The sequence below is a fragment of the Algoriphagus machipongonensis genome, from assembly GCF_000166275.1.
Taxonomy (GTDB): Bacteria; Bacteroidota; Bacteroidia; order Cytophagales; family Cyclobacteriaceae; genus Algoriphagus; species Algoriphagus machipongonensis.
On record NZ_CM001023.1, the window covers coordinates 4,152,545 to 4,210,215 of the forward strand.

At 38.3% G+C, this 57,671-nt stretch carries 55 protein-coding genes and 1 pseudogene (2 of these 56 running past the window's edge); 15 read left to right on the plus strand and 41 right to left on the minus strand.

Translation table 11 applies throughout. The features are described 5' to 3' along the window. Positions 1-41 carry the 3' portion of a succinate--CoA ligase subunit alpha gene (sucD, locus tag ALPR1_RS17445; RefSeq protein ID WP_008202663.1) on the plus strand. 841 nt of this gene lie to the left of the window's left edge, so only the last 41 of its 882 coding nucleotides appear in the window; its start codon lies off the left edge, out of view; its stop codon occupies positions 39-41. 125 nt (positions 42-166) lie between these two features. On the opposite strand, the gene ALPR1_RS17450 is transcribed toward sucD, so the two are convergent. Then, positions 167-589, minus strand: coding sequence for a hypothetical protein (locus ALPR1_RS17450; RefSeq protein ID WP_008202664.1), 423 nt, complete (start codon positions 587-589; stop codon positions 167-169). 171 nt (positions 590-760) lie between these two features. Here ALPR1_RS17450 and ALPR1_RS17455 point away from each other — a divergent pair, with 171 nt between their 5' ends. Continuing rightward, on the plus strand, positions 761-2,392 hold the full coding sequence (locus ALPR1_RS17455) for an ABC-F family ATP-binding cassette domain-containing protein (protein WP_008202666.1): 1,632 nt from the start codon (positions 761-763) through the stop codon (positions 2,390-2,392). Positions 2,393-2,410: 18 nt separating this feature from the next. On the opposite strand, the gene ALPR1_RS17460 is transcribed toward ALPR1_RS17455, so the two are convergent. The 10 genes from ALPR1_RS17460 to ALPR1_RS17505 all read right to left on the minus strand — a co-directional run bounded on the left by ALPR1_RS17460 (position 2,411) and on the right by ALPR1_RS17505 (position 10,902). After that, on the minus strand, positions 2,411-2,677 hold the full coding sequence (locus tag ALPR1_RS17460; RefSeq protein WP_008202667.1) for a type II toxin-antitoxin system RelE family toxin: 267 nt from the start codon (positions 2,675-2,677) through the stop codon (positions 2,411-2,413). Beyond that, positions 2,674-2,871: a hypothetical protein gene (locus ALPR1_RS17465; protein WP_008202668.1), complete on the minus strand. Its 198-nt coding sequence runs from the start codon at positions 2,869-2,871 to the stop codon at positions 2,674-2,676. The genes ALPR1_RS17460 and ALPR1_RS17465 overlap by 4 nt, the downstream gene beginning before the upstream one ends. 110 nt (positions 2,872-2,981) lie before the next feature. After that, on the minus strand, positions 2,982-4,277 hold the full coding sequence (locus ALPR1_RS17470; protein ID WP_008202670.1) for a TRAP transporter large permease: 1,296 nt from the start codon (positions 4,275-4,277) through the stop codon (positions 2,982-2,984). After that, entirely contained in the window at positions 4,277-4,768 is a 492-nt protein-coding gene (locus tag ALPR1_RS17475; protein WP_008202672.1) for a TRAP transporter small permease, read from the minus strand. The genes ALPR1_RS17470 and ALPR1_RS17475 overlap by 1 nt, the downstream gene beginning before the upstream one ends. Before the next feature lie 24 nt (positions 4,769-4,792). Further along, positions 4,793-5,779, minus strand: a complete 987-nt coding sequence (locus ALPR1_RS17480) for a TRAP transporter substrate-binding protein (RefSeq protein ID WP_008202674.1) — start codon at positions 5,777-5,779, stop codon at positions 4,793-4,795. Positions 5,780-5,905: 126 nt separating this feature from the next. Next, positions 5,906-6,955 carry a Gfo/Idh/MocA family protein gene (locus ALPR1_RS17485; RefSeq protein WP_008202676.1) on the minus strand — a complete coding sequence of 350 codons (1,050 nt, stop codon included), beginning with the start codon at positions 6,953-6,955 and terminating at the stop codon, positions 5,906-5,908. After that, positions 6,952-7,965, minus strand: a complete 1,014-nt coding sequence (gene yiaK, locus ALPR1_RS17490) for a 3-dehydro-L-gulonate 2-dehydrogenase (protein WP_153231836.1) — start codon at positions 7,963-7,965, stop codon at positions 6,952-6,954. The genes ALPR1_RS17485 and yiaK overlap by 4 nt, the downstream gene beginning before the upstream one ends. A 13-nt stretch (positions 7,966-7,978) precedes the next feature. Continuing rightward, positions 7,979-8,362 (minus strand): VOC family protein, encoded by a 384-nt coding sequence (locus tag ALPR1_RS17495; RefSeq protein ID WP_008202681.1) that lies wholly within the window; start codon positions 8,360-8,362, stop codon positions 7,979-7,981. 105 nt (positions 8,363-8,467) lie between these two features. Then, positions 8,468-9,226 (minus strand): rhamnogalacturonan acetylesterase, encoded by a 759-nt coding sequence (locus ALPR1_RS17500; protein WP_008202683.1) that lies wholly within the window; start codon positions 9,224-9,226, stop codon positions 8,468-8,470. A 2-nt stretch (positions 9,227-9,228) separates the two neighbouring features. Continuing rightward, positions 9,229-10,902, minus strand: coding sequence for a glycoside hydrolase family 28 protein (locus ALPR1_RS17505; RefSeq protein ID WP_008202684.1), 1,674 nt, complete (start codon positions 10,900-10,902; stop codon positions 9,229-9,231). A gap of 291 nt (positions 10,903-11,193) precedes the next feature. Here ALPR1_RS17505 and kduI point away from each other — a divergent pair, with 291 nt between their 5' ends. Genes kduI through ALPR1_RS17525 form a run of 4 tightly spaced genes read left to right on the plus strand, consistent with a single transcriptional unit; the run spans position 11,194 to position 15,359 of the window. Beyond that, positions 11,194-12,033, plus strand: coding sequence for a 5-dehydro-4-deoxy-D-glucuronate isomerase (kduI, locus tag ALPR1_RS17510; protein WP_008202687.1), 840 nt, complete (start codon positions 11,194-11,196; stop codon positions 12,031-12,033). A gap of 1 nt (position 12,034) precedes the next feature. Continuing rightward, complete coding sequence (locus tag ALPR1_RS17515) at positions 12,035-12,823, plus strand: gluconate 5-dehydrogenase (RefSeq protein ID WP_008202689.1); 789 nt, start codon at positions 12,035-12,037, stop codon at positions 12,821-12,823. A gap of 53 nt (positions 12,824-12,876) precedes the next feature. After that, a complete protein-coding gene (locus tag ALPR1_RS17520; RefSeq protein WP_008202691.1) occupies positions 12,877-13,941 on the plus strand; it encodes a LacI family DNA-binding transcriptional regulator in 1,065 nt (354 codons plus the stop codon). A gap of 14 nt (positions 13,942-13,955) precedes the next feature. Next, complete coding sequence (locus tag ALPR1_RS17525) at positions 13,956-15,359, plus strand: tagaturonate reductase (protein WP_008202693.1); 1,404 nt, start codon at positions 13,956-13,958, stop codon at positions 15,357-15,359. A 77-nt stretch (positions 15,360-15,436) separates the two neighbouring features. Here ALPR1_RS17525 and ALPR1_RS17530 read toward each other — a convergent pair whose 3' ends face one another. From ALPR1_RS17530 to rpsT, 9 genes are all read right to left on the minus strand, one after another. Next, complete coding sequence (locus tag ALPR1_RS17530) at positions 15,437-16,582, minus strand: glycoside hydrolase family 43 protein (protein ID WP_008202694.1); 1,146 nt, start codon at positions 16,580-16,582, stop codon at positions 15,437-15,439. A 209-nt stretch (positions 16,583-16,791) separates the two neighbouring features. Beyond that, positions 16,792-17,496 (minus strand): zinc-dependent peptidase, encoded by a 705-nt coding sequence (locus ALPR1_RS17535; protein ID WP_237701593.1) that lies wholly within the window; start codon positions 17,494-17,496, stop codon positions 16,792-16,794. A gap of 128 nt (positions 17,497-17,624) precedes the next feature. Continuing rightward, positions 17,625-19,190 carry a ribonuclease Y gene (gene rny, locus ALPR1_RS17540; protein WP_008202696.1) on the minus strand — a complete coding sequence of 522 codons (1,566 nt, stop codon included), beginning with the start codon at positions 19,188-19,190 and terminating at the stop codon, positions 17,625-17,627. A 68-nt stretch (positions 19,191-19,258) separates the two neighbouring features. Next, positions 19,259-19,543 (minus strand): cell division protein ZapA, encoded by a 285-nt coding sequence (locus ALPR1_RS17545; protein ID WP_008202697.1) that lies wholly within the window; start codon positions 19,541-19,543, stop codon positions 19,259-19,261. Position 19,544: 1 nt separating this feature from the next. After that, complete coding sequence (locus ALPR1_RS17550; protein ID WP_008202698.1) at positions 19,545-19,829, minus strand: hypothetical protein; 285 nt, start codon at positions 19,827-19,829, stop codon at positions 19,545-19,547. Between the two features lie 3 nt (positions 19,830-19,832). Next, positions 19,833-22,247: a phenylalanine--tRNA ligase subunit beta gene (gene pheT / locus ALPR1_RS17555; RefSeq protein WP_008202699.1), complete on the minus strand. Its 2,415-nt coding sequence runs from the start codon at positions 22,245-22,247 to the stop codon at positions 19,833-19,835. A 118-nt stretch (positions 22,248-22,365) separates the two neighbouring features. Next, positions 22,366-22,983, minus strand: a complete 618-nt coding sequence (locus ALPR1_RS17560; protein WP_008202700.1) for a DUF1684 domain-containing protein — start codon at positions 22,981-22,983, stop codon at positions 22,366-22,368. A 4-nt stretch (positions 22,984-22,987) separates the two neighbouring features. Then, on the minus strand, positions 22,988-23,683 hold the full coding sequence (radC, locus tag ALPR1_RS17565; RefSeq protein ID WP_008202701.1) for a RadC family protein: 696 nt from the start codon (positions 23,681-23,683) through the stop codon (positions 22,988-22,990). 93 nt (positions 23,684-23,776) lie between these two features. After that, a complete protein-coding gene (rpsT, locus tag ALPR1_RS17570) occupies positions 23,777-24,031 on the minus strand; it encodes a 30S ribosomal protein S20 (protein ID WP_008202703.1) in 255 nt (84 codons plus the stop codon). A 307-nt stretch (positions 24,032-24,338) separates the two neighbouring features. Between rpsT and ALPR1_RS17575 the strand changes: the two genes are divergently transcribed. Beyond that, a complete protein-coding gene (locus ALPR1_RS17575) occupies positions 24,339-25,181 on the plus strand; it encodes a zinc dependent phospholipase C family protein (RefSeq protein WP_008202706.1) in 843 nt (280 codons plus the stop codon). Between the two features lie 46 nt (positions 25,182-25,227). Here ALPR1_RS17575 and ALPR1_RS17580 read toward each other — a convergent pair whose 3' ends face one another. From ALPR1_RS17580 to ALPR1_RS17605, 6 genes are all read right to left on the minus strand, one after another. Then, positions 25,228-26,148 carry an alpha/beta hydrolase gene (locus ALPR1_RS17580; RefSeq protein WP_008202708.1) on the minus strand — a complete coding sequence of 307 codons (921 nt, stop codon included), beginning with the start codon at positions 26,146-26,148 and terminating at the stop codon, positions 25,228-25,230. 33 nt (positions 26,149-26,181) lie between these two features. Further along, positions 26,182-27,777, minus strand: a complete 1,596-nt coding sequence (locus ALPR1_RS17585; RefSeq protein ID WP_008202709.1) for an alpha/beta hydrolase — start codon at positions 27,775-27,777, stop codon at positions 26,182-26,184. Positions 27,778-27,783: 6 nt separating this feature from the next. After that, positions 27,784-28,005 carry an amidohydrolase family protein gene (locus ALPR1_RS17590; protein ID WP_262480526.1) on the minus strand — a complete coding sequence of 74 codons (222 nt, stop codon included), beginning with the start codon at positions 28,003-28,005 and terminating at the stop codon, positions 27,784-27,786. A 164-nt stretch (positions 28,006-28,169) separates the two neighbouring features. Beyond that, positions 28,170-28,637 carry a DinB family protein gene (locus ALPR1_RS17595; protein ID WP_008202712.1) on the minus strand — a complete coding sequence of 156 codons (468 nt, stop codon included), beginning with the start codon at positions 28,635-28,637 and terminating at the stop codon, positions 28,170-28,172. 204 nt (positions 28,638-28,841) lie between these two features. Further along, a complete protein-coding gene (locus tag ALPR1_RS17600; RefSeq protein WP_008202713.1) occupies positions 28,842-29,249 on the minus strand; it encodes a hypothetical protein in 408 nt (135 codons plus the stop codon). Between the two features lie 456 nt (positions 29,250-29,705). Beyond that, positions 29,706-30,710 carry a YhdH/YhfP family quinone oxidoreductase gene (locus tag ALPR1_RS17605; protein ID WP_008202714.1) on the minus strand — a complete coding sequence of 335 codons (1,005 nt, stop codon included), beginning with the start codon at positions 30,708-30,710 and terminating at the stop codon, positions 29,706-29,708. Positions 30,711-30,839: 129 nt separating this feature from the next. On the opposite strand from ALPR1_RS17605, the gene ALPR1_RS17610 reads away from it, so the two are divergent. Further along, the gene (locus ALPR1_RS17610; protein ID WP_008202715.1) at positions 30,840-31,166 is read left to right on the plus strand and encodes a winged helix-turn-helix transcriptional regulator; all 327 of its coding nucleotides are present in this window, start codon (positions 30,840-30,842) and stop codon (positions 31,164-31,166) included. A 422-nt stretch (positions 31,167-31,588) separates the two neighbouring features. On the opposite strand, the gene ALPR1_RS17620 is transcribed toward ALPR1_RS17610, so the two are convergent. The 8 genes from ALPR1_RS17620 to ALPR1_RS17660 all read right to left on the minus strand — a co-directional run bounded on the left by ALPR1_RS17620 (position 31,589) and on the right by ALPR1_RS17660 (position 41,486). Next, the gene (locus tag ALPR1_RS17620) at positions 31,589-33,280 is read right to left on the minus strand and encodes an amidohydrolase (RefSeq protein ID WP_040303868.1); all 1,692 of its coding nucleotides are present in this window, start codon (positions 33,278-33,280) and stop codon (positions 31,589-31,591) included. Positions 33,281-33,971: 691 nt separating this feature from the next. Further along, positions 33,972-34,910 carry a M28 family metallopeptidase gene (locus tag ALPR1_RS17630; RefSeq protein ID WP_008202720.1) on the minus strand — a complete coding sequence of 313 codons (939 nt, stop codon included), beginning with the start codon at positions 34,908-34,910 and terminating at the stop codon, positions 33,972-33,974. Then, a complete protein-coding gene (locus ALPR1_RS17635; RefSeq protein ID WP_008202722.1) occupies positions 34,911-35,477 on the minus strand; it encodes a nuclear transport factor 2 family protein in 567 nt (188 codons plus the stop codon). 98 nt (positions 35,478-35,575) lie between these two features. Continuing rightward, the gene (locus ALPR1_RS17640) at positions 35,576-36,514 is read right to left on the minus strand and encodes a helix-turn-helix transcriptional regulator (protein ID WP_008202723.1); all 939 of its coding nucleotides are present in this window, start codon (positions 36,512-36,514) and stop codon (positions 35,576-35,578) included. 90 nt (positions 36,515-36,604) lie between these two features. Next, the gene (locus tag ALPR1_RS17645; RefSeq protein WP_161599242.1) at positions 36,605-37,780 is read right to left on the minus strand and encodes an amidohydrolase family protein; all 1,176 of its coding nucleotides are present in this window, start codon (positions 37,778-37,780) and stop codon (positions 36,605-36,607) included. A 440-nt stretch (positions 37,781-38,220) separates the two neighbouring features. After that, positions 38,221-38,892, minus strand: coding sequence for a hypothetical protein (locus ALPR1_RS17650; protein WP_008202726.1), 672 nt, complete (start codon positions 38,890-38,892; stop codon positions 38,221-38,223). Positions 38,893-39,392: 500 nt separating this feature from the next. Continuing rightward, on the minus strand, positions 39,393-39,809 hold the full coding sequence (locus tag ALPR1_RS17655; protein ID WP_008202727.1) for a YybH family protein: 417 nt from the start codon (positions 39,807-39,809) through the stop codon (positions 39,393-39,395). Positions 39,810-40,067: 258 nt separating this feature from the next. Beyond that, positions 40,068-41,486 carry a sulfatase-like hydrolase/transferase gene (locus ALPR1_RS17660; protein ID WP_008202729.1) on the minus strand — a complete coding sequence of 473 codons (1,419 nt, stop codon included), beginning with the start codon at positions 41,484-41,486 and terminating at the stop codon, positions 40,068-40,070. A gap of 204 nt (positions 41,487-41,690) precedes the next feature. On the opposite strand from ALPR1_RS17660, the gene ALPR1_RS17665 reads away from it, so the two are divergent. Further along, the gene (locus ALPR1_RS17665) at positions 41,691-43,001 is read left to right on the plus strand and encodes a pyridoxal phosphate-dependent aminotransferase (RefSeq protein ID WP_008202730.1); all 1,311 of its coding nucleotides are present in this window, start codon (positions 41,691-41,693) and stop codon (positions 42,999-43,001) included. Positions 43,002-43,240: 239 nt separating this feature from the next. Here the strand turns inward: ALPR1_RS17665 and ALPR1_RS21120 are convergent, their stop codons facing one another. From ALPR1_RS21120 to ALPR1_RS17685, 6 genes and pseudogenes are all read right to left on the minus strand, one after another. Then, positions 43,241-43,888, minus strand: a complete 648-nt coding sequence (locus ALPR1_RS21120; protein WP_008202732.1) for a CPBP family glutamic-type intramembrane protease — start codon at positions 43,886-43,888, stop codon at positions 43,241-43,243. A 79-nt stretch (positions 43,889-43,967) separates the two neighbouring features. Then, positions 43,968-44,135 carry a bacteriocin gene (locus ALPR1_RS20590; protein WP_008202733.1) on the minus strand — a complete coding sequence of 56 codons (168 nt, stop codon included), beginning with the start codon at positions 44,133-44,135 and terminating at the stop codon, positions 43,968-43,970. A gap of 11 nt (positions 44,136-44,146) precedes the next feature. After that, positions 44,147-44,317, minus strand: coding sequence for a hypothetical protein (locus ALPR1_RS20860; RefSeq protein WP_008202734.1), 171 nt, complete (start codon positions 44,315-44,317; stop codon positions 44,147-44,149). A 74-nt stretch (positions 44,318-44,391) separates the two neighbouring features. Then, positions 44,392-44,754: a hypothetical protein gene (locus ALPR1_RS17675; RefSeq protein ID WP_008202735.1), complete on the minus strand. Its 363-nt coding sequence runs from the start codon at positions 44,752-44,754 to the stop codon at positions 44,392-44,394. 17 nt (positions 44,755-44,771) lie between these two features. Next, a pseudogene (locus ALPR1_RS17680) lies at positions 44,772-46,926 on the minus strand (peptidase domain-containing ABC transporter). A gap of 10 nt (positions 46,927-46,936) precedes the next feature. Beyond that, positions 46,937-48,112: an HlyD family secretion protein gene (locus ALPR1_RS17685; protein WP_008202736.1), complete on the minus strand. Its 1,176-nt coding sequence runs from the start codon at positions 48,110-48,112 to the stop codon at positions 46,937-46,939. Between the two features lie 1,388 nt (positions 48,113-49,500). On the opposite strand from ALPR1_RS17685, the gene ALPR1_RS17690 reads away from it, so the two are divergent. The 4 genes from ALPR1_RS17690 (at position 49,501) to ALPR1_RS17705 (ending at position 52,924) form a co-directional block, all read left to right on the plus strand. Further along, positions 49,501-50,040 (plus strand): hypothetical protein, encoded by a 540-nt coding sequence (locus ALPR1_RS17690; protein ID WP_008202737.1) that lies wholly within the window; start codon positions 49,501-49,503, stop codon positions 50,038-50,040. Positions 50,041-50,203: 163 nt separating this feature from the next. Then, a complete protein-coding gene (locus tag ALPR1_RS17695; RefSeq protein ID WP_008202739.1) occupies positions 50,204-51,112 on the plus strand; it encodes a helix-turn-helix domain-containing protein in 909 nt (302 codons plus the stop codon). A 121-nt stretch (positions 51,113-51,233) separates the two neighbouring features. Beyond that, positions 51,234-52,109 (plus strand): SDR family oxidoreductase, encoded by an 876-nt coding sequence (locus tag ALPR1_RS17700; RefSeq protein WP_008202742.1) that lies wholly within the window; start codon positions 51,234-51,236, stop codon positions 52,107-52,109. 2 nt (positions 52,110-52,111) lie between these two features. After that, the gene (locus ALPR1_RS17705) at positions 52,112-52,924 is read left to right on the plus strand and encodes an SDR family oxidoreductase (RefSeq protein WP_008202744.1); all 813 of its coding nucleotides are present in this window, start codon (positions 52,112-52,114) and stop codon (positions 52,922-52,924) included. A gap of 1,396 nt (positions 52,925-54,320) precedes the next feature. Here the strand turns inward: ALPR1_RS17705 and ettA are convergent. Then, positions 54,321-56,000: an energy-dependent translational throttle protein EttA gene (ettA, locus tag ALPR1_RS17710; protein ID WP_008202746.1), complete on the minus strand. Its 1,680-nt coding sequence runs from the start codon at positions 55,998-56,000 to the stop codon at positions 54,321-54,323. A gap of 131 nt (positions 56,001-56,131) precedes the next feature. Here ettA and ALPR1_RS17715 point away from each other — a divergent pair, with 131 nt between their 5' ends. After that, the gene (locus ALPR1_RS17715; protein WP_040302982.1) at positions 56,132-57,379 is read left to right on the plus strand and encodes a DUF349 domain-containing protein; all 1,248 of its coding nucleotides are present in this window, start codon (positions 56,132-56,134) and stop codon (positions 57,377-57,379) included. A gap of 84 nt (positions 57,380-57,463) precedes the next feature. Beyond that, positions 57,464-57,671: the 5' portion of a DUF2795 domain-containing protein gene (locus ALPR1_RS17720; RefSeq protein ID WP_008202749.1), read on the plus strand. The gene runs 14 nt beyond the window's last position; 208 of the gene's 222 nt are visible here — the first part of the coding sequence; the start codon lies at positions 57,464-57,466; the stop codon falls past the right edge of the window.

Here is a 57,671-nt window from a genome sequence, read left to right on the forward strand (position 1 = left end):
TCGGTGCTACCATGGCAAAAGCCTTGGGTGTGGATGCTTAAGTGATATAAGATATAAGATTTTGAAAACCGCTTCGATTAAGTTCGGAGCGGTTTTTTGTTTTTTGGAAACAAGATGTTAGACCCAAGTATCAAGACATAGATTAAAGATATTTATTAGCAGTTTATCAGTCCATTTTGACAAATACTAATTCACTTTTCGCAATAAACCCTTCCAGAAATAAAAGCCTCATCCTTAGCTCCTTACTCCCTAACTTCTCAATCAAAAACCTATTTGCTTTTACTTTTCCTGTTTCTAGCATCGTTAGTGTGTCATTTTTAATTATCCAACGTCCTCTCTTTTCCTTAACTATCCCAGCTCCTGCATCAGTGAAATATACAGAATCCTCATTGAACTCATAAAAGGTATTATCTATTGCAAATTGAAAGTCCTTAGAAACTTCATTTTGACGGGATTGGGTTTCACTTTGAAAACTTTCCGATTTCATAATATTCAAAAAAGCTTCATAAGATTGCAATTTCCACTTTCCTTGAATAGGGTCTTCAGCATAAAAAAGGTTTAGTAGAATAAGTAAAAAGAAAATCTTCATAAGACCTGTTTTTTTAATCCAAAACTAGAACTATTAGAAATATTTAACAATTTAGTTTAAAATAAACTTAATAAACTCAATTTTTCAATTTTCAAACCTTCCAATTCGCCACGGCGAATAAGTTATTTCAATCTTCAATTCCTTACCTTTGCCGCTTCAATTCAGATAAATATGATTTCAGTAGATAATGTAGCAGTTGTCCATAGCGGCTCTACACTCTTTAGTAATATTTCCTTTGCCATCAATGAAACAGATAAAATCGCCTTGATGGGAAAAAACGGAGCAGGAAAATCTACCTTACTTAAAATCATTGCTGGTGAAACAAAACCAAGTTCAGGCTCGGTCTCTGCGCCAAAGGATTTTGTGGTGGCTTACTTACCGCAGCATTTATTGATTTCGGATGATTGTAGCGTCATGGAAGAGACTTCCAAAGCTTTTGCAAGCTACCTGAACATGAAGACGGAGATTGATCGCATCAATGAGGAACTGACCGTTCGAACAGACTATGAATCTGACGCTTACTACAAACTAATCGAACAAGTTTCTGAACTGAGCGAAAAGTTTTATGCGATCGAAGAGGTAAATTATGAAGCGGAAGTTGAGAAAGTTTTGCTGGGACTGGGTTTTGAACGAACAGATTTAACTCGCTCCACATCTGAGTTTTCAGGTGGCTGGAGAATGCGAATTGAGCTCGCCAAAATACTATTGCAAAAGCCTGATTTGATCCTTTTGGATGAGCCTACCAACCACTTGGATATTGAGTCCATTCAGTGGCTGGAAGACTTCTTGTTAAATAAAGCCAAAGCTGTAGTAGTAATTTCCCACGATAGAGCTTTTGTAGACAATATTACCTCTAGAACCATCGAGGTAACCATGGGTCGTATTTATGACTACAAAGCGAAATACAGCCACTACCTGGAGCTAAGAAAAGAGCGCCGGGAGCAGCAACAAAAACAATACGAAGAGCAACAGGCAACGATAGCAGATATCCAAGCTTTTATCGACCGTTTCAAAGGCACCTATTCCAAAACACTTCAGGTTCAATCCCGCGTGAAAATGCTGGAGAAAATGGAGATCATCGAAGTGGACGAAGTGGATACCTCCACTTTAAAATTGCGCTTCCCTCCTTCCCCGAGATCAGGGAAATATCCCGTGATCGTGGATGAAATGAGTAAATCCTATGGAGATCATGTGGTTTTCAAAAATGCCTCCATGACCATAGAACAAGGGCAGAAAGTATCCTTTGTAGGTAAAAACGGGGAAGGTAAATCTACCATGATCAAAGCAATCATGGGAGAAATCGATTATGAAGGCAAATGTGAATTGGGACACAACGCCATGATTGGCTATTTCGCTCAAAACCAAGCTTCTCTTCTCGATGAAAGCCTGACAATTTTCGAAACGATCGATCATATCGCTGTTGGGGAAGTTCGTACGAAAGTTAAGGATATTTTGGGTGCCTTTATGTTTAAAGGGGATGATATTAACAAAAAAGTAAAAGTCCTTTCTGGTGGTGAAAAGACCCGTCTCGCAATGATCAAGCTACTTTTGGAACCGGTCAATTTGTTGATTCTCGATGAACCTACCAACCACCTGGATATGAAAACCAAGGATATTATCAAAGATGCCCTGAAGGCTTTTGATGGTACTTTAATCGTAGTTTCTCATGATAGAGATTTCCTGGATGGTTTGGTAACCAAGGTATTTGAATTCGGTAATAAGCGCGTCAAAGAGCACTTTGAAGACATCAATGGCTTCTTGAGAAATAAGAAAATCGAGAACTTGAAAGAGGTAGAGAGGTAAACACTTCTTTACCTATTTCTAAGGAAACATCTTGTATAGCTCCGCTTTATGCGAAATTCTAGCGAATACAAGCTCGTTGATTTCTATATACAGGCCAATACGGTAATTCTTATCTTTGATCCTGAACACATTTTTGAAGCCTGGAAGTTTTTTCAAGCTTGCCAACTGTGATAAAAATTTTGCTTTTTCACAAGTATCAATGACTTTTAGAATTGCCTCTTTCTCCTTCTGGTCAGAAATAAGATCCAGGTCTTGCAGAAAAGAATTTAGGAAACGGACTTTCATTGCTGTAACTTCTTTAATACCTCCTTTTTAGGCACCTCTTTTTTGGCATTGACATTCACCATTAAATGAGATAATCCTAAATCTTCTTTTTCCTCTGAAGTAAGCACCTTGTAGGTAGTCCCCATCTTTCCCAATAACTCAGCAATAAACTTGAGTTCCTTCTCATTTTTGGGGTTTACTAAAATCGAATCCATGAGGGGATTCGCTTCAAATATTATACCGACAAATTAGGAATATTCTATTTGGAGGGATTTCTTAAGCCTATTCAAGAATTTTTCTGCATTTAAACGCGATTTTTCAGATTTTATACTCCAAATACCCTTGGAAGCCATAAAGTAATCTCAGGAAAGAGCATTATCAAGATTAAGGCCAAAACCATAGCTGCGTAAAAAGGCAACATAGGTTTGAGGATTTTTTGAATTGTGGTGTTTGCCACCCCAACTCCAATGAATAAAATCGACCCCACTGGAGGTGTACATAGGCCGATACATAAATTCAATACCATCATGATTCCAAAATGAACGGGGTCTACTCCCAAAGCTGTCACAACTGGAAGGAAAATTGGAGTAAAAATCAATACCGCTGGAGTCATATCCATGAAAATCCCGACAAATAACAACAGCATATTGATCATGATCAGGATCACAAAAATATTGTCACTTAACCCAAGAAGGGCATTGGAAATATTTTGAGGGATCTCCTCACTGGACATTACCCAAGACATGGCCATGGATGTAGCAATCAAAAGCATGACCACTGCAGTAGTTTCGGCAGATTTTAATAATACGGAAGGAAGGTCTTTCACTTTCAGCTCCCTATAAATCATGGATAATCCCAAGGAATAGATTACTGCAATTGCTGAGGCTTCAGTGGCTGTAAATACTCCTCCGATGATACCTCCTATCACGACTATCAATAAAAATAAACTTGGAATAGCTCTCCAAAAGGTCTTTAACATATGGCCTATGGAAGATCCCTCACCGGCTGGAAGCTTTTTGATTTTTACCATTATAGCTGCAGTAATCATAAGCATGAGCCCTACCAAAAAACCTGGTAAATAGCCTGCCACAAACAAAGCTGCCACAGAAACTCCGCCTGAGGCTAGAGAGTAAACGATCAGTACATTGGAAGGTGGGATAATCAATCCCGTCGTAGAAGAAGTAATGTTTACTGCTGCTCCCAATTCTTTTGGATATCCCTCTTTCTCCATTCTCTTTCCCAAAATACCTCCCATAGAAGAGGCTGCTGCTACTGCCGATCCGGCAATAGCTCCCATCAGCATCGCCGCAATGACATTTACATGCAATAATCCTCCAGGCAATCTCCCTGTAAGGGCTTTTGCAAACTCTATCAACCTATTCGCAATCCCACCTCGGTTCATAAGCTCTCCAGCTAAGATAAAGAAGGGTATGGCTAGTAATGAAAAACTATCCAGACCTGTCCCCATTCTTTGTGCAATGGTAGTAATTGCCGGAAGTGTTTGAACAGTCACCATCAGAGTCAACATACTTGAAAGTCCAAGACTCCAAGCTACCGGAACACCTATTCCCAAGAAAAAAAGGAAAGAAATCACTAAAATCAATACGCTCAAAACCTCCATTACACAGCAGTTTTAACAGTTTTCAACAAAAATTTAATAGAAACCAGTTGGTAATAAATCACCAGCAGTCCACTGAAAGGAATGATCCCATAAATAAAAGCAAGAGGTATTTGAAGAGTTGCTGACTTCTGCTCTAAAATAAAAGTGAGGTAAACTAGATTTGCTCCCCCGATAACCATAACCACCAAGGCGAATACCAGGATGCAGCAATTGATCAGAATCATTAATTTATCCTGGGCTTTCTCGTTGATTTTGGTCAAAAGTATATCAATCGCCAAATGATCATTTTTCCCTGCCACATAAGCTGCTCCTAGCATCCCCACCCATATCAACATATATCGTGACAGTTCATCGGTAAATGAACTAGGATCTTGGAATACATAGCGAGAAACTACCTGCCAGGTAACATTCAGTACCATTAGTGCCATCAGGAATATCAGGAGATGTGAAATCCATTTATCCAGATACAGCTTGGATTGGGATGAAAACATAGGATTGATACGTTGGGTTATTCGTTATTTAACTGCTCTAATTTCTTCTACAATTTTATAGATCTCTGGTTGCTGCGTCTTCAGATCCGTATACATGGACTCTACAGCCTCACGAAACGGCTCCTTGTCTGGGTAAGAAATGGTTACTCCCGCTTTCTCTAGCTCTCGAAGAGATTCCGCAGTAGATTCAGCCCAAATCTTATATTCGTAAGTAGCAGATTCATCTGCTGCTTCCTGTAGCCATTGCTGCTCTTGTTCAGAGAGGCTTTCCCAAACTTTGGTACTTACTATCATGACATCAGGAAGAGCTGTATGCTCATCAATGCTATAAAATTTACATACTTCGTAATGCTTGGAGGTATAAAGACTTGGGGCATTGTTTTCAGCACCGTCGACAATTCCCTGTTGTAAAGCCGTATAAAGCTCACCATAAGAAACCGGTGTTGGAGATCCCCCTAAGCTTTTCACCATATTAGAAGCCGTATTACTTTCCATCACACGAATTTTGAGTCCTTCTAAGTCTGCTGGGGTTTCCACAGGCTTATCTTTGGTATAAAAGCTCCTTTTGCCAGAATCATAATAGCACAATCCTCTAAGTAAATATTTTTGAGGATCCATGAGAAGTTTTTTACCAATCTCGCCCTGGAGCACTTTTTTCTGGTGCTCATCATCTCTGAATAAATAAGGCATTCCAAAAACCTGCATGGTAGGTGCGAAGCCCTCCAAAGCTGCGGAAGAAACTTTCGTCATTCCCAGACTACCGATCTGTAAAAGCTCCACTAACTCTCGCTCACTTCCTAATTGCTGATTTGGGTAGACTTTCACAATCATATCTCCATTGGACTTTTCCTCCACCTTTTTAGCAAGGAAAAGCATCGCCTCATGTACAGGGTGAGTTACTCCTAAACCATGCCCCAACTTGATGATTTTCACATTAAGTGGGGAGTTACAGGAAATGGGGAAAACACCTAAAAAGACGAATAAAATAAGGTAAAGAAGAGTTCTTTTCATGGGTTTATCTTAACTGGTCGTTAAATAACAATAATAGTCTTTTCCTGACTTAGATACTGGAAGAATTACGGAATCGATTTAAAAATTGAGTTCAACGGAATATTTATAGCAAATTCTTCATTTCACTTAAACTTGAAAAAAATCATCCTTGAAAGGGAATTCAATTTTCTGATTTTGCTTGGAGGATAGGTAAATTGCCCTGATTAATTCCACAGATTTTCGAGCTGTTTTCCCATCAACTACAGGAGTTTGTTTTTTGTCGATAGCCTCTAAAAACAACTGCCATTGCTCCAAATGCAGCTGATAGCCAATGGCATTGGGGTCTGATGATCCTGAACCTGAACTAGCTTCTTTTTGAATCTCTACATTTTCCACTCCTCGAAGATTCCACTCCACAAGTTTCCCAGCTTCCAAAATCGCACTTCCTTTTGTTCCAAATAATTCAATCCTTTCTGGATATCCGGGGTAAAGCGCTGTAGCTGCGGTAATATTTCCTATGGATCCATTTTTAAAATTCACGACTGCCGCTCCAAGATCTTCCCCTTCGATATCATATAAAGTAGATTGTACCTGCCCATAGACCGCAGATACATCTCCCATTAAGTCCAAAAGTAAATCTATGGTATGAATACCTTGATTTATCAAAGCTCCACCACCATCGCCTTTCAGCGTACCTTTCCACTTGCTAGTCCCATAATAAGCCTCATCACGAAACCAATTCACATAAGCATTCCCCATCAATAACCTTCCAAAGGTTCCCTTATCCACTTCTCTTTTTAGCTTTTTATAATCTTCTGAAAATCGATTTTGGAAGATCACGGCAAGTTGTACTGCATTTTCCTCACAGCTTTGGATCAGTTGATCAGTTCGGTTCAAATTTATTTCGATAGGCTTTTCCACCATGATATGCTTTCCAGCTTTAGCCCCGGCTATCCCAGGTTCTAAATGCATTCCACTGGGAGTACAAATGCACAGAACATCCAATTCCGGAATAGATAGAAATTCATTCAAATTCGAAAATACTGGTTCATTAAATGATTTTTTCGCCGAAGCGGCGCTCTGGGGATTTGGGTTAAACAGCCCAACTAAAGATGCGTTTTTTAGCTCTCTGATTGCCTGGGCTTGTTTGACTGCAATCGATCCGGTTCCAATGATTCCTATTCCGTACTTTTTCATTTTTCCAATTCATTTAAAATCTGATTCCAAATACGCTTATTTACTGGAACACCTTTTTCCAGATTCTCTTTTCGGTTTCTCAATACACTTTCCCCAGGATAAAAAACTTTTTGCCCTTCAAAAACTGATGAGGTCTTTAAATCCTCAATAATCTTATCACAGGTTTCGTCAAACCAAGCCTCCAATTCCAACTTCTTTGGATCAAAGCATAGAAAAACTTGGGATAGCCCGATTTCTGTCCCCGTTTTATTTACCTGATGCGTGCTATCACCCCCAGAAAGTAGCGCTGCTAGCATATCTATTACCAATGACAAACCAGCTCCTTTCCACATTCCTGCTGGTAAGGCCATCTCATTTTTTATAATGGGCTTGGGGTCAGTTGTCAATTCGCCATCCTCATCAAAACCTGCCGGATAAGGTGCATTCATTTCTGATCTTGCATAATTTGCCAACTTTCCATAGGCAAACTGAGACATCGCCATATCCAAAATCACGGGGCCATTTTTCCTAGGGATGGCAATTATCAAGGGATTGTTTCCCAACTTCGGTTCACTTCCTCCCCAAGCAGGCATGTTGGCTTTGGTATTAGTGAAGCAAAGACCAATTTTCCCTGATTCAACAGCCTGCCAGCCATAGGTCCCACCACGCATCCAATGGTTTGTGTTTTTTAAAGCCACACAACCTATCCCGAATTCAGATGAGATTTCAATAGCTCTGGACATCGCAAACGAGGCATTGAGATTACCCGGCCCCAATTGCCCATCATAGCGTTCAAAAACCCCCAGACTACTTTCAATTTTTGGGGATGCTGAAGGGTTTACTAAACCTTTTTTGATAAAATCAATAAACAAAGGAAATCGGTTAACGCCATGAGAACGCACCCCGTCCAGGTCAGTTTTTGCAAATAGAGCTGCACATTTGTTTGCTGCTTCGGATTCAAAACCAAATTTCAGCAATTGCTTCTCCAGCTGGCTAGCAATTTCTTGATAAGGTATTCTAAGGTCTTCCATTAAATTCATTCGATTAAATCATTGGAACGGCTCTTTTGCAAAGCTGAAGACATATCCCCCATGGATCTCTTAGCATGACAAGATGAGAACCGTCAGGTAAAATATCATCGGAAAATTCTGTAGCACCAGCTTCTATTAATCGAGCTTTGTCTGCTGTGGGGTCGCTGGAAACTAAAGCAAGGTGAACTGCAAGTGGATGCAATTGATCAAAACTCAAAGTTTCTCCTTTGGGGTTATTATAAATTTCAAGCATCACCGTCCCACTGTCATCTGCAAGGAAAGTCATATTGGGCGATTCAGCCATTTTCTTTTTTACTGAAAGGCCAAGGTACTTTTCATACCAGTCAGAAACTGCTTTAGCATCCGGGACATTTATTGCGAAGTGTTCAAATTTCATTTTAAGTTTTTTATTTACTTCTACTAACCTTCAAGGTAATGATCAGGTCTGAAAAATATATTATATATGTGATGAACAGGAAGCCTTCTTCTTTCCCAATTTTCATCATTCTTTTAGAAACTTTTCTAATTCTGGAAGTTCTCTTTTCAATTCCTCAACGGCAAGATCACATACTTTAAAAGCTCCTGTGGGAGAAAGGTGAGTATTGTCTTCCTTTCCTTCTGGAAAAACTGAATAGTCTCCCGGTCTATAGTGAAGAAATAATTCCTTGGATTTTTCAAATCCAAATTGCTCGATAAGCGCAACAGTCTTTTTATGAAGTTCGAATAAAGGGACCTGCATTTGAGCGGCAACTTCTCTAACTACCTCAGAGTAGCGACCATGTGAATCAATCAAAACTTGGTTCTCATCAAAGCTTCTTCTGGAAATCGGGGTAGCAAGGACTGGGTTTCCTTTCTTTTCCCTCACTTCTACAATAAACCTTGTCAAATTTTCCCTAAAACTTGAATCTGCATAGGCATCCTTATCCTCCTTATTGATTTTCTGATCATTATGGGCAAATTCAATTAGCACATAATCACCTGGCTTGAGGCTTTTCATCACTACATCCCATCTGCCTTCATCTCTAAAACTCTTCGCGCTTCTGCCATTCTTAGCATGATTTTCAAATCGGATTCCTTCCTTGAAATAGAGTGGAAAAACTTGTCCCCATCCTTTTTCTGGGTTGCTACCTGCATACGGTTTATCAGCCATCGTGGAATCCCCAACAAGAAAAAAAGTGATTTCATCTTTCTCTCCAATTTTTGGAATCAGAGTAAGAATAGCCAAACAAACTGTTGTTAATAACAAGAAAATAGTTTTCATTCTTAATTTACTTTTACTGACTCCTCAGAAACACCCTTTCCTTTGGAAATTTTTTCTAGGTTTTTAAAATCAGCCTTATCTAACTGAATATTTTCCGAATTGCCCAAAATCCTCACCGCTGCTTTTCCATTTTCCTCATAATTGATCCCGCTCACTTTAATGTTTTGGCTATTGTATAGGGTTAACGGGATTTCCTGAGTACCCGAAATATTAACATTCATCAATTCAAGTCCCGCTGCATCAATCGCAGTAATCCCTTTTTCAGCATTTAGGACGGCATTTTCCAATTTCACATTCTGCAATTTCATCTCGGGCAAGCCCATAAAAAATGCAGCCACACCCGAACCTGTGACTTGAATATCTTTCATGAAAATATTCCTGAAAGAAGGAGTTTCCTCGGTCACTGGAGCCAGTTCTTCTTTTCTAGCCTCATCTTCTGCATTTTGATCTTCTTCTAGGACCGGTGCATTTCCGCTATAAAACATATTAAATCGAATGGCTTCTGCGGGTATATTAATCATATTGATTTTTGAAATCCATATATTTTCTACCACGCCTCCCCTTCCTCTGGTACTTTTAAAACGTAAGCCAACATCAGTTCCCATAAATGTACAGTTGGAAACATGAACGTTTTTAATCCCACCTGACATTTCACTGCCTACAGTGAATCCCCCATGTCCATGATACACAATGTTGTTTTTGACAATGACATTTTCTGTGGGCATCCCCCTTTCCCGGCCATCGCTATCTTTTCCAGATTTAAAACAAATGGCATCATCTCCTACATCAAAGGTATTGTTATAGATCAAGACATTCTTACATGATTCAAGATCTAAGCCATCTCCATTTTGAGAAAACCAGGGATTTCTTACCGTAAGATTCCGGATAATCACATCCTCACTCATCAAAGGATGAATATTCCATGCAGGTGAATTCTGGAATGTTGGCCCATCTAAAAGTACTCGTTTACTTTCCCTGATACTGACCATTACTGGACGTAGAAAATCCTTCATTTTTTCAAGTTCCTTTCTATCCGTAACATCAGGGACATTGAAGCTGCTACTGGCATTATGTCCATCTAAAAATGATTGAGAGGGAAACCAGTTTGTTCCAACCACAATACCACCAGAACTAACTAATTCATTCCACTGAGAATCCGTCATTTTACTCCTTTTCACAGCACGCCAAGCTTCACCACTACCATCTATAGTACCATTTCCAGTGATGGCGATATTTTCAACACGGTAAGCATTGATTGGAGAAAGGCATCTAAATGTATTTAGGCCTTCAAAACTGGTTTCCACCAGGGGATATTCATCCTTGTTTTTGCTGAATGTGATTAGAGATCCATCCTCCAAATGCAAGTTTACATTATCCAATAAGGTAATTGGACCTGTTAACCAAATCCCTCTTGGTACGAGCACTTTGCCTCCTCCTTGATTTGAGACTTCTTCAATTGCAGCTTTGAATGCTTGGGAATTATTTGTCAAGCCATCTCCAACTGCCCCATATTCCATAATGCTTTTCTCAAAATCCGGAAAGCTGGTCTCTTTCACTTTGGGCATATCAAATTCTACCCCATCATAAATTGTCTCAAGCGATTCTTGAGCAAAACCTTTATGGGTCTGAATTCCCATAAAAAGCACAGCAATCCAAACTACTAAGTTGGTCTTCATATTTTCGGGTCTATTATTAACGTATCAACTCTCCTTTTCTAACAGTAATTTCTCTTCCTAGGAAATGTAGAATTTCACATGTCAAAAAAGATTGGTGCAATCGATTGCTTTTATCAGCAAAACCATTCCAATATAAAATAAATAGGCATTCTGAACTAGAAATAGAAAGTGAAATTATTTATATGTTTTAACAAGTATTAATACCAATTATTTCAATATTACAGAAATAATACTGACTTTATTTTCTTCTTAAATAGAAGTATATTGCGCAAACGATTACATTTATTCACTATGAATATCACTATTAAAACACGTTATTCTTCGCATCCAGAGGACTTCAAGTCATACGGCACGAAGGAAATACGAAACAATTTTTTGATAGAAGATCTTTTTGTAACTAATAACATATCAGGTGTTTACTCATTAGAAGACAGACTTATTGTAGGCGGCATTCACCCTGTAGATAAACCTTTGCAATTAGAAGCAGTGGGCCAGTTAAAAGCCGAAACATTTTTAGAGAGAAGAGAGATTGGGATCATTAATGTGGGAGCAAAAACTACTATTGAAGTGGACGGAACAGTCTACAGCATAGACCATAAAGAAGCGCTTTACATAGGAAAAGGAATTTCAAACGTAATTTTTAATCCTTCCAAAGAAGGAAAAACTTTTTTGTATTTCAATTCTGCCCCAGCACATAAAAACTATCCTACAACCAAGGTTTCTAGAGAAGATGCGGAGGTCGTTACACTAGGCTCTTTGGAAAACTCTAATCACAGAACCATTTACAAGCTATTGGTCAATTCAGTGGTAAAAACTTGTCAACTGCAGATGGGAATGACTGAACTTAAGCCAGGCTCCGTATGGAATACCATGCCAGCACATACGCATGACCGAAGGATGGAAGCCTACTTTTACTTTGACTTGAAAGATGAAAACGTGGTTTCCCATTACATGGGGCAGCCGGATGAGACAAGACATATTTGGCTAAAAAATCATCAAGCTATCATTTCCCCACCTTGGTCTATTCACAGTGGTGCCGGAACATCCAATTACACATTTATCTGGGGAATGGCAGGAGAGAATATGAACTATGGAGACATGGACACCGTCAACCCCTCTGATTTAAAATAAAATGACTCCAAGTTTTGACCTTTCTGGAAAAACCGCATTAGTCACAGGAGCTACACATGGTCTTGGCATGGCAATGGCAAAAGCATTAGCTTTTTATGGTGCTAGGCTAGTGGTCAATGGTCATACCCCAGCAAAGATGGAATCCGCTATCAAAGCCTATGCTTCAGAAGGAATTAAAGCCCACCCCTATCTTTTTGATGTAAGTGATGAAAAGGCAGTTGACTCGGCCATTTCAAAAATTGAAACCGAAATAGCGCCAATAGATATCTTGGTTAACAATGCAGGCATGATTCAAAGAACTCCTGCCCTGGAGATGGCACCCAAAGATTTCAGAAAAATTATAGATATAGATCTGGTATCACCTTTTATCGTTTCCCAGCGAATTGCCAATTCTATGATATCCAGAAATTCCGGTGGTAAAATTATTAATATTTGCTCCATGATGAGTGAATTGGGTAGAGACACTGTAAGTGCATATGCTGCTGCAAAGGGCGGATTGAAAATGCTTACCAAAAATTTAGCTACTGAATGGGCCAAATTTAACATTCAAGTCAATGGAATCGGACCCGGATATTTTGCTACTGATCAAACAGCTCCGATTCGAGTAGATGGACACCCATTCAATGAGTTCATCATCAATAGAACTCCCGCTTCAAGGTGGGGAAAGCCAGAAGATTTAGGTGGTGCAGCCGTTTTTTTAGCGAGCCCGGCTAGCGACTTCGTCAACGGTCAAATAATCTATGTCGACGGAGGAATTTTGGCAACAATAGGAAAACCCAATGGAGAATAAAATAACCTTAAAAATCCAAGTAATGGAACAATATACCCAAATAACCCCTTGTAATGAAAAAAGGAAAAGCCACCATACATGACATAGCAGAGAAACTAAATATTACTGCTAGCACCGTGTCCAGGGCATTAAACAACAACCCTAGGATATCGGATGCAACAAAGAAAAAAGTACTGAAAGTTGCCAAACAACTCAACTACCAGCCAAACCACATTGCCTCAGCCTTACGAAGTGGTAAAAGCAGGCTAATCGGAGTAATTGTTCCAACTGCCAATAGAAACTTCTTTTCTTCTGTCATTCGAGGAATTGAAGAGATTGCAAACAGCCTTAATTATAAGATTATTATTTCCCAATCCTATGATGAGTTTGAAAAGGAAGTTCAAACTGTCGAAGCATTGCTCAATGCCAGAGTAGATGGCATCTTAGCTTCTATAGGCAAAACGACCGAGAATTTTGATCATTTCGAAAAAGTGATGAAAAGAGGGATTCCACTTGTCTTGTTTGACAGAATAACCAACGATTTAGAAGTAAGCCAGGTGGTTATTGATGATTATCTGGGGGCCTACCAAACAGTCGAGCATTTAATAAAAAATGGTTGTTCGAGAATTGTTCACTTCACCAGCTCCCAAAGAATCAACATTTACAAAGAAAGATTGCGCGGATATGAAGATGCCTTAAAAGATCATGGAATTGATTTAGATCCCGAGTTGGTCGTTTTCAGCAACATGCAATTGGAAGACGGGAAGTCCAGCATGAATTCTATCCTCCACAAAAACATTCCTTTTGATGGAGTTTTTTCCTCCTCCGATTATGCTATCATGGGGGCTATGCAAGTGCTGAAAGAAAATAATTTTAAAATCCCTGAGCAGGTGAAATTAGCGGGTTTTGGAAATGAGCCTTTTACCTCTTTCACTGAGCCTGGGATCACCTCCGTAGATCAAAAAAGTATCCCCATGGGGAAATTAGCTGCAGAAACTTTTTTTGAATTACTAAACAATGGAGGCACAGAAGCGATCGCACGCAAAACCATATTAAAACCAGAATTAATTATTAGAGGCTCATCCCAAGTTTCTAAGCCTAATTGTAGTCAAGCATTAACGGACTTACAAGCCACCTAATTTTTACAAACAACATGAAAACTCTCTCAAAATCTTTTGTTTCTAGGCAGGAAAGACCTGTTAAAATTCTCCAATTTGGGAATGGAAATTTCCTTCGTGGATTCACGGATTACATGGTAGAGGAGGCAAATGAAAAAGGTGTTTTTAACGGAAATATTCAGGTAGTTCAGGTACACTCTCCTGTGGCAGATCCTAAAATGATTGAGCAGGACTGCCTATTCCATGTTTTGATTAGAGGATTGAAAGAAGGTAAACAAGTGGATGAGGCCAAACTCATTACTTGTATCCATGGCATTAGTAACCCAAATGAAGATTTCAATACCTATTTGAAGCTGGCAGAAAATCCAGACTTAAGGTTTATTATTTCCAATACTACCGAATCAGGTATTCAATTTGATTCTACAGATATTAATCCAGATGAGTTACCGAGTTCATTTCCTGGGAAAGTTGCGGCATTACTCTATCGCCGTTTTTTACATTTTCAAGGTGACCCTTCCAAAGGATTGATTTTTATCCCCTGTGAATTAATAGAGGATAACGGAATCACACTTAGAACTTGCATAGACCAATACGCAAGCCTTTGGAAATTGCCAAAAGCATTTACAGAGTGGCTCTTTTCAGCATGTACTTTTTGTAATACACTGGTGGACAGGATTGTCCCGGGATTCCCCAAAGACAGCATCCAGGAAATTCAGGAGCGTATTGGCTTTGAGGATAAACTGGCGGTAATGGCAGAGCCTTTCCACTTCTGGGCGATCGAAGGTCCTGAACATGTCAAGGAGGAATTTCCTTTGGACAGAGCAGGATTAGATGTGCTATTTGTCAAAGACCTGACGCCATTCAGAACCCGAAAAGTAAGAATCCTTAATGGAGGGCATACCTCTATGGTTCCTTATGCTTATCTAACTGGAATCCGAACTGTACGCGAAGCAGTGGAAGATCCTGTAATCGGGAAATTTATGAGAGAGGTGATTTTTAATGAAATCATCCCAACACTGGACATGCCTAAAGATGAATTGGAAAAGTTTGCAAACGATGTTTTGGAGCGCTTTGCCAATCCATTCATAGTCCATGAATTAAAATCCATCGCTCTTAATAGTATCTCAAAATTCAAAGTAAGGGTACTCCCTTCTCTACTCGAATATTATGAATCCAAAAATCTGTGGCCAGAAAAATTAACCCTTGCTTTTGCTGCTCTTTTGGTCTTTTATAAAGGAGAGTACAAAGGGGTAGAAACTCCAGTAAATGATAATCCATCGATCATGGCTGAATTCAAAGCCGCTTGGGAACTTGGGTCTACCAAGGAAACAGTAGAGAAATTATTAAGCGAAAGATCCTATTGGGGAGAAGACCTCAGGGAACATGAAGGCTTGGTCGAAGCAGTATCAAAAGCGGTTGATGAACTTTTACAGGCATAGATTTATCAAAGGTCAATTCTGCAGATTTAAAAAAGAAAAGGAAAGCAATCATAATGCTTTCCTTTTCTTTTACATGACTAGTCTTCTATAGGCATCGCCTGCGCTGTGGTTGTTGGACCATGAACGACCAAGGTGCCATCAGGTTTAATTTCCATTTTATCCAGAAATACTACCCGCTCTTGCCCGGATTCTTTGGTCCGGCCATGGTAGACACAATACATATCTCCATTATCCATAAAAACTATGTTGTTATGACCTGTCCCGGTCACCTCTCCTCCTTTATGCGTATTGAGTTCTAAAACCGGATTATTTGCGGCTTTTGTAAAAGGGCCTAATGGACTTTTAGAAGTGGCATATCCGACGGCATAATTTTCACCCGCGTAATAATTGCTGGAATACATCATGTAATAGGTATCCTCATGCTTGAAGATCACGGATCCCTCTGTCCACCTTCTATTGATTTCCTGTTTGGTAACCGATCTACTCTCCCATTCGGCTTGCGCATCATCCATTTTTACAGGCGGGCGAAGGCATAATACAGGCTCTCCGATTACTCCTGAGAAATCGGGCTTCAGTTCCACTCCATACACCCAGCTTTCTTCTATCTCCTCATACCAGCCTTTTTCTTTGGCCCAGTCTGCCACTTCACTTTCCACAGGATGCTTATAGCATGCTCTTGAGTAATAGAGGTAATATTTCCCACCTTCCCAGTAGACATTTGCATCAATAATTGGATAGCCCGGATCAAAAATAGGCTTGTCATACATCTCGATAAATGGTCCCGTAGGGCTTTCAGAAACTGCAACTCCTATCATGAAATTCTCTTCTTCATTTGTGGGATTGACCTTCCACTGAGCGCTAAAAAACATGTAATATTTCCCCTCGATTTTATAGACTTCCGGAGCCCAGAAGAATTTACTTGCCCAGCTGTCATCCGTGTTGCCTTGATAGACCTGGCCTTCAAATTTCCAATCGACCAGATTATCGGAAGAATAAGCCGCAAAGCCATCTTTTGCACCTCCACCTGTTCCGTACATAAAGTACTTTCCATCTCCATCATTCAATATAAATGGATCCCCAAATGCTACATCCAACGGGTTGGAATAGGTTTGTTTAGCAGCAACAGCTGTTGTTTCTTCCTGGCTTTTTTCCTTGGAATTGCAGGAAGCAAAAGCCATCAAAACGGACAAAAAAGCTCCAAAATATTTAAGTGAAATTTTCATATGAATATAATTAATCTATTAAGAGCCATATGGAATCTCGCAAGATCTATAACCCTCCATTCGTATAACTTTTTTGTCATGATCGCTTTCATGTAGCTATACATATTTAATTTTCTAAAATGCCAAAATACATTCTTTTACCAAAAGGGATTGAATCAAGGTTTGAAAACAGGCGGAAACCCTACAAGATTATTTGCACACAGAATGCTTTAGGCAATTTCTTTTATCCAAACCCTTGGGTCTTGTCTCAGTAGCTGGACCAATGTTCCATACAATTTTGAATTGTATTGGAAAAACTGATGTGGTCGCTCGAAGAAATTTTCTAAAGCCACAGCAAAAAACTCATGTTCATTTAATGCTCCCTCTTTCCTAAAAAAACCAGGAATATCAGAGGAAATCTTCCTTATTTCAGATGCACAAAATGAATGAAAGTCACGGTATGCCTGCGGATTAAAAAAGTCACTCTCTGAGTTATTCCTGATTTGATTTTCCAATTTCAAGGCATGCGCTATTTCATGAATACCGAGATTCAATCCATCTTTTTGGTTTTCCAATCCTTCTAAAAATGCCTCCCAGGAAACAACAATAATCCCATGCCTTGGGTTGACTTCCCCTTTGTGGTAAGTCTTTGAGATCGTGCTATAGTAGGCGTTGGGATAAATCAATATCTTTTTGAAATGAGGCAATCGAACTCTCTGCCAACCAAAGGTTACCATGACTATTGTGGCGCCTATCAAGACTTCCATTTCTTGGCTAACAGCTTGCACTCCCCCTCTCCCAATGAATGTTTTTATGGTAAGGATTTCCTCTAATTTTCGGCAAAATTCTCGTTTATGCTTGTTGGAAAGTCTAGCAAAATAGGGAAACCTACTTTCTAAAATATCCAAATCACTTTGCTTGAGCCTTCGTCTCATGATGGATAAACGAAGCTCTTCAAAAAGCCAAAACCTACCTGAAAATAAGTAATACAAAAGCATTCAGATCCCAAAAAAAAATGGCAGAAACTAAATCGTTTCTGCCATTATTGAATTTTTAAAATTTATTATCTAGCGTAATTTACAGCTCTCATTTCTCGGATCACTGTGATCTTGATTTGTCCAGGATACTGCATTTCCTTTTCTATTTTCTGCGAAATATCAAAGGATAGCTTTCCTGCTGTAGAATCATCTACATTATCAGCATCTACCAATACTCTGAGTTCACGCCCCGCCTGCATAGCGAAACACTTATTGACTCCATCAAAGCTCAAAGCTAGTTCTTCCAGCTCTTTCAATCTCTTGATGTAGCTATCCATCACTTCCCTTCTGGCTCCTGGTCTAGCTCCAGAAATCGCATCGGAAGCCTGAACAATCGGTGAAATCATCGATGTCATCTCGATCTCATCATGGTGAGCTCCGATGGCATTACAAACTTCCGGATGCTCTTTATAGCGCTTCGCTAATTCCATCCCCAAGACTGCGTGAGGCAGCTCTTGTTCTTCAGGCCATACCTTTCCAATATCATGAAGTAAGCCAGCCCTTTTAGCCAATTTGGCATTCAAGCCCATCTCTGCTGCCATGGTAGAAGAAAGCTTTGCCACCTCTCTGGAGTGCTGCAATAAGTTTTGACCATAGGAAGATCTGAACCTCATTCTACCCACCATTTTGATCAGTTCAGGGTGAAGACCATGAACGCCCAGGTCGATACAAGTTCTCTCTCCAATCTCTACAATTTCCTCTTCAATATTCTTTTCTGTCTTGGCGACAACTTCTTCAATTCTAGCCGGGTGGATTCTTCCATCCTGAACAAGTCTATGAAGAGAAAGCTTTGCGATTTCTCTTCTCACCGGATCAAAGCCTGAAATAATGATTGCCTCTGGCGTATCATCAACTACGATTTCCACCCCCGTTGCAGCTTCCAAAGCTCGGATATTTCTACCCTCTCTACCGATAATTTTACCTTTGATATCGTCACTTTCTATGTTAAACACGGAAACACAATTCTCAACCGCATGTTCTGTAGCAGTTCTTTGAATTGTATCTAGTACGATCTTTTTAGCTTGCTTGGTAGCAGTCAGTTTAGCCTCGTCCAGAATATCTTTGATTTGCGATGAAGCTTTGGTTTGAGCCTCTTCTGTAAGCATAGAAACCAGTTGCTCTCTCGCCTCTTCTCTAGTTAGAGCAGCTACTTTTTCAAGGTCTGCAATCCGTTGGTTGGTCACTTTTTCAAGCTCTTCCTTCTTTACTTGAACGGAGTGAAGTTGCGCGTTTAGGTTTTCTTTTTTGCTATCTAATTCTGCTTCTTTTCTCTTTACCTGCTCTAGCTCTTTGGATACTTGTTGCTCTCTTTGCTTGACTTTATTTTCATTGGTGATGATGATACTTTTCTTGTTACTCACCTCTTCGTCAAACTCCGACTTTAGCTTTAGGTACTTTTCTTTCGCTTCTAAGATTCTATCCTTTTTGATTGATTCGGCATTGATCTCTGCCTCTCGAAGCATGGATTTAATCTTTTCTTTGGTCTCTTCTTCGAGTTTTTGGTTTTTATTTTTAATCAATAATCCCGCTATCGCGGCTCCTGCACCAAGCCCCACCAGGGCGGCCAGGACTATGTATAATATATCTCCCATAGGTATTTTAATATGAATTTAACCTGCGGGGAATCTTAAAAATTCTGGAAATAAGTGGGTAATGTTAATTACAAAGCTTTTGAAAGCAACGAATTCAATTGTGACAAACTAGTTCGGATATGTTCACTGTCCTCGGCATTTACTTCATTGGTTTCCAGTGATTCCACCATGCAATCAAAGGCTACCATTGCGATTAGATCTTGCTGATCGTCTAGTCCATATTCCTCTCGGTACTTTCTCAATTTTTCATTTATCAACTTGCCTGCATGCCGGATCTTGGCTTCATCCTCGATCTTGACGCGCATGGGATATTCTCTATCTCCTATTTTTACTTTGATGGCAAGTGTCTCCATATCACTCGGATAAGTAGGTGATTAAATGGTCGATTTCTTGTATATAATTATTGATTAATTCACTCATTTCGGTTGAATCTTCAGAATCCACCGGTCGGCTCTCCACAATGTTACTAATTTTAATCTTATTTTTAAAATGGTCGATTTCCTGCTCTTTTTGACTCAATTCAGCCGTCAATTCAGTCATTTTTGACTTCAGTTGTTCATTTTCTTCAGTCAAATGTTCTAATTTCTTACTGGCTTGATGCACCAGTTTTTCCAATTTTTGCAGTTCGTCGTGAATCATCTTCTAAGTACGGATCAATGCACCTACTTCTTTTTCAAAGGCTTGAATCAATTTACTCATAGTTTTGTCAATTACCTTATCGGTCAGTGTTTTTTCCTGATCCTGTAAGTGAAAACTCAATGCGTAAGCCTTTTTACCCGCATCAATTTTATCACCTTGGTATACATCGAAAACGCCAATTCTCTGTAATAATTTTCCTCCGAACTTAATTCCTACAGATTTTACCTGATCAAAACTCACAGATTTATCAATTACCAAAGACAAATCCCTCCTTACCTCGGGGAATTTGGAGATATCCTGATACTTCTTAAGCCCGCTGGCTTTCTTACATAACAAATCCCAATCCAGCTCAGCAAAGAAAACTTCTTGCCTTACCTCGGCTAGTTTTAGAAGCTTTTCTTCAACTAACCCGATGGAACCGATTTCCTTTTGACCTAACATTAATTTTAAGCCATAATCAAAAGGAGCTGACTCCACCATACTAATATCACCGATGGAAATATTCAGTTTTTCCAGCAGTTTCTCCACCGTTGCATAAAGGTCTGCAAAAGCAAAGGCTCTAGCTGGTTCCAACCAACTCTCAGAAGACTTATTCCCTGAAAGGAAAATACCCAGCCTTCTCCCCTCTTGATAACCCTCCTCAGATTTTTGATAGACCGTACCAAACTCAAAGGTCTTAAGATCGGTCTGTCTTCTATTTATATTTCTAGCCAAGACCTCCAAACCGGAAAATAAGAGAGTCTGACGCATCACGCCCAAATCCTCACTTAGCTTATTATAAATCTCTACGCTCTTGGAAGCATCTAGATAACCTGATTTCTCAGCATATCCTGGCTTCGTCAAACTATTCGTAATTATCTCATGATACCCTTGAGCAGAAAGAATTTCCGTCATACGGTATTGAAGTTTATTTAAATCTTTCACCGGATGCTCCGCCAAAAAATCTGTCTTCAGATTCTCTGAAAGCAATACTTGATGGAAACCATGAATCCTTAAAACCTCTTCGATAATGTCTGCCTCCCTAGTCACATCTACGCGATAGGGCTTGGCGATAGCTGTGAATCCGGTTTCTGTTTCATTTTCAACCCTAATCTCAAGGCTTTCCAAAATAGATTTGACCTCTGATGGCTCGATGGTTTTACCAATCAATCGGTTGACATGCCCATACTCTACCTCGATCACAAAATCCTCAATTGGGTTTGGGTAAAGATCTATAATTTCAGAACTAACTTTCCCTCCAGCAATCTCCTGAATTAATTTCACCGCTTGCTTCAATGCATAAACAGGCATATTAGGGTCTGTTCCTCTTTCAAATCTGAAAGAAGCATCGGTTTTCAAACCATGAAATTGACTTCCTTTTCGAATGATATCCGGTGAAAAATAAGCAGACTCCAAAAAGATCGAAGTGGTATCATCTGAAACCCCTGAATCTTCACCTCCGAAAACCCCGGCGATACATAAGCCTCCTTTTGGATCTTTGATCATCAATTCCTCTCCGGAAAGCTTTCTTTCCTTTTCATCTAAGGTGGTGAACTTGGTATCCTTTGGGAGCTTGCCAACGATGATTTTTCCTTCGGAAATCTTATCCGCATCAAAAGCATGAAGTGGCTGACCTAAATCATGAAGGATAAAATTGGTGATATCCACCACATTATTAATGGGATCCAAATCCAAAGACTTCAAGAAATTCTGTAACCACTGGGGAGATGGACCAATTTTCAATCCAGTCAAAACTACCCCTGCATACCTTGGACAATCTGCAGCATTTTCAACTTCCACCGAGATCGCAGGCCCTTCTGCTTCTACTTTCAGCTCCACAGCTTCAGGCATCTGGATTTCTCTTCCTAGTAAAGCTTTCAAATCTCTTGCTACCCCTAGGTGTGATGCGCCATCCGCACGGTTTGGTGTCAATCCGATCTCCAGGATCTCGTCTTTAGAAACCTCCACAATATCAGTAGCAGGGCTTCCATTGGGAAGGTCTGTATCCAAAACTAAAATACCTGCATGACTAGACCCAAGTCCCAATTCATCTTCAGCACATATCATCCCTTCTGAAACCTCTCCTCTGATTTTTGCTTTTTTCAATGTCAGCGGATCACCTGAACTTGGGTAAATGGTAGTTCCTACTTTAGCTACCAAGACTTTTTGACCTTGGGCTACGTTAGGAGCTCCACAAACAATATTCGCAGGACTTTCAGCTCCTACATCTACAGTAGTAATCTTTAATTTATCTGCATTGGGATGCTTCTCACAAGTCAAAACTTCTCCTACGACTACACCCTCTAATGCTCCTTTGATAGACTCAAAAGGCTCCAAACCCTCTACTTCCAGTCCGGATTGAGTCAGGAGGTCTGCAATTTCTTCTGAACTTTCAGTTAAAGTCAGATGATTTTTGAGTCTGTTTATAGATATTTTCATGAATAATTTGCTGTTGCTTTCGAATCCCAGATTCGACTAGATAAACAAAAGGGGTTCGAAAACCCCAATTTGATTAGAATAAGATACAAATTTAAGAGATTTGATTTAGGCAAAAAGGCTATTTCTCGTAATTTTTCTCACCAGCCTCAATTGCGATCTCCATGATGTTCTCACGAGGAGGAATAGGGCAAGCAAAATCTGGATTATAGGCACAATAAGGATTGTAAGCCAAATTAAAATCCAGCGTGATACTATTCTTTCCGTCCTGACGTGCGTTGATATAACGTCCCCCTCCATAGGTTTCCAAGCCACTGGTCTCATCTGCGAAAGCCAAAAAGAAATTTCGCATATCAGGCTCATCAATTGCTTGCAACAATAATAACTTCTGGGGTTTTCCTTTTAATTCAAATTCAGCATAGGAATGCTCTATGTATCGCTCTTCCGAACCATCCGTCAAGGGCACCACTCGTACTTTTTTGTTTTCTACTGGTACCATCAGTGCTTTCACCTTGAAAGCAGGGTCGATAGGGTAAAAATCAAGCTCCTTAAACCCACTTTTTTGTTCCTCGGTCAAAGGAGAGTCAATATTGTATCGAATAAACTTAAACTGCCTCTCTCTTTCTGCCTCGATTTTTTCTTTATAAGCTTCCGGGCTTTCTGTTCCGGTCAATGTATACGCTATGGCCGCTACGATTACCGTAGCCACTACTAGAAATAAAATATTTTTTGGTTTCATTCTTTCAGATCAATCCTTCATCGGCGAAGCTAAAGTAGCCAAGATCTGTAAAAATAACATGATCTAGAACCGGCAAATCCAATTCTCTACCAATTTTCACCAATCTTTCTGTCAGTCTTTTGTCCTGTTCGGAGGGTTTTAGGTTTCCGCTGGGGTGATTATGAACCAAAATCATGGATTGAGCGAGGTAATCGAGCGCTGATTTAAAAATCAATTTAGAATCTACTACGGTCCCTGCTGTCCCTCCTTTTGATATCAGGTGCTTTTTTATGACTTGATTGGATCGGCTAAGCAGGACCAAATAAAAATATTCAACCGACTCATCTGCCAACTCCGCTTTCATCAAATTATAAACATCCTGAGATGAGGTGATTTTTGGTTTTTGTACTGGCTCGGAATCTTTTCTCCTTCGTCCTATCTCCAAAGCTGCAATAATCGATATGGCTTTAGCTTCGCCAATCCCTTTAAACTTCTTTAAATCCTGAACGCTCAATCTGGCTAGAGAAAACAAATCATGGTTTACAGAGGAAAGAATATGTCTTGATAAATCTACCGCACTCAAGGTCGTAGAGCCTGACCCAATTAAAATCGCGATTAATTCGGCATCGGAAAGCGAAGACTTCCCTTTCAAAAGTAATTTCTCTCTTGGCCTATCTGCTTCGGCAAGCTGGGAAATCTTAAAAGAACTATGATCTTCCATGGTAACGTATTAAAAAGTTTAACTAAAAATACTAACTTACCAGAAATAAAAAAACCCTGACAAGCAGGGTTTTAAAGATAGAATCTTTCGGGATTAACCAAGAGCGTTAACAAACTTGGCCAATCTTGATTTCTTGTTATTAGCGTTGTTCTTGTGAATCACATTCTTCTTAGCCAATTTATCCAACATAGAAACTACTTTTTTGTAAAGCTCATTCGCTTCAACTTTATCAGTAGTAGCTTTCAACTTTTTGATGAAAGTTCTTGTTGTTTTGGCTTGGTATCTGTTTCTCAAACGCTTCGCTTCGTTTGCACGAATTCTCTTAAGAGCTGATTTGTGATTTGCCATATCTCGTTATTAAAATAAATTCTTTGATGTTCCCCTATTCAGAATTGGAGTGCAAAGTTATCAGAAATTATTTACACTACCAATTTATTTCTCAGATTACTGAGTATTAGTGGACTGAGTACAATGATGAAAATTGAACTTTTCCGCCTAACAAGCATCAAATATAGCTATTTCATGCCGATATACCCCTTTTTCAATTGCAATATTTTTAGAAATGAAATTTTTAACTCTTTCCATATTTATTCTTTTTTCTTCCCCAACACCCACTAATAACTGGGGATTTTTCGCTCATTCTCTTATAAACAGGATGGCAATTTACTCTCTTCCACCTGAACTAATAGCTTTTTATAAACCTCATATTCAATTCATTACCGAGAAAGCAGTCAATCCTGACCGAAGAAGGTATGCTGTTATTGGCGAAGCAGAAAAGCACTACATTGATTTGGATGAATACGGTGAAAATCCTCTCGATATTTTGCCCATCTATTGGTATGAGGCTGTTGAAAAATTTTCTGAAGAAGAGCTTCGAAAGAATGGAATTGGCCCCTGGTCTGCTTATTTAACTTTCCTGAATTTGACCGAAGCTTTCGAAAGTAAAAATGAAAAAGCCATTCTTAGACTTTCTGCTGACTTGGGACATTATCTCGCAGATTTAAACGTACCACTCCACACCACTAAAAATTACAATGGTCAATTGACCGGTCAAGAAGGTATCCACGGTTTCTGGGAAAGTCGGATTCCCGAGTCTCAAGCCAATAGGTTTGAACTTTGGGTTGGTACTGCAGAATACATCTCCCAACCGCAACAGGCCATTTGGGATGCGGTAGCACAAGCCCATGCTATGGTTGATTCTGTTCTAACATTTGAAAAAGAATTGACAAGTAATTTCCCCCAAGACCAAAAATACAGCTACGAGCAACGCAATAGCCTAACCGTCAGAGTTTACTCAGAAGAATTCACCCAACAATATGCCGAAGCCTTAGATCATCAAGTTGACCGGCAAATGAGAAAGTCCATCAAAATGATTGCCGACTTTTGGTATACCGCCTGGGTCAATGCAGGACAGCCGGATTTGAATAAGTTAAGTGGAGTAGAAATAGAGGAAGAAGAAATTATTATTAATAAGGACCTAAAAGTTAGAGATCATTAAAAGCCTGAAAGCTAAAAGACTTTTTCTCAGATAAGGATACATCGCTCTAATCATCATATGACAGTTCTAATTCTTCCTCTATGATAAGAAAATCTGCTAATGAGGAAATGTCAATGGAACAATGCCCCCCATACAAGGGATGCCATTGGGTTTTTACTCCTTTTGAATTGGCCAAAGCAGCAAGAGCTTCGGTACCCTCATAATTGCCAAATTTATCATATAGCCCACAGGAAAGATACAGTTCTGGGTAGTCAGTGTTGGCTTTCTTAATTAACTCAATGGGAGAAATCTCATTCCATTCTTCCTCATTTGAAACGTATTTTTTTGCCATGAGATAGATTCCCAAGGCAACTTTGGGATCTGCTCCCGTGCGTTGCATAGCTGCCTGTATTTTATCTAAATCCGAAAATGGAGAGTCTAGATAAACACCAGGACATAAAGCAGCAACTCTAGAAAACAATGCTGGATGGTTAAGTCCTAAGATTAAAACATTTAATCCACCCATAGATTCACCAACCAAAATCCTGTTTTGAGGTTTCCCAATTTTAGACTCAATAAATGGCAAATTGGAAATGAAATCATCCATTAAACCACTGCTTTCTCTAGAATTTTTAGAAGTAAGTAACCATTCAGGGCCATAGGAAATTGAAACAACTGTCGGTGGTTTAACTTTTGATTTTTGCCAATGCGACTGGATTAATGATGTATAATACGTGTCATCATTCCAGATGGTATTGTCTAAGTTTCTTCCGTGAAAATAATAAATGACATCTTGACTAACACCGGTACTGGCCCTGTATATGGAAAAATTCAAATTACCTTTTGTAAAGTTCTCTGATTGTGATGGAGTAAAGCTTACTTTTTGAACTCCAATTGGATGGGTTAGTTTCCCCCAAAAAAAGTAAATGCCCACTAAGGCAATTAAAAGAAAACTGAGGATTTTAATTTTTCTAACAGAGATATACATTCATTTCCAGTCTTAAATACATTTTGCTTTGTTTCAATTCGTCCCAATTAAAGACATTAACCCATCTGCAAGTGTTCCTCTCCAATTCACATAATTGTGACCTCCTTTAAATTCACGATAGTCTACTTCATAGCCTTTTATTTCAAGGATATCCCGAAACTGTCTATTCATTCCGAGCATAGATGCCCCGGCATCATATAAACCGATATCCATATAGAATTTGATAGGTAATCGTTCACTCTGTTTATATAAGTTGATGAGCTTGCCATTATCCTCTGGATATATCCAATGATTTTCATCTGCTGTTCCTTTGATCCAATAAGAACCTGATTGGGAAAGAACATTGCCTATTACCTCTGAATGTTTGAAGGCAATGAAACTTGCAGCAAAACCTCCTCGGCTTGATCCTGCTAGAACAATTTGATCGGGCTTAGTATGAATGTTATATTTTTTACGAACCCAGGGAATAAGTTCATCTGCTATAAAATCACCAAATTTTTCACTGATCAAATCGGTACTTCTTTTACCCATTGCCCAAACCAATACGGTAACTGTTGGAGTAATTTTGTTTTCCGAGAATAAGTTGTCCATGATGGTGGGTGTAGGTACCCTAGATCTCCCGTTTGGTCTTGCTCCATAAGACTCTCCGTCAAAAACAATTAAGAGGTTATGCGCTTTGGAGGCATCGTAATTGGCAGGAGTATGTACGGTGATTTTTCTTTCTTCATTAAGGATTTCACTTGTAATAGATAGCACCTCTAAGGTTCCTTTTTCTACTTGCTTTCTCTCAGTGATATAGGGTTGCTCAGGTGCATTAGGCATTTCTAGAACCCCATCATATGCATGCTCCACAGTTCTAGACTCAATTTCGTGAGTTGGTCCCGCCTGATCTAGATTAAAATAATTGAAACCATAATTGAACCGCGCATCTTTGGGGACCCTTTGAGTTACAAAATGAAGTTTTGTATTAGGTAATCGCTGAAAACGCAAGCCCAAAAAATCAGGACCCCCGCTCAACATGACATATTCGGTGTTTTCATTTGGGATGCAAAAGTAGGTAACCAACATATCTGTATCATTTCCTTCCATCGGCTCAATAATATGTCTTTCGGGCTGATTCTGAATAAAGGCTTCAATGACAGTGCTATCCGTTAACGAGGATTCCCATAATTTGTATAGCGTCTCTGTAGGAAGCTCTTTCTTGGTAATGCGTTTCGTGTTTTCAGACAAGCTTAATAGCTGCAGCACCTCTAAAGTATAATTTCCATTTTCGGCTTCCTTGTCTAGGGAATGAACAACAAGTTGGTACTTCCCCGATTGCTTGGCTGTAATGTCAATGGCTTCAATTCCATTGATTCCGTTTGGGCCGTCAATTTGTTTTAGAAGTTCACCAGTTGGTCTATAAACATCGATGACAAGGTCTATCCCTTTTTGATGGACTTTACCAATTATTGCCATGCCATTTTCCAATTCAACCGTATAAGTATGGCTCTCTAAAGCTGAGATGGTTTTATTAATCGTTTCAGTCGCAGCTAGAGGAGTCGCTTGGTCAACTTGTGCTGAAAGGGGAGTAAAAAAACTGCTTGTAAGTAGAAGTAAGGGGATGAAGAATTTAAAAAGCTTATTCATTAAGTATTATTTCCTGTATTGTTCATTTGAATTGTCAATCTCACTCAAAACTCCTGTTCTCTTGACATGACTTATGGAGCGAAAGTTAGAAACATCAATCCCTGGGTCTTTTTCTAGAATGATAAGGTTGGCAAACTTTCCTTTTTCCAAAGTACCAAAATCATCTGCTCTATCCATAGCCAAGGCACCATTTTGTGTAGCCATTACGATGATATCTTTATGCTCAATTCCTGCCCTGAAAAATAATAACTCCGTCTTCTATAACTTCACCATTTCCATTATAAATGGTAGCATTTTTTAATACAATCAGATCGGTTGGCTTATTTTCAGTGCAATTGCAGAAAACTACCAGACACAGTAAAAAATAAAATAGACTTTTCATGTTTTATTTTTCAGTCCCAGACCATTGGGCGATTAAGTTTCATTGCTCTTAAATAGGAAAGGAATTGGCCTGCGTGAACAGACTCATGATACCCAATCCTTAATAAATATTTACCAAGCATTTTCTTCTCTCCATTTCCGGGATGAATGATCTCTGTTTCGCTTAATTCTGTATCCGAAAATTGTTTCACACTTTGTAAAAAAGTGTTTCTATAGGGTTCTGCAAATTCTATTTCGTCCGCAAGGCTAGTGAATGGTCGATTTTTCCAGGGAGATTGGTAATCTTCCATACTTTCCTTATTGATTATTTTATTCCATCCATAATCGGCTTCCAAAACGTGTCTGACCATTTCAATGGCAGTCTTCGCTTTATCGTCAGTTCTCCAATGATAATAGCTCTCTGGAAGTCCATTCCAAAGTTTGATGCTTCTTCTCCTGATCTCGGTAAAGTTTAAAATGATGAGTTCAGATTGTGTCATTCTTTGTTTGCTAAAATGTCGTTTTTCTTGATAGAAAACACTTTGGGCATGCTTCCTATTCCGAAGGATTGCATACCCAGCGTGACTTTCTTCTTTTAATCACTTGGTTGTTCGTTTTAAAATATACTTTTCTTCAGCAACAACCCCACCTATATCGAAAAGTGCTCATCCTCCTACCTCAGCAATTAAGTCCACTAACCCCAATCACTTTTCTTTTAATGTCAGCTCTTTAATGATACCCGCTTCGAATAGTGAAACTTCCTGATCTGTTCCTGCTCCGAGTATTGCAGAGGTTGCAAATACTTTTTGCTTGAAATTAAAAACTATGGTAACGAAAGCTGCACTTGGGTCATACTTGAAATTGACAAGATAAAGTTTATCTCCAATTTTTCTTGACTTATAGTCGCATTCTCCTGAAGCTCCCTCATTAGGCCCGAGTATCCAATCAAACTTAAACTGACCTTCTTCAAATTCGGCATGAACAGCACCTCCATCTGGATAATAATAGTCCAAAGAAGTCCCATCTAGTAGATGCTCATTTTGACTTTCCTGTGAAAGTGCCTGAAATGAAAATCCTAATAGGATTAGCAAGAATGATATAGCGTTTTTCATGAAAAGTATATTTAGGTTTATTTAAAAATCAATTGTTTCAAATAGCGTACAAGGTTTAGGTAAAGGAGACTTCTTTCTTGCCTATTCAATAAAAACATTTCCAGCTACTTTTCCCTACCCGGTATTGGTTTTTTTTCTTTAGTTATTTAAAAATCAGGGAATTAAATATAGCGTCTACTCAGCTTTTCAAAGCCTAAATCAGTCACAATTATTGATTTTAGATATTCTCAACCTTTGAGGTTTTAAAGCCCTCAAAGGTTGAAAGGATTAAAGTCCTCGATATCGATTACTATTCGGGAGGCTCAGAATAAAATGAATGAAACACGCACCCCGTTCCTTCTGTCAAGTGTGATGCTCAAATCTTGCTGCTCGAGTCCCTATGAATAAAAAAATAATCTTAAAGATAGACCCCCTGATAGTATTCCCAAAAATCTTGAACAGGGGGATACCCTCTATTTAATCAGCCAAACTCAGAACAGTTCTTCCTTTTAATTTCCCCTTGAGCATTAAATCTATTTTTTGAGTTACATCCTCAAGCTTAATTATATTGCCAGTGGCATCTAGTTGTTGAGGTTTCCATTCTTGGGCTAGCTTATTCCAAACATTTTTTCTGTACTTCATTGGATAGTTTTGAGAATCTATTCCAATGAGTGAGACACCTCTCAGGATAAAGGGGAAAACGGTCAAATCAAGTTTTGGAGATGCCACGTTTCCACAACAAGTTACAATTCCCATGGCAGCAGTTGACTTAATAATATTTTCAAGTATTACACCTCCTACAGTATCAATAGCTCCTACAAACAAGGGTTTTAATAATGGTTTTTTATCAAGATTTTCAATCTCATTTCGTGATATCACCTCTTTTGCACCGAGGGATAAGAGGTATTCCTGCTCTGTTTCTTTTCCGGAAATGGCTACCACTGAATATCCCAGCTTACTCAAGATGGCAACACTTAATGCTCCGACACCACCTGTTGCTCCTGAAACAGCTACTTTGCCATCTTCAGGTTTTATCAATTCAGAAAGCCTTAAAACTGACATACCTGCAGTTAAACCTGCAGTTCCGAATATCATTGCTTCTTTCATGGTCAATTTTTCAGGCAATTTTACAGCCCAATCAGCAGGGACCTGAATGTACTCTGCAAATCCACCATCAGTATTCATCCCTAAATCATAGCTTGTAACAATAACCTTATCTCCAGGGTTAAAATTTTCACTATTTGATTTTTCAATTATTCCGACTGCATCAATACCTGGGGTATGAGGATAATTCCTTGTTACACCTTTATTCCCAGTGGCTGACAAAACATCTTTATAATTCAGTGAGCTATAGGAGACTTTCACTAAAATCTCATGTTCGTTTAATTTTCTAAATTCTATTTCTTTAATTGAACCAGAATATTTACCGTCATTCTCTTCAACTCTAAACGCCTTAAATGTAGTTTTACTTTGTTTCATCATCGTCGGTTATTTAATTATTCCTTATACAAAGGACAGAATAAAACATTTGAATATCAATAACTTACAAATAGTATGGATACGAACATTTATTTCCGTTTTTAGTTTATTCAAGGCATTAATAGAAAAAAAATGAAGAAAAGTTATTGTCCGATAGATACGTTTATCAATACTGTTAAAGGTAAACGGAAAGGAACCATAATTTTACACCTTTTTCAAGGAGATAAGCGCTATAATGAATTAGTAAAACTGTTACCTGATATAAGTGAACGTATGCTTACTAAACAGCTTAAAGAATTAGAATCAGATGGTCTAATTATTCGAACCGTTTTTCCCGAAGTTCCACCAAGGGTTGAGTACAGTTTAACAGAATTAGGGAAAGAAATTCACCCTATACTAAAAAGCATGTTTAAGGGAGGAATTCTTTTTGAAAAATCTATTGATGAATTACATACTTAATATGGGGCTTTTTATAGAGCTAGGCTATAGGAAGGTTTCCAATCATTTTCCTGAACAGCAATACCAACGCTTACAAGGAACGAAAATCTTTCTAGCAGCCATTTAGAAGCTGAAAGCTTGGTTATGTGTTCAGTTTTTTATTGGACATTAATTTTTGAGTAAATATCTAAACTTATAAATTCTCCATTTTTTATTTCACAATCCTTCATCGTTCCTTCTTGTTGAAAATCAAGTTTTCGCATTGCGTTTTTACAATTGACATTGTGGGATTCTACAAACCCTTCCATTCGATGAAGTCCTAGACTATCAAAGCCATAATTAAATATCAGTGGCATCGCTCCAGAAAAGGTGGGAAAACAATCAAATAAAAAATGCTAGAACATATACTTTTGAATACTTATGGGAAACTGTGGCGCTACTGATTATTTCTTATAAACCCGTATTCCATCTTTGTAAGTCTCTAAAACCAAAATATTTTTTATTTCTCCCTCAGTCACTTTCAATGGATTTTTATCGAGAATAACCATATCAGCCAATTTACCTACCTCGAAAGTGCCTTTCGTGTCTTCTTCAAAATGTTGGTAGGCAGACCATTGAGTAATGCCCTTAAGAGCCTCATATGGAGTTAGTTTTTCATCAGCTCCAATCACTTGGCCTGAGCGGGACTTTCTTTCAACAGAAATTCCTACCATACGCATCAAATTCGGAAGAGCTACAGGAGCATCTGTGTGTATGGTAATTCGTAGTCCTTTGTCTAATGCAGTTCTTGTTGGGCTGATGAAATTTCCCAGACTATCGCCGATGATTTGCTTGTGCCAATCTCCCCAGTAGAACGTATGAAGCGGGAAAAGTGAGGCAATGACATCCAGTTCCTTGAATGAATCGAGCTGATCTTCCCGAACATATTGCCCATGTATCAGGACAGACCTCCGGTCATCATTTCCCAATTCGTTTGCAGCTGTTTTCATTGTACGAATCATCTGATCCATAGCTGCGTCACCATTTGCATGGGTCAAAACCTGCCAGTTATTTTTAAAAGCTTTCTTATATAATGCCGTCACCACACTGTCTTGGGGGATAGCGGGGTATCCTTTATAGCCTGTTTCTGCTCCATCGGGAGGGATTAAATAGGCTTGTGTGCGCCATGCTGTTCTTCCCTGTGGAGATCCGTCAAGCGTCATTTTCATTCCACCAATTCGGTAATGATTGTTGTATGTCTTGCTGTTCCACTTGGAATCCATGTAATCATCTGCGTACATATAGTCGATGTAGCTAACCACATCCAATTTTAGTTTGCCTGCTTCTGCTTTGCTAACCAATCCCTCATGGTTTTGCATCGCTCGACCCTCCTGGGCGGTGGTGTATCCATAGGACAATGCCATTTCCTGTCCCGCTTCAAAAAAGCGGTCCGCAGCTTCAGTACTTGCGGGTGTCAGTACTTTCAACATATAGGGAAATGCGGCCAATTCTTCTAAAACACCATTGGGCTCATTGTTTTCTTCTCTTCTGATAATTCCTCCTTCAGGATCTTTTGTGCTGGCATCTATACCTAATTTTTCCAGGCCTAGGGAATTAACCACTACAAAATGAGCAGAAATATGGATGATCATGATAGGGAATTCTGTAGATACCTTATCGAGGTCATGTTTGGTTGGAAAACGGTTTTCTTCCAGTACCGAATCATCAAAGCCTAAACCGAAGATCCATCCTGTCAACGTTCTATTTTCAGGAGTATTCCAGTCTTTCAAAATTTGAATCATTGTTGGAATATCCTTGGCTCCTGCATCTGGTGGCGGTAAGATTTGAGCACCAATGGCCTGAGCGGCAAAATTGTCAAAGTGAGCATGTCCATCGATAAAACCTGGAAGTAATGTTTTCCCTTCAAGATCGATCATTTGGGACTGCCCGTATTTTTCTTCGGCTTCTTCTTTGGAGCCTATAAACACAATCTTCCCGTCTTGTTCTACTAAGGACTCAGCATATTCTGGACTGTCACCTTGCATGGTGATGATGTCCCCATTAAAAAAGATGGTTTGGTTAGTATCTATTGTATTTGTTTGGCAAGCAACTGCTGTTAAGCAAATCCATGCAAAAAGTAGTATTTTAATTTTCATTTCAGCCCCTTTTATTTTTGCCAACAGTTTCGATAAAATGCGTTTCAAAACATTTTATTCTTTGTTGTATAAAATCACATTAAAAATAGGATCCATTCATTTGAATCATTTTTCCTTTAAGTTAAGCAATTCCAATAAACCTGCTTCACAATTGATTTTCAATTAAAAGGATTTAAAACTTGGCTTTTGACACCGAAACTGTAACGTCTTGGCTAAGTATAATCCCCGCTAGCCTGGCGAGTGGAAGGCCGAGCAAGTACACAACAAAAAATCCTTTCCTAAGCTTGATCAAAAGAATGGTGTGGATGGAACCATTACTTATTGCTACTGTAGTAGCCAGTTAATTCTATTTTTTTTCTTCAGTAAATAAAAACCAACTCCAAGAAAAATAAGACTAATTATCATGCCTGTTATTCCTAACTGTTGATGTAAATGGTTTTCAGTCAAGGGCTTTACAAAAAAGTCTATTATACCTATTACTATTCTCAAAACAGCCCAAATAATTAATGAAATTGCCCAGAATTTTATACTAAGTATCAATAGCTTAGGTCTTTTTCTTGTAATTATGAAAACTCCCAAAACCAACACAGAAAGAAAAATGGGAACATAGCTTCCAATGGTCAAATACATAATGCCCTTAGCGATAAAGGACAGTATCGAAAGTGAAAGAATGAACAAATAAGGGTTCGTTTTAATATCCATCTCCCTTTGTTTTAGTGACTAGAGTTTTAATTACTTCATAGACAAGGTTTGTTGTGGATTCTACGTAATCAAAATTTACAGTTTCAAACGTATCTTCTGGAGTATCCTTGTAAGGGCTAGTATCTTTATTGACGAACTCTTCGGTAATTCCAACAGCATTAAATCCAATATCTCGAAAAGATTGATGATCCGTTGAGTTTACTTTAGTAGTATGAATAGGTATATCTAATTTAAGACCCTGTTCTTTATAAATCTCTTCAAGTTCTGCAGTCGGTAGTTCCAATTCAATTGCATTGTCTTGATCTTTATCCCAGGCTATTTGGTCGAAAGTATGAACCGAGAGGATATCGTACTCATTTTTTTTAATGTACCTCGCAAAAGCTTTACTACCAATTAGATCTTCCTCTTCTTGGTCAAAGAACACGATTAAAACATTGACTTCTCTTGATGGGATTTCAGAAATTTTTTTAGCAACTCCATACAATAATGAAATTGCGGAAGCATTATCGTTTGCTCCAGGACAATCCCTAGCTGTATCGTAATGAGCACCTAAAATTATGTATTGGTTGGTGTTGACAGTGGCAGGTAAAATGCCATAGATGTTAGTTCCTTTAAATGGTCCTATTAGGATATCAACAAACGGATTGATGTTTTTTTGTCTATAATTTTGTTCTATTGGTTGAAGGGATAGGTTTTTTAAAAGTTCAATCAAATAAGCTCTGGATAATTCACGTTCCCGCAGGGTTGCTCGGGCCTTTAATTGGACACCTATTGGTTGGATTGGTTGATTCCCTGAAAGCGAAGAAACTATTTCGATTTGAGCTTGCTTAATATCTTGCGGGAAATTATACAGAATGACTTTTTCTTCATGACTCTTGGAGCATGACATCAAAATAAAAATCATTAGTATAATTAACCGCTGTTTCATTTAATCGTCAATAGTTTTCGATTCGGTATAAGGCTTTTCGGCAACTTGGCTTATTCTAGAAAAAATCTGCCAGATGCCATCCTTGCTCTTTTTCCAGGTATCAATCATATCAAAATAAGGAGGTAATTTACCTACACCTTCTTGTTCCCAATCCATCGTCCAAGTAGTTCTTGCTACTACAATTGAATCCATTTCAGTAACTATGTTCAGAGATGTCACCTCTGCTAATGAAGCGCTCATCCCTTTCATACCAAGATACATATCTTTACTAATTGGTGGGACATCTCCATAGGTCCTTATCAGGCGAAAGTCATCGTGCATAATAGATTCTACGAAACTTATGTCATCAGCAACAAGCGCTGAAGCCCAAGCGGTTTCTTGGGCCAGAATCTCTTTGGTAAATTTTCTTTTTGGTGTACCAGAGTTGATTTCTTGCTCAATATCGGCTTCCGATACTGTTTCCTTTTTCTCACTCGTACAAGAGAGCGCTAAACAAAATAGTATTCCTAGATAAAGTATTCTTGGTACTTGTTTAAAAGCTGTAGTTATTTTTTCTGCTGTAGTCATGATATTTATTTTTAAAATTTTCTATCGCAAAATAGACTACAGGAAGAATGTTGGTTTAATGCATTAAGCCACTTTAATAGTGGAAAAAGACAAGAATGCTAATTAAAAGAAGAAGGGAGATGGCCGAAATATTTTTTAAAAGCCTTGGTAAAGTTGGAAGGATGGGAATACCCAAGCAAATAACTTACTTCGGTGGGAGTCTTGGCGTTGTTTTGGATTTCAGAGGCGGCAAATTCCATTCGCACCCTATTGTGGTATTCAATAGGAGGTAATCCAAATACCTGCTTAAATGAATTCTTGAATTTGGATGTTCCCATATGTGCCATTTTAGCCATTTCTTCAACTGTTGGAATCTGACTATTGGTTGGGTCTCTAAGTAAGGTTGAAGTTTTAAAGAGATTTTTAAGGTCTTCCGGGTGTAGTTTACCTGGGTTTATTCCTTTTTTATGACTTTTTAGTTTGTTAAAAAATTGCTGAACGAAATCGAGTACCAGCCGGTGGCATTTTATTTTATCATACATGGCTGATATAGCCAAAGACAATTTGTACTCCAAAACAGGATCTAGGTCTTCATAGACCAAACTTTTTTCTCGATCAATGAGGCTTTCCCAATCTTTAAAGTAGGCCTTCAAAAAGGTATCGCTAAACCGTATGGTTGCTAATTCAGATTCAATATGAGGAGGAATTTGGGTTTCTATTTTAAGATTTGGACCATAAAGTAGAATTCCAATTGGCAAGTGCTTTTGAAAATGAATGATTTGATCCCCAGCCTTTTTCTCCTGTTTTGTTTTTGAAAGGTTGATATGGATAATATACCATTGGGTGTCCACAGGATTGACCGAGGTCATTGAAATAGGTATTTTGAATGGCGCTTTATCAAAGTGATGAAACTCCAATTCACCCGGAAAATCTATAAATTTTACATCTCCTTCAATGATTGCAGGATCAGGTTTTAGTCCAATTTCTGTTTTTGTAAAATTGAAGTAGCGATCAAATTGTTCTATGATATTTTTAGTGATGTCAATATGAATTTCCATAGATAATTAATCGATTCTTCCTTGATTTCTTAATGGTGTAAATAAATGACACTTTGTTTAAGTGCTAAATATAAGCCTGCATAGTATGTATTAATTTATCATTCCATTTTTCCAGATTTGGCCTACCTCTTTTAAGTTTGAAAGGTCACTTAAGGGATTTGCATTCAGAAGTACAAAAGTTGCTTTACTTCCTTTTTTTATTTCTCCAATAGGTAAATCAAAGGCTTTGGCGGCATTTCCTGTAGCTGTTTTCAGTACTTCAAGGTTGGACAAGCCTGCCATTTTATATAGCTCAAGCTCCAAAAAATAATCTTCTCCAAAATTCATTTGACCTTCTTGGGCATCAGTTCCAGCTACCATCAAAATCCCTTGTTCATGCATCTCTTTGATGATATCAGCACGCTCTTGAGCATTCAAAAGGTTAATACTGACCCAGTCTTGAATAAATGGTGGTGCATCCTCCATGGATTTTAGCGCCATCCCAGCCGTAGGAACTACAAAAATATTATGCTTAGCTAGCTGTACATAAAAACTGTCTGGAATAGGTAGGTCTTCTTTATAATCCAACATATGTACAAAACCATCAGGCTTGAACTGGGCTATTTGCATCATTTCCGCAACTGTATTGGCATGAACAACCACTTTATAATTTTGGTTATGTGCAGCGTCAATAAGATTTTTGATTTGTTCAAAACTTAATGAGGGAAGAGGTGGATAGCCCATCCATTCGTGGTTTTCACGAATCACTTTGATGTAGTCAACTTCCTTATCCATGCGATGTTGTAGCCAATCTGCAATGGGCAAAGAATCGGAAATAGTTTCCATATCTGGACTAAACTGATTGGGGTGTCCACCTGGTACTGTGGCTGCATGACCTGCCCCATAGAGTGTGGAAAAACCAATTGAATCTCTTGACATTGTTTTCCAGTCAAGTTCTCTGTCCTCCAATCCTGTGTGCATGTTTAGAAGAGTCAAAATACCTAAAGGATAGCCTTCTTTTAAGTCGTCCAATTTACTGGCATGAACATGCGCATTGACCAGTCCAGGAATTATGAATTTACCCGACCCGTCTATCGTTGAATCGGCATCTAATTTATTGGTGGTTATCGCTGCTATGGTATCCTTATTAATAGCCACATTCACAATGCCTAAATCTTCATATCCATCAAATAAATTCACTTTTTCAATGACTATGTCATACTTTATCGGTTCGCTACAACCTAAAAGAGTTAAAGCGATTAGGCAGAAAAAAAGTACTCTTTTCATGATCATTTGTTTTATGTGCTACAAGAGTTTGTGTTCGCCATCGGATCACTTACCCGATCCTAACTAATGAAGTAAAGTAAGGGTCGGATTGCCTTGGCTTTAATAGTTAATTCCCCATAAACTATATGCATTGTTGGTAGTTGTATCTCTTATTTCAATTTTTGAATACAGTTTCAGCAACGGCCCTGAAAACTTCATTGTTTCCTAACCATTTTAGAAACAAAATAGGTAAATGTGCTAAGATTTATGACCACAGATGGTGGTTTTTGTATAGCTCATGAGATTTTAGAGATTTCATATTGTTCTAATTTATTACAGACAACAGTTTACATAAGGCTTGAGGCAGTTTCGAAGCACTTTCCTGTCCAGCAAAACCAAAGCTGATCTCAAATCGAAAACCTTACTGGCTGCCATTCACCGGCCTTAAGCTATATGCTTTGTTATATACCGCCATTACTTAAATCTATTTCAATGTCTTTTTCAATTTCGTCATAAACTGAATCTAAAACGGGTGTAGGTAATTCAATATGAGTATCCAATATTATATTAAGTGGAATCGAATCCTTTATTCTTTTGCCCATTTCTTCGTTTATTATATTAAGATAGGATTTAGAAATCTCATAGAGCAGTGTATTCAGAGTTCCCATTGATTCGTTAGGTATTAATTCTATCCTAAAAATAGCGTCTTCAGGGTCATCAGATAATTCAGGATAATAACCAAAATTGAATATGTTCATATTAACCAAAGAGTCTATCTGCGAGCGATCGATTTTAGCGCCTGAATCAAGTTTCCAATTACCTGTTGATTCGATTATAATAACTAAATGATTGCGGTGAATATCAAATGAGCTACAATTCATAGGATTACCATAAAGAGGAATTGAATACTTTGATGTCGTTGCAATTTCACCTTTGATAAAATCAAATGGTAACATCAATGGTTTGGAATGTGTTGAGTCAAAATGTGAACAATAGGCTACTTCAAAATCGTCAATTGTCTTGATTTTGTTTGAATCAATTAATGCGGAATTCTCTGGTGTCTCAAAGACTTGCTTATAAGTTACTTTTGAAATACAACTTGTCAATATTAAAAGAAGTAGAAATTTTCTCATCCGTCAATAGGTGGTATATAACACTTGTATTAACCTAAGTCGAACTAGTCAATAGCGTTTATATCGCCTTTGTCCACAGGGTATTAGGTGTTCTAAAAACCAAATTAAGAAATCCGTCGATTCTATCTAACAAGCCCTGGATACTTTTATCGGAGATAGGCTCCACTAAAAAGTAAATGGAAAGCATTTTTGCATGGCCGTTATGCAGGACGATAACCTATCAAACGCATGGCGATCCTTTTTTTAGACTTATGACCTACCTCCGGTAGGCAGGCCTACCTACGGAAGGCAAGCCTGACTTCGGAAGGCAGGCCTAACTCTGGAAGGCAAGCTTTAGCCTTCTCACCTCAGCTTTCTGAGTTTATATTTTAGCTTTCTGAATTTTAAAACCCGTTCTTCAAGTCCCGATTAGTATCGTGGATGTAATCGCAAAAAATTATTTTCTTTCTTTATTAAATCATCAAAAAACATCGGTTCTCCATTTCACTACCAACAACTTCTTATAAGTCCAGAATAGCAGCAAGGTCCTCAGAACTCACCGGGGCGGAGATATGTTGGTGAACCACTTTCCAGCCATTATTGAATTTTGAAAATCCAACAGTGATTCTATTTTTCATTTTCCTTAATACCGCCCCTTGAGAATTTAAAGCTTGGAACTCTATCAATCCACTTGCAAATCCACTTGTATCTGATTTGAACACTTGAATCATTTCAAAATCAACTTTCACTTTTTCTTCTCCCAAGGAGGAGAGCCAATTTTCAATATCGGGTGACCATTCATTAAGGTTTTTATAGTAACCTAAGTCCCACATGTCAAATGATACAACCTCCTTATCATATAGTTTTAATAATTGGGTTGCATCTTTCTGCCAAACGGCATTTTTATAGTCTTCAAAAAAATCCTCGATTTCCTTCATCTGGTTTAGTCTGATTGTTTACTTTTTTTTCTCGAAACCCAAATATCAGTAGCCATATGCCTAAAATTAATTCTACAATCCCAATCGGAGTACTCAATTGAGTTTATATCGCATTTGTTCACAGGGTATTAGGTGTTCTAAAAACCAAATTAAGAAATCCACCGATCCTTTCTAACAGGCTTTAAAAAAAGTATTGCTTCTCATAGGTGGTTGGTTGGGTAAGCAAAGAAAATTACCATTGATGAACCTATTGATGATTCAATTTTCAATGGGTTGCTCTAATTGATATTCTCTGTCATATAAACCCAGTTGTCTTTTTTTCCAAACGGCTCCTTCCAAAAATACCGGGTGAGGGAGGTTGACATCCCAAGTCCCTAGCTTTTTTAATAGATAAGTAGTCTTATCCATATGTTTCAGAGCTAGGTCATTTTGCTCGGATGGGTCCTCGGCAAGATTATATAACATGGGCATTCGATCAGGAACACTTACCAGTTTCCAGTCCCCTTCCCTGATGGCCCGGCTAATAGTAAACTTCCATGTCATCTCTCGATCAGCAAGCGGAGGAGTTTTTCCTGTCAAGTGAGGAATTAAATCAACCCCTGAGAACATATCCATAGAGGTTTCAGTATCTCCTGCTAGCGCCAAAAATGTAGGTACTACATCCAGTGATGTAACCTGCTCCTGGTAGATAAGCCCTTCAGGAAGTAAACCTGGTAAATTCATGACAAAAGGCACGTGGATTCCCCCTTCCAGCAAAATACCTTTTTGACCACGGTATGGCGCATTTAGGGAAGCGTTGCTGTCGGTAGGCCCTCCATTATCACTAAAAAATACCACCAAGGTGTTTTCGGATAACCCCTGTTCCTCCAGGCTTGTCATGATTTTACCTACATTCAGATCCAGTCGGTGAACCATTGCGGCATAGGTTCGGCGTTTCTTGTCTTCGATATGCTGATATAAAGCCAAATCTTCTTCCAGCGCTTGCATAGGTGTATGAGGAGCATTGAATGCAGCAAAAAGGAAAAAAGGTTCGTCTTTGTGTCTTTCTATAAAATCCACGCTTTCATTTCCTACATCATCTGTGATATAGGTTATTGGATCTGGAGTTTTGAAATTGCTTTCCAAGGGCTCTTTGTATCCTTTTCCATTTGGCAGAGATTCAAAATAATCATGTCCTCCACCTGTATAGCCCCAGAACTCATCGAACCCTCTTTTTAGCGGATGGAATTGAGGTTCTTTTCCTAAGTGCCATTTTCCAATCAGGCCATTCACATACCCCAATTTATTCAGATGATCAGCAATGGTTTTTTGGCTGAGCGGCATGCCATTATACGCTATATCAAAACCAGGCTCAACTCCTGCGAGATTATTGTCATGACCAAATTCCACTTGGTTGATGCCTGTGATAAACCCTGCTCTTGAAGGGCTGCAAACGGCCGAGGAAACGTATCCTTGGGTGAAAGTGACTCCATTAGTAGCAAGTTGATCAAGATGTGGTGTTTTGATTTGCGTACTTCCAGTAAAGCCCAAATCACCATAGCCTAAATCATCAGCCACAATAAGTACCAGATTGTAATGTTTTTTAGGGGAAAGCTGGGGACTTGGCTTGCTTTGTGCACTAAGGTTTTTAAAAGAAAAAAGAAAAAGTAGGATGAATAAGAGACTGTGAATTTTCATAAGAGGGATTAAAAGAATTGGGCAATAATTAGTTTTGAAAGTTGAATTTTTCAATACCCAAATTACGATGTTTACTTAGAATGAAATGGGTTTAATTTTTGTCAATTTTGGCAGATATTCTTTCCTACTCCAATTATTCTATCTGATATTCTTCTCTTTTCCTTTTCTTTGTATCGAATTTGATTCCATCAAGCAAATATTTTTATGAGACAGTTACTCCTCAGACCCGGAGCCGAAGAATTATCCTATGAAATCAGAGGTATCGTCAAAAAGGCCCGTCAAATAGAAGCCTTGGGTTATTCTATGACATGGGAGAATATTGGTGACCCAATACAAAAAAGCAATCAGGTGCCGGAATGGATGAAGGAGATCATTGCTGATTTGATGAAGGATGATAAAACCTATGGGTATGCGGACTCCAAAGGGGTATTGGAAACCCGTGAGTTTTTGGCGAATCTAAATAACCTAAGAGGAGGAACTCAGATTTCTGCAGAAGATATCTTATTCTTTAACGGATTGGGAGATGCCATTGCGAAGTTGTATCAATTTTTGATTCCTACTGCAAGAATTATTGGTCCTTCTCCGGCCTATTCCACCCACAGTTCTGCTGAGGCAGCACATGCCAATGCTGCACCTATTACATATAAGCTAGATCCAGATAACCAATGGCTTCCAGACATGGAGGACTTGTATCTAAAAGTTCGGTACAACCCATCCATTGTGGGGATTTTGATTATCAATCCAGATAACCCAACGGGGATGGTATATCCCAAAGAGGTATTGGAGGCCTTTGTGAAAATTGCTGAGGAGTTCAATCTCCTTTTAATCACAGATGAGATTTATCAAAACATCACTTACAATGGAATTACATCGGTTCCATTGGCTGAAGTGATCGGTGACAGACCGGCAATTTCCTTAAAAGGCATTTCCAAAGAATTTCCATGGCCAGGTTCTCGATGTGGCTGGATGGAATTTTATAATAGAGAATCCTCCAAGGAGTTTTCCAAGCTCTGCAAGACCCTGGAAAATGCTAAAATGATCGAGGTTTGTTCCACAATTTTACCTCAGTTGGCGATTCCTAAAATCATGAGTCATCCTGCTTATTTTGCGTACCGGGAGGAAGCCAACCAACAGATAGGAAAGAGGAGTGATTGGATGAGTGAGATTTTGGGTGATATTGAAGGGATCAAATTTAATCCCACACAAGGAGCATTTTATAACACCATCGTTTTTGAAGAAGGAGTGTTGAAAGAAGGCCAATTTTTACCCATAGAGGATGAAAAGTTAGCTGCATTAAGAGATTCGTGGATGGAGGAGGAGAATATGCCGCTGGACAAAAAATTCGTTTATCATTTATTGGCTGCCGAGCAGATTTGTGTGGTACCCATATCCTCTTTTTGTTCCGATTTGAGAGGCTTCCGTGTCACGCTTCTGGAAGAAAATGAAGAGGTGTTTAAGAATACCTTTAGGAGATTAGGGAAAGCGATTAAGCAGTATTTGAGATCGGAAAGCTGAAGCCAGAGTCTAGGTTCTCTTTCCGCTCAGGAATTGATAGGCATTGTGTAAGTAATCCTAAACCTATTTCATAGGATTTCCAATCCGAGCTATAAGGAAAAAGGTATCATTTTTAAGTATTTCAAATCTTTTGATCAAGTTTCGAGAATTCAAACTTCGAACAGCGGTAGTTTCTGAAGTTTTTGAAACCTTCAGGATTTAACTTAATAATTGAATTTGAAAACATATTAATAAATCTTCTAAAGTGAATTGGTTATCTGGTCTATAATAAAGGGAAGGAGATTCCATAAAAAGTGAAGAAGAATAGAAAAACAAATCCCTTTTTTAAAAAACACATATGAGTAAATAAGTCCACTTAAAAATTTTGGTAAAAAAATGTAAACGTATGATAATATATCTTCAAATGAAAAGGAACCCTCTATATATGCTAGATGAGAGGCACCAAAAATAAATGCAGATACATAAACAATAACCAAATTGTCTACCTCCTTTTTCAAACTAGAAATTAAAATCAAAACTAAAAAATACAAAATTAATAGTGACAGAAACCAAATATGGTCATAGAAAATTAGACAAGTTGCAATTAAAGAAGCTATAATATTTCCAATTTTCAAATTGTTATGATACCTGAATAGAATTTCTTCTAATATTGGAGCAAGTATTAAATAATTAATTAAATCCTTGAAAAACCCTAGGCCAACATATCCTTCGACTCTACCATCAATCTTAAAATTGAATAGAAAAAAATTCAAGAATACAAACAATAAAAAAATCCCAGCTTTTAATATATAGAGATTGAAAATTAATTTTCTGTTAGATTTAAAAGTTTCTTCAACCTTTCTACCTGAGGTTAAAAAAAAGAAAATATCCTTTATTAGGACTACCATTTTATATTGAATATATCATAATCACTTTATTTATTAGGATGAACCAAAGTTAAAACAATGGTTCATCCTTGTTGATATTTCAAAGTTTAGTGAAAGTTTTGATAGCATCTTTTGCTGCATCTGCAATAAATATTGATACTACCGCGCAATAGGCTAGAAAGTCACCAAAATCTCTCCCTAATTTTCGTGCAGTTGAAACCTCACCTCCATTAATTTGGACTAATTCATTTTTTGATAATTCTTTCATCTTTTTAAAATTTATTTTTCGTACTTTAATTTCTTTCGATAATAGTCAAATGAATCACTATATGTCTCAGATATCCCTATCATGAAATCAGCAATTGTCTCTGTCCAAAGTAGGGGGCTAAAAATTGTACCCCCCTCAACCTCCTGCATCTCCTCCAATCTCAATTCTTTAAACTTTTCCATAAGTTAAAAATTTAATTGTTTCCCCAATCTTTCCTGGGCATTGGAAATCCCAATCTCAGCACAAGCAAATTAAGTTAGCTAGCATTTTTATTTACCCACTGATCATAACTTAAAGAAAGGATACTTCCGTCTAAAAATTTAGACGCTATAGGATTGTTTAAAACTTTTCCGGCGGAGATGTCTCTAAATTCTTCTGATCCCAAAACCTTTAATGAAAATACAACCGAAACCCCTCCACAATTATCGTAAACAAATGAATTAGACCGCTTGGAAAACCTGATTTCAATTCCTTCATCTTTTAGCTCCTCCAGCATCAAATACAACTTAGCCCTACTTATACCAAGTCGCTTAGCCAATTCCTCGGGCTTTCCTGTCCTCTGCTCTTTTACCAGTTTATTCAATAGTTGAAATCGTTCGATCTGTTTGATAAATTCCATAATAAAAAATTTAAAGTTTAACTTAAAACCAATAGCTGCCTACTTATCATCTGATAATACTTACCCCTATCAGCCAATAATTTTTGATGAGTACCTTCTTCTATCAATTTTCCTTTATCCAAAACAAACAACCGGTCAAAATCCTGTACTGCAGCTAATCGATGAGTAATAAATATGACAGTCTTTCCTTCCTCTGCAAGGATGCGTATGGCCTCTTGAACAAACTGCTCTGCATCGGGATCTAAGGAAGCTGTGGCCTCATCCATAATTAGGATTTCAGGATCTCTGTATAATGCTCTTGCGATCGCTATACGTTGTTTTTGCCCTCCTGACAGTGAAGCTCCATTTTCTCCCAGGTAGGTTCCAAAACCATTGGGCAAGCCTTCAATAAATTCCATCATACCCAGTCTGTTACAAATATTCACCACTTTCTGCATATCAGGCTGATAATCTCCCAAAGCTACATTCTCCAATACATTCCCTGCAAAAAGATCAATCCTCTGGGGTACCACTGAGACCAAAGTTCTGAGGCTTGCATTATTAATGAATTTCAGATCATATTTACCCATATAAATATTTCCCGATTGTAAAGGGTAAAGATTTTGTAGCAGTGAAACCAAAGTACTCTTGCCAGAACCACTCTCTCCTACTACTCCTGATATTTCTCCTTTTTTAAACGTTAGGCTAAGTCCTTCAAAAACGTTTGCTCGAGACCCATATCGAAAAACCACATTTTTAAAAGTGATATCACCAACTTCTTCTTTTTGAACTGGGAATGTATCCGCAGCACTTTCTACCTCTAAATCCATAATTTCGAACAAACGATCAGCGGCAATCAAAGCATTTTGGATAGTCTTATTCATTCCAATCAAACTCGAAACAGGCGCGGTCAAATAGCCAATTAACGCATAGAACGACATCAATTCCCCAGGAGTAATTTCATTTTGGAGTACATACCCCGCTCCCACCCAAAGCAAAATGATTGTGAATATTCGGGAAATGGCCTCTGAAGATGTTCCAGAAAATAGATTGTTAAGTCCTGATTTGTACACTGTCCTGAGCAAAGAGACAAACCTGACCTCAGTTTTAATATTGGCATGATCTTTCCGCTCCAAACCTCTTGATAGTACCTGCAGCCGTAATAGACTCTACCAATTGGGACTCCAACTCGGCAGAATCCTCCATCAATTTACGCTCTACCTTCCTATTAAGGTTATTAGTCAATAGGTAAACAATGGCATAAAGGGGAATCACCAAAAGCATTATTAAAGCCAGCTTCCAATAGAAAGTAAACATCAAACCAAATGAAAAAATCACAATAAATATGTTTACTGAAAAACCTATCGAAACATCATTGATAAATGCTCTGATTTTCACCGCATCACTTACCCTAGATATAATCTCACCTACTCGCATGGTATCAAAAAATCTCTGAGGTAAAGTCAAGAGGTGTTTGTAATACCCCAAAATCAATCTTGCATCTATTCTCTGGCCTACTTTGATGATAAAAAGTGTTTTATATACGCCAATAACAATCTGAATTAGAAGCAAAAAAATCATCACAACTGAAAGCAGATTCAGCAGATTGATATTCCTTCCTATAAATACATGGTCAATGATTTTCTGTACGTAAATGGAAGTGGATAATCCCAAAAGCGTATACACAATTGCCCCTACAAGGGACTGAATCATAACGGAGCGATGTGGTCGAATCAAAAACCAAAACCTACTCCACGTACTTACTTTTTGATTGATAGCCTTGAACTCATCATTCGGCATCAGCAATACCAAAACGCCAGTCCACATTTCTTTGAATTCTTCAGGACTTACTTTGTGTAACTGACCATCTCCTGGATCCATGTACTCCACCTTCTTGTCTCCAACTTTGTAGAGCACAACAAAATGATGAAGTACTTTTTTAACAATAACGTGTGCAATTATAGGTAATGGTACATCTTTCAAAGCCTCAAATTCCCCTCTTACACCTTTTGCTGAAAAACCCATTTTATCCGCAGCTTCTATTAGCCCGAGTATATTAGTGCCTTTTTTATCAGTCGAAGCCATCTGTCTGATTTTGGAGACTGGCATTTCTAATTTATAGTGAGAAGCCACAGATGCCAAACACGCTGCACCGCAATCTGTAATATCCCTCTGCTTGACTTTAATACCCATAGTTAAAAAATCAGTTTGAAGCTTCTAAAGAAGGGTTAATCCAATTATCCACTTTATCGTATAAAAGTTGAAAAAGTGAGCGTCTGGCAATAACAAAACGTGCATTGAAGGTCATACCTTTTTTAATTGCTCCGGTTTGCCCAGTTGAAAGATGCAAAGAAGGGGATTCAAGCTTAGAGGTCACTAAATAGCCAGCTTCTTTTTCATTGAGCAAAGTAAGATCATCTGCCACCTCTACCACCCGCCCTTCAACTACTCCCCATTGATTGTAATTGTAAGCATCAACTTGAATACTAACTTTTTGTTCCTTTCGGATGAACGCTATATCTGCTGGCGAGATATATGTTATTGCCATAATTGTAGTGTCAGGAGAAATTTCTGCTAACCTTTGTTGGGGATATACGAAATCACCCTTGTTTAAATTCTGCACATTCAAAAGAGTCCCACTTGTCCCTGCAATAATTTTATATTGATCCAACTTTTCAGAGTAAACTTCCAACTGATTGCGAAGCCTTATCTTTTCATTACTATGTTCAATCAGATTCTGCTCCCACTCATTTAATTTTTGCTTTTTAACTAAATCCAATTCAGCTTTGGCTTGCTTAAATTGGACGTCAATGTTATCAAACTCAGCAAAGGCGATAGATTTACTTTCATAGAGGAGTTCAGCTCTATCAAAGTCTCTTTCTAATTTTTGAATTAATGCTATTTGATTATTAACACTTGACTGAAATTCCAACAAGGATGCCTGATAATTTTTTGACCTGAGTGAAATAAGCTCAATTTCTGATTTTGCCATATCCAAGTTCAGAAGCTTATTAAGATCATGGATGAAATTTTCCAAGAGAAATATTCTTTCTTCCAATCCTCCTATTTCAAGATTAATTTCTTCTCCTCTCACTATAGCAAGCACATCTCCCTTTTGCACTTTTTGATTTTCAAAAAGGTTCCATTTTTCAAGCCTTCCCCTAACTGAACTGATAAGCGAATTTCGTTGTAATGCTGATTGAAAAGTACCTCGGGTTTGAACAGCCACATCAACATAAATCAGAGGTAAAGAGATAATAAAAGCAACTAGGAAGCCCAGCAAAAAAAGATAAATAATACTTGACCTTACACTAATCCTTGAATCGTAAATCTCAACTGTACTCTGAATGATAGATGAAGGTAATATTTTATCTTCCATATTAAAAAAAGTTTCATATAACACATAAAAAATTTATACAAATACTGTTTAAGTATAAATAACCAATAAAGTAATATCAACTAAAATAAACTGATTATTTTTTTAAACAACCTTATCATAAACACACATTATCAACACCTAAATTTCCAAGAAAATTATCTTTGTAATGGCATAAACAAGCATAGTCATAAATAGCAGGACATTTCTTAAATTCCTTGCTAATTAAATCAAATAACTTACTTATAAGTTAATCATATTTTAAAATTAAATCAAAATTAGTTTTACTTTTTTTTTAAAAAATTAGGTAGTCAACTAATCTCAAAAAAATCATTTTGTGATTAGAAATTAATCTACGACTAATTTCTAATACGTGTTTTTGTATTTAATTTGACAAAAAACGGATCTCACACAACAATCCTCTCTAATAGTTTACCTATCACGTAACTTAGATCCCAACAAAAAAACACATATGAATTTTAGAGACCTCAAAGAGGTTTCAATACAATAACAATAAGCTTTTGGAATGATAAAAAAGCATTTTAAACGCCACGAAATAACTCAGCGATTCAGGATTGTAATCGAGAATCCGAAGAGCGGGAACCGGGTGTTGAATGTTTCTGGATGCTGTCATCCGGAGGTGTGAGCCTTTCGAGATTTTTGGTTTTGTACTGAATAGAACAGCGTTAAGAAAATGACTTAGCTCGCGCGGTCCGAGCGAGATCCAGTCATTTTTAGGTGTGAAAGCCAGTACAAAATTCCGCTGATTTTCTGTTTAAAATGAATGAAAAATGCTTTCAGCGGAAAGAAAAGATCGAGGCTCAGGGCTTTTTGGTTACTTTTTGGCCGCCAAAAAGTGACAAAGATAAAATTCACAGTTCAGGATTTTAAAGATTTCAAATGTGCTGATCAAGTTCCAAGATTCCATTCAAGGTTTTAGTCAGGACAAGAAGGGCAGGACCTAATGATTACTAAAACCTCGTGGAGACCGGAATCATGGGATTGCCAAAAGAAACTTTTGAAATTTAAGCAGCCCTGGTTTTAGACTTTTAATTTCAGAAGATTTCCCACAATTGCTTCGTGGAGACACGAAGCAGGGCAGGTTTACTGAAAAGAACGACATAAAAAACCAGTACTGGGTATTGCAACTAAAGATTTTGATGTCGTTCTTATCCTTTTGTTTTAGGATCTAAGCTCAAAGACTTCATTTCTCTATAAATGCTATTGATCCGACAACAAACGTCTATTGTCATTTGTTGTCGGTTAATCAAATTAAATCACTGATTTTCAGACAAATAAAATTACACTAAGAACAAAAACTATAATGGATATATACGCAATTGCGTATATACAAGTGTTGTAGAGCATTGAGTAGATGGGATAGAGATAGTATGATAGACTCGATAGAAAAAAGTAATGAAAAGAAACATCTTCTGATTGTAGGCAAATCAGAAAAAGAGAGGCGTGAGTTTGTTGATCAACTAGTTGGAAACTCCAGCAAAGTGATCTATCGATTTCCAGCAAACATTCAAGGATTCGATCAATACATTGATCAGGTAAGAACATTATTCCCATTCATACCTGTAAACTGGTATGAACAAAATCCCAAAAAGTGGACTACAAATCAGGTATGGGACTTTCACTTAGATTGGACTGAAAACACCCATAGTATTTTGATTGTGATGGAAGAATTCGGACTAATGGAGGAGGATTGGAAAATAGAAATTCTGAGACACTACTTGATCACGTCGTATCACCAAGAGCAACCTGACAAGTCTAATGTAAATTTTCAATTGATCCTAACTCAACAGGAAGATGATCACTTGGTTGATAAGCTGAGTTCAGTCATTGAACTCAAGGAGAATGAAAAGCGATCGGCAAGACAAATGATAGAAGGAAAACTGAAAATTGTAAATTTAGACTGGATATAAAAACGCTCTACAACATTGTGTAAGCGCTATGCTTCGGCTGAGGCCTCGCACCAGCGCCTACACTAACCGTTAACTACCATTTAAATCCGAAACGTGCTAACCAATCAGCGATTTGTGTTAATGAACAAAAGAGCTTCAAAGTAAATTTGTGAAAAGAAACAAAATGAGCGAACAAATAATTCATTCAAAATCAATCACAGAAATTCGTGCTTTGTTTGGCTTGGACAAGCCCACACATCCGTTAATCACTCTACTTGACACTGAAAAACTCGCATATGGAGAAGAAACGGTTGGCAAAAGATTTACTTCCGATTTATACTGTATTGCTCTAAAAGATTCAAGTTGCGGAATAGATTACGGACGAAATTCTTATGACTTTGATGATGGGGTCTTGATTTTCACAGCACCAAAACAGGTAATTACGGTCAAAAAAATACAAGAACTAAATCAAGTAAAAGGTTGGATGCTATACTTTCATCCTGACCTTATCAGAAATACTGCCCTTGGCTCAAAAATTGACGCTTATAACTACTTTAATTACGAAGTTCACGAAGCATTGCACCTTTCTGAAAATGAGCAAAATACCCTAAATCAAATTGTTCAGTTGATTCAAGATGAAATTAAGGAGCGAATTGACAATCACAGTCAGCAAGTATTAGTTTCAAATATTGTATTGTTACTTAATTATAGCAAGCGATTTTACGAAAGGCAATTCAATACACGTTCTGCCAGTCACATTGATATTGTCTCTAAAGTTGAGTTGCTACTTAAGGACTATTTTAAAGAAAATCAACTCATTGAAAACGGACAACCAACCATCCAATATTTGGCAGACCATTGCTATCTCTCTGCCAGTTATTTGAGTGACCTTCTTACAAAAGAAACAGGGCGTTCTGCCAAGGACCACATCAATGACTTTTTAGTAGATAAAGCAAAACACTTGCTACTTAGTTCTACAGATTCCATTAGCGGAATTGCCTATACTTTAGGTTTCAATTACCCCCATTATTTTGGAAGGCTGTTCAAGCAGAAAACAGGTAAAACACCACAAGAATACAGACAATTGAATTAGAGAAAAGGAAGCTGTTTTTGCTTCCTTTTCTTTTATCTGCGATTTGTGTTTAACCTTCCCGCTTTCGTGTTAATCTGCCCATTTTATCAGTCGGATATTTGTTTCATCAAATCAATAAAAGATGAAACATAAAATTCTAGTAACAGGTGCAAGTGGAGCTTTTGGTAGTTTAGCTTGTATTCAATTAGCAGAAAATGGACATCAAGTTGTCGGAACTATGCGTTCACTGCAAGGCAAGAATGAACCAATCGCCAATGAACTCAAATCAAAAGGCGTGTCATTGGTTAAAATGGATGTAACCAATGAAGAAAGTGTGAATTCAGGCATAAAATCAGCCATTGAACTTATGGATGGTTTGGATACCATTTTTAATAATGCAGGAATCGGAGCAAATGGGATTTTGGAGTGTTTTACTTCTAACGACATCCAAAAAATGTTTGATATAAATGTTTTTGGAGTTCAACGACTGATGAGAGCCGTTTTACCTCATTTGAGACAACAAGGAAAAGGAACAATCATTCATACCTCAAGCTGTATTGGTAGGGTAACCACGCCTTTTTTAGCTTCATATTCAGCTTCAAAATATGCTTTGGAATCTTTAGCAGAAGGTTATAGAGCTGAACTTTCGGGATTTGGAATTGAATCCTGTATTGTAGAACCAGGAGGATTTCCTACGGGCTTTATGAGTGGAATGATAACCCCAAGCGATACTGAAAGAATGAAGCAGTATGGCGAAATGGCAAGTCTTCCCGAAACCTCTATTAATAGCTATGTGGCTTATTTAGAATCTATCCCTGAACAACGACCTGAACGAGTGGCAGAAGCTATAGTTAAATTGGTAAACACCCCATTTGGCGAGAAGCCATTCAGAAAGGTTGTTGACTTTTCAGGCATAAAGCAACCTATTGAAAACTATAACAAAGTGCTGAATGATATAACAAAAACAATCTACACAGCAAACGGTGTGGAGAATTTATTAACGCTAAACAAAGACTAAAAATGAGCAAAACCATATTAATAACAGGAGCAAGTAGCGGAATCGGAAAAGCAACTGCCCAACATTTTCAAAAACAAGGATGGAACGTGATAGCCACAATGCGTTCGCCTGAAAAAGACAAAGAATTAAACGATTTAGAAAATGTACAGCTAGAAAAGTTAGATGTACTCGATTTAGCATCCATTGAAACAGCAATTAATAATGGAATTTCAAGGTTTGGAAAAATAGATACTCTTCTAAACAATGCAGGATATGGAGCTTATGGTCCATTAGAATCGTTCCCAAGAGAAAACATTGTTAGGCAATTCAATACCAACGTGATTGGTTTGATGGATGTGACAAAAGCTATAATTCCACATTTTAGAAAAAACAAAAGTGGTGTCATTGTCAACATTTCTTCCATTGGAGGTCAAATGACCTTTCCGTTAGGTTCACTTTATCACGGAACTAAGTTTGCGGTTGAAGGAATTTCCGAGTCATTGCATTATGAAATGAAAGAAATAGGCGTAAAGGTTAAAATTGTAGAACCTGGATTTATTGCAACTGACTTTGGCGGACGTTCTTTCGACTTTCAAGCGGGAGATATTGAAGGTTACCAACCCCTTATCGGAGCTTTAATGAAACAATGGCAGAATCCGAATAATACAGTTTCACCGCCAAGTTTGGTCGCTGAAGTAATTTATACGGCTGTGACTGATGGAACAAATCAATTGAGGTACCGTGCAGGAGAAGACGCTAATTTCTTACTCGACAGCAGAAAGAAAATGAGTGATGCAGAGTTTTTTCAAATGATGAACAGTCAAATGGAAAAATAAAAAAACGGTAGCTAAAACAGTGTATAAGCATCAAAAACTTTTCAAGCTTCTTAACTGTAGTCTACTACTCCTCTTTTCTAATTCAGTCTTTCCCAAAATTGCTTCGTGGAGATAAGAAGCAGGGCAGGTTTACTGAAAAGGATGATAAAAAAACCTCCGATTCTTCCCGAACCGGAGGTTTTCATCTTTTTTACTTCTGATTTCTGATTCTACCTACTTCCGCTGTTCAGGATTTGCAATCCTAAACCTAGATCATAGGATTTTTAATCCGAGAAATTTGGAAAATGGACATTATTTTAAAGAATTTTATGTTTATCCGATTTTATTCCAGCATTATAAGATTTGGTTCCATCTTGCTGGCAAAACGATCTGCCTCAGAAATAAAATCCCGGGCCAGCGCTGGGGTAGAATACTAAATCATATAACCTAGGGTTAAAACCCTAGGCTAATGATATTCAATCCCGATTTCGGGGCCTGGCTTGCCCGCAGTGGCGGAGCTAATAATATTCGACCCCGGATGGGGTCTAGAATTTCTTAATTAATTGTATGTATCACCAATTTTTACTAGTAAGTATTCAAAAGCATCATATGATAATGAGATCATAAAAATTTTGCTTGCTTCTGTCTTCTATCTTCTGGCAAGGTGAGCAAAGAAATTTTGGGTACTGATAAGGTTCTGGATAATCACAAAGAATTTAAGATTACAAATCTTCCGATCAAGTTTCAAGATTCCATAAAAGGTTTTAATCAGGACTCGAAGAGCGGGAACCGTGCGTTGAATGTTTCTGGATGCTGTCATCCGGAGGTGTGAGCCTTTCGAGATTTTTGGTTTTGTACTGAATAGAACAGCGTTAAGAAAATGACTTAGCTCGTGCGGTCAGAGCGAGATCCAGTCATTTTTAGGTGTGAAAGCCAGTACAAAATTCCGCTGTTTTTCTGTTTAAAATGAATGAAAAATGCTTTCAGCGGAAAGAAAATATCGAGGCTCAGGGCTTTTTGGTTACTTTTTGGCCGCCAAAAAGTGACAAAGATAAAATCAGTCGTTCAGGATTTTAAAGATTACAAATCTTTTGATCATACTTCGAGGTTACATCAAAGTTTTTAATCAGGACAAGAAGGGCAGGATCTAATGATTACTAAAACCTCGTGGAGACCGGAATCATGGGATTGCCAAAAGAAACTTTTGAAATTTAAGCAGCCCTGATTTTAGACTTTTAATTTCAGAAGATTTCCCACAATTGCTTCGTGAGACACGAAGCAGGGCTGGTTTACTGAAAAGGATGGGCATAAAAAACCTCCGATTCTTACCGAACCGGAGGTTTTCATCTTTTTTACTTCTGATTTCTGATTCTACCTACTATTTTAAAAACCTTCGAGGTCTTGAAGACCTCAAAGGTTACTTAAGATTTTTGTATCGAATTCTCTTTGGCTCCAAATCCCCCAGTCTCTTCTTCTTGTTCTCCTCGTAGTCGGAGAAGTTGCCCTCAAACCAAACCACCTGAGAATCTCCTTCAAAAGCCAGAATATGCGTACAGATTCTATCCAAGAACCATCTGTCGTGGGAAATGACCACGGCACAACCCCCGAAGTTTTCCAAGGCTTCTTCCAAAGCACGTAAAGTATTTACATCCAGATCGTTGGTAGGCTCATCGAGTAGCAATAAATTGCCACCTTCCTTTAGCGTCAAAGCCAGGTGAACCCGGTTTCGCTCTCCTCCGGAAAGTACACCAACCTTCTTTTCCTGATCTCCTCCACCAAAATTGAATTTGCTGACATAAGCCCTGGAATTCACTTCCTTATTTCCCAATTTCATCAGTTCATTTCCTTCAGAAATCGTCTCATAAACTGACTTATTGGGATCTAAAATATCATGTCCTTGATCCACATAGGCGAGTTGCACGGTCTCCCCTACTTCAAAATGACCTGCATCGGGAGTTTCCTGTCCGGTGATCAATTTAAAAAGTGTGGATTTACCAGCCCCGTTGGGACCGATTACTCCGACAATCCCTCCTTGCGGTAAAGCAAAAGTCAGGTTCTCAAACAACAATTTATCTCCATAGGCTTTGGAAACGCCATTTACCTCGATCACTTTGGCTCCCAATCTTGGCCCCGGTGGAATAAACAATTCCAACTTCGCTTCCTTCTCTTTTCCTTCTTCGCTGACCAGTTTATCATAGGCACTTAAACGAGCCTTTCCTTTGGCCTGTCTGGCTTTCGGAGACATTCGGATCCATTCCAGCTCTCGCTCCAATGTTTTCTGACGCTTGGACTCCGTTTTTTCCTCTTGCTTCAAACGGTTTTGCTTCTGGTCTAGCCAAGAAGAATAATTTCCTTTCCAAGGAATTCCCTCTCCCCTATCCAGTTCCAAAATCCATCCGGCTACATTGTCCAAGAAATATCTATCGTGAGTCACTGCAATGACAGTTCCCTTGTAATTCTGCAAATGCTGCTCCAGCCAATGCACCGATTCCGCATCCAGGTGGTTGGTAGGCTCATCGAGTAAAAGCACATCCGGCTCCTGTAACAGTAGCCTACAGAGGGCCACTCTTCTTTTCTCTCCACCGGAGAGGTTCTCTACGTTGGCATCGCTAGGAGGCAATCTCAGTGCATCCATGGCCTTATCTAGCATTACGTCTAGCTCCCATGCATTTGCTGCGTCAAGCTTCTCCTGTACCTCTCCCTGTCGCTCTATAAGCTTATTCATGGCATCAGGATCTTCCATCAAGGCTGGATCCATGAATTTTTCGTTGATTTCTTCAAACTCCTTCAACAAATTCACCGTGTCGGCTACGGCTTCCTCCACCACTTCCTTCACCGTTTTGGAGGGATCCAATTTGGGTTCTTGTTCCAGCATTCCCACAGAATAGCCTGGGGACCAAACCACTTCCCCTTGGAATTCTTTATCCATTCCTGCAATGATTTTCAGGAGGGAGGATTTACCGGAACCATTGAGACCGAGGACCCCAATTTTAGCTCCGTAAAAAAATGAGAGATAAATATCTTTTAGGACTTTTTTCTGTGGAGGGTATATTTTTGACACCCCAGCCATAGAAAAAATTATTTTTTCTGCACTCATGTGTTAATTTTTGCGTTAAAATTTCACTGAAGGAGTAAAGATGGCAAAAAAACTCCTTTCTTAGGATAAGTGCTTTTGAATTAATTAATTTGCCAAAAATTGAAAACGACCACCTAACCTACTGTAGCGCAATGGAGCATCCCTTTGGATATATCAAAGACAATGAAGTTTATTTAAAAGGTTTTTTAGGTCAAGAAGACAGAGTTATCGGAGAAGTAAAGGAAGATGAAGCCTCTACTTTGAAGTACTTTGAGAACAGGTTTGAGCAACTCAAAGAAAAAGTTGAGAAGCTTAAATCAGACATTGAAGAAAATCAAAACAAAGGCTCCTTCTTGATGAAATTGATCCACCTGAGAGACTCTCTGATGAAATCAGATGCTTTGGGTGACTTCGTTCCTTTGATAGAAGAGCTGAATAAACAAGAAGAATTTCTCAATGAAATCATCCAGGCCAACCGGACCAAAAATCTGGAGGTCAAAAAAGGCTTGATTTTGGAAGCAGAAGAGCTGAAAGATGATACCGACTGGAAAGCCACGACGGAGGCTTATAAAGAATTGAAGCTACGTTGGATCAAAACGGGACCTGTCGACAAGGAGATTGAGGAAGAAATTGAAGCTCAATTCAACGATGCTGTTCAGCATTTCTTCGAAAACAGAAGACATTATTTTGAAGGATTAGCACTTCAGGCAGAGGAAAACATCAAAGTTTATGAGTCTTTGGTCGTACAGGCTCGGGAAGCTCATGATTTTCCAGATGCTAAAGTTGCTTTTGAAATCAGTAAAAAAATCCAGAAAGAGTGGAAATCTGCCGGTAAGGTTCCTGCTGAAAAACGTCAGCCCCTTTGGGATGAGTTTTCCAGATTAAATAACCGGATTTTCTCCAGATTCAAGAGATCGATGAACACGGGACCTACCATGCACCCTCGTGAAGTCATCAGAAAAGCGGAGGAATTAACAGCTGAAGTAAAAAGCTTGACTACTCAGCCCACTACCCGAGAGCTGATAGAAAAAGCCAAAGGCATACAGCAAGAATGGAAAAAGCTGCCTATGAGAAAACCCAAAGAGGTGAATTTGACGGCAAGATCTTATCAATTCTTCATGGATATTGTCTTTGAAAAAGCTTTCTTAGAAAAATTGGTGCATGGAAAATATGAGGATTTTGATGAAAAACCTCTGGAAGAGCAGAAACAAATCAAAACTGCCCTATTAAAAGATTTACTTCATCGTGATCAAACAGAATTGGACACAGCGCAGAACAATTCAGAGAATTTCCGCGTTGAAACGAAGGATTTTGAGATTATGATGAGAAAAAAGCTTTCAGGACTGAAAAGAAAAGTCGACGTAAAAAATTATATTTTGAGACAACTTTCTTTTAAATAATCAGTACTTGATTGCATATTTCAAAAAAAAGATAATTTTGCAACCCTATTGAAATCCGGAACACCTATTAATTAAATAAACACTATGTACTGGACACTTGAACTTGCCTCTTATTTAGAAGATGCTCCTTGGCCCGCGACTAAGGACGAGTTAATTGATTACGGCATCAGATCTGGCGCACCACTTGAAGTGGTCGAGAATCTCCAGGAATTAGAAGATGATGGCGAACCTTATGAGACCATAGAAGAAATTTGGCCTGATTATCCGACCAAAGATGACTTCTTCTTTAATG

What these genes read in the sequence shown, in the direction of transcription:
- ALPR1_RS17700 (WP_008202742.1), top strand. Translation starts at nt 51,234, where the DNA reads ATGAAACATAAAATTCTAGTAACAGGTGCAAGTGGAGCTTTTGGTAGT.
- ALPR1_RS17585 (WP_008202709.1), bottom strand. Translation starts at nt 27,777, where the DNA reads ATGAATAAGCTTTTTAAATTCTTCATCCCCTTACTTCTACTTACAAGC.
- ALPR1_RS17705 (WP_008202744.1), top strand. Translation starts at nt 52,112, where the DNA reads ATGAGCAAAACCATATTAATAACAGGAGCAAGTAGCGGAATCGGAAAA.
- ALPR1_RS17480 (WP_008202674.1), bottom strand. Translation starts at nt 5,779, where the DNA reads ATGAAAAGAACTCTTCTTTACCTTATTTTATTCGTCTTTTTAGGTGTT.
- ALPR1_RS17505 (WP_008202684.1), bottom strand. Translation starts at nt 10,902, where the DNA reads ATGAAGACCAACTTAGTAGTTTGGATTGCTGTGCTTTTTATGGGAATT.
- ALPR1_RS17695 (WP_008202739.1), top strand. Translation starts at nt 50,204, where the DNA reads ATGAGCGAACAAATAATTCATTCAAAATCAATCACAGAAATTCGTGCT.
- pheT (WP_008202699.1), bottom strand. Translation starts at nt 22,247, where the DNA reads ATGAAAATATCTATAAACAGACTCAAAAATCATCTGACTTTAACTGAA.
- yiaK (WP_153231836.1), bottom strand. Translation starts at nt 7,965, where the DNA reads ATGGAAGACCTTAGAATACCTTATCAAGAAATTGCTAGCCAGCTGGAG.
- ALPR1_RS17470 (WP_008202670.1), bottom strand. Translation starts at nt 4,277, where the DNA reads ATGGAGGTTTTGAGCGTATTGATTTTAGTGATTTCTTTCCTTTTTTTC.
- ALPR1_RS21120 (WP_008202732.1), bottom strand. Translation starts at nt 43,888, where the DNA reads ATGGTAGTCCTAATAAAGGATATTTTCTTTTTTTTAACCTCAGGTAGA.
- ALPR1_RS17450 (WP_008202664.1), bottom strand. Translation starts at nt 589, where the DNA reads ATGAAGATTTTCTTTTTACTTATTCTACTAAACCTTTTTTATGCTGAA.
- ALPR1_RS17515 (WP_008202689.1), top strand. Translation starts at nt 12,035, where the DNA reads ATGACTCCAAGTTTTGACCTTTCTGGAAAAACCGCATTAGTCACAGGA.
- ALPR1_RS17715 (WP_040302982.1), top strand. Translation starts at nt 56,132, where the DNA reads ATGGAGCATCCCTTTGGATATATCAAAGACAATGAAGTTTATTTAAAA.
- ALPR1_RS17655 (WP_008202727.1), bottom strand. Translation starts at nt 39,809, where the DNA reads ATGAAGGAAATCGAGGATTTTTTTGAAGACTATAAAAATGCCGTTTGG.
- radC (WP_008202701.1), bottom strand. Translation starts at nt 23,683, where the DNA reads ATGGAAGATCATAGTTCTTTTAAGATTTCCCAGCTTGCCGAAGCAGAT.
- ALPR1_RS17520 (WP_008202691.1), top strand. Translation starts at nt 12,877, where the DNA reads ATGAAAAAAGGAAAAGCCACCATACATGACATAGCAGAGAAACTAAAT.
- ALPR1_RS17465 (WP_008202668.1), bottom strand. Translation starts at nt 2,871, where the DNA reads ATGGATTCGATTTTAGTAAACCCCAAAAATGAGAAGGAACTCAAGTTT.
- ALPR1_RS17460 (WP_008202667.1), bottom strand. Translation starts at nt 2,677, where the DNA reads ATGAAAGTCCGTTTCCTAAATTCTTTTCTGCAAGACCTGGATCTTATT.
- ALPR1_RS17635 (WP_008202722.1), bottom strand. Translation starts at nt 35,477, where the DNA reads ATGACTACAGCAGAAAAAATAACTACAGCTTTTAAACAAGTACCAAGA.
- ALPR1_RS17535 (WP_237701593.1), bottom strand. Translation starts at nt 17,496, where the DNA reads ATGAGACGAAGGCTCAAGCAAAGTGATTTGGATATTTTAGAAAGTAGG.
- ALPR1_RS17525 (WP_008202693.1), top strand. Translation starts at nt 13,956, where the DNA reads ATGAAAACTCTCTCAAAATCTTTTGTTTCTAGGCAGGAAAGACCTGTT.
- ALPR1_RS17595 (WP_008202712.1), bottom strand. Translation starts at nt 28,637, where the DNA reads ATGACACAATCTGAACTCATCATTTTAAACTTTACCGAGATCAGGAGA.
- ALPR1_RS17610 (WP_008202715.1), top strand. Translation starts at nt 30,840, where the DNA reads ATGAAGAAAAGTTATTGTCCGATAGATACGTTTATCAATACTGTTAAA.
- rny (WP_008202696.1), bottom strand. Translation starts at nt 19,190, where the DNA reads ATGGGAGATATATTATACATAGTCCTGGCCGCCCTGGTGGGGCTTGGT.
- ALPR1_RS17580 (WP_008202708.1), bottom strand. Translation starts at nt 26,148, where the DNA reads ATGTATATCTCTGTTAGAAAAATTAAAATCCTCAGTTTTCTTTTAATT.
- ALPR1_RS20590 (WP_008202733.1), bottom strand. Translation starts at nt 44,135, where the DNA reads ATGAAAGAATTATCAAAAAATGAATTAGTCCAAATTAATGGAGGTGAG.
- ALPR1_RS17620 (WP_040303868.1), bottom strand. Translation starts at nt 33,280, where the DNA reads ATGAAAATTAAAATACTACTTTTTGCATGGATTTGCTTAACAGCAGTT.
- ALPR1_RS17645 (WP_161599242.1), bottom strand. Translation starts at nt 37,780, where the DNA reads ATGAAAAGAGTACTTTTTTTCTGCCTAATCGCTTTAACTCTTTTAGGT.
- ALPR1_RS17475 (WP_008202672.1), bottom strand. Translation starts at nt 4,768, where the DNA reads ATGTTTTCATCCCAATCCAAGCTGTATCTGGATAAATGGATTTCACAT.
- ettA (WP_008202746.1), bottom strand. Translation starts at nt 56,000, where the DNA reads ATGAGTGCAGAAAAAATAATTTTTTCTATGGCTGGGGTGTCAAAAATA.
- ALPR1_RS17485 (WP_008202676.1), bottom strand. Translation starts at nt 6,955, where the DNA reads ATGAAAAAGTACGGAATAGGAATCATTGGAACCGGATCGATTGCAGTC.
- ALPR1_RS17675 (WP_008202735.1), bottom strand. Translation starts at nt 44,754, where the DNA reads ATGGAATTTATCAAACAGATCGAACGATTTCAACTATTGAATAAACTG.
- ALPR1_RS17690 (WP_008202737.1), top strand. Translation starts at nt 49,501, where the DNA reads ATGATAGACTCGATAGAAAAAAGTAATGAAAAGAAACATCTTCTGATT.
- kduI (WP_008202687.1), top strand. Translation starts at nt 11,194, where the DNA reads ATGAATATCACTATTAAAACACGTTATTCTTCGCATCCAGAGGACTTC.
- ALPR1_RS17530 (WP_008202694.1), bottom strand. Translation starts at nt 16,582, where the DNA reads ATGAAAATTTCACTTAAATATTTTGGAGCTTTTTTGTCCGTTTTGATG.
- ALPR1_RS17605 (WP_008202714.1), bottom strand. Translation starts at nt 30,710, where the DNA reads ATGATGAAACAAAGTAAAACTACATTTAAGGCGTTTAGAGTTGAAGAG.
- ALPR1_RS17650 (WP_008202726.1), bottom strand. Translation starts at nt 38,892, where the DNA reads ATGAGAAAATTTCTACTTCTTTTAATATTGACAAGTTGTATTTCAAAA.
- ALPR1_RS17660 (WP_008202729.1), bottom strand. Translation starts at nt 41,486, where the DNA reads ATGAAAATTCACAGTCTCTTATTCATCCTACTTTTTCTTTTTTCTTTT.
- ALPR1_RS17575 (WP_008202706.1), top strand. Translation starts at nt 24,339, where the DNA reads ATGGCAATTTACTCTCTTCCACCTGAACTAATAGCTTTTTATAAACCT.
- ALPR1_RS17600 (WP_008202713.1), bottom strand. Translation starts at nt 29,249, where the DNA reads ATGAAAAACGCTATATCATTCTTGCTAATCCTATTAGGATTTTCATTT.
- ALPR1_RS20860 (WP_008202734.1), bottom strand. Translation starts at nt 44,317, where the DNA reads ATGGAAAAGTTTAAAGAATTGAGATTGGAGGAGATGCAGGAGGTTGAG.
- ALPR1_RS17495 (WP_008202681.1), bottom strand. Translation starts at nt 8,362, where the DNA reads ATGAAATTTGAACACTTCGCAATAAATGTCCCGGATGCTAAAGCAGTT.
- ALPR1_RS17500 (WP_008202683.1), bottom strand. Translation starts at nt 9,226, where the DNA reads ATGAAAACTATTTTCTTGTTATTAACAACAGTTTGTTTGGCTATTCTT.
- ALPR1_RS17640 (WP_008202723.1), bottom strand. Translation starts at nt 36,514, where the DNA reads ATGGAAATTCATATTGACATCACTAAAAATATCATAGAACAATTTGAT.
- ALPR1_RS17550 (WP_008202698.1), bottom strand. Translation starts at nt 19,829, where the DNA reads ATGATTCACGACGAACTGCAAAAATTGGAAAAACTGGTGCATCAAGCC.
- ALPR1_RS17545 (WP_008202697.1), bottom strand. Translation starts at nt 19,543, where the DNA reads ATGGAGACACTTGCCATCAAAGTAAAAATAGGAGATAGAGAATATCCC.
- ALPR1_RS17630 (WP_008202720.1), bottom strand. Translation starts at nt 34,910, where the DNA reads ATGAAACAGCGGTTAATTATACTAATGATTTTTATTTTGATGTCATGC.
- rpsT (WP_008202703.1), bottom strand. Translation starts at nt 24,031, where the DNA reads ATGGCAAATCACAAATCAGCTCTTAAGAGAATTCGTGCAAACGAAGCG.
- ALPR1_RS17455 (WP_008202666.1), top strand. Translation starts at nt 761, where the DNA reads ATGATTTCAGTAGATAATGTAGCAGTTGTCCATAGCGGCTCTACACTC.
- ALPR1_RS17665 (WP_008202730.1), top strand. Translation starts at nt 41,691, where the DNA reads ATGAGACAGTTACTCCTCAGACCCGGAGCCGAAGAATTATCCTATGAA.
- ALPR1_RS17560 (WP_008202700.1), bottom strand. Translation starts at nt 22,983, where the DNA reads ATGAAACCAAAAAATATTTTATTTCTAGTAGTGGCTACGGTAATCGTA.
- ALPR1_RS17685 (WP_008202736.1), bottom strand. Translation starts at nt 48,112, where the DNA reads ATGGAAGATAAAATATTACCTTCATCTATCATTCAGAGTACAGTTGAG.